The organism is Pseudarthrobacter leeuwenhoeki, assembly GCF_055412885.1.
In genome coordinates this window covers 1-57548 of record NZ_JBVAYY010000010.1, presented here as the reverse complement: position 1 = coordinate 57548, position 57548 = coordinate 1, and the positions used below count along the sequence as shown (strand labels likewise).

Sequence of the window (57548 nt, the reverse complement as noted above, 5' to 3'; positions counted from 1 at the left end):
CCTGAGCGGCCTCTTCGAGCTGTTCAGCGCGGATGCCCACGAGCCGCACGGTCATGGGGCGGTCGCCGACCGACTCCAGGAGCTGGACGGCGACGGCGTAGAGCAGCTGGGCACTGTCGAGCGGGGTGCTGACAGTGCGGCTGCGGGTGATCGTGGAGAAGTCCGCGTAGCGCAGTTTGAGGGCCACGGTACGGGCGTGCATGCCGGCACCGCGGAGCCGCTCCGCCGTGCGGTGCGAGAGGCGCAGCAATTCCCGGTGCAGCAGTGCCTCATCGGCAGTGTCCACCGCGAAGGTCTCTTCAGCGCCGATACTCTTTTCGAGCCGGACGGGGGTCACCGGGCGGGGGTCAATCCCCCACGACAGCCGGTAAACGTGCTCCCCGGCAGCTCCGAGCACCTTCCGGAGGGACGGGAGGGGGGACGCCGCGACGTCGGCGACGCTCCGGATGCCCATCCGGGAGAGCACCTCAACCGTTTTGGCTCCGACGCCCCAGAGGGCACTGACCGGAAGGCTGTGCAGGTACGGGACGGTCTCCTCCGGACCGATGAGCAGCAGCCCGTTCGGTTTGCACCGGGTGGAAGCAATCTTCGCCACGAACTTGCTGGCAGCTATCCCCACGGACGCGGTGATGCCCAGTTCACTTCGGACCCGGGTGCGGATGAGTTCGCCGATCCCGCGGGGCGGACCCAGCCGCCGGATCGCTCCCCCGACGTCGAGGAAGGCCTCGTCCACGCTGAGCGGTTCCACCAGTTCGGTGATCGACCCGAAGATCTCCATCATCTGGCCGGACACCTCGTAGTACAGCTTGTGCCGGGGCTCGATAACAACGGCAGAGGGACACATCCGCATGGCCACCACCATCGGCATGGCGGATTTAACGCCGAATTTCCGGGCTTCGTAGGAGGCGGACAACACGACGGACCGGTCGGCGGGGTAGCCCACGATGACGGGCCTGCCCACAAGCGCCGGACGGCTGCGCAATTCCACGGACACAAAGAACGCGTCCATATCGACGTGCATGATACTGCTCCGCCGAAGTTCCCGCATTTGCGCTTCGCCAAGCCGCCTGGCGGCGTCCTGGGGAGCCTGCTCCCGCTGCTGTTTATTCTCGTCCGGCCCCACAACTTCAATCCTATGCCCCGGGACTGACTAAACTGGAGGCTGAATCCGGCGTCAACACCAGGAGGAACGTCCCTGTGAAGGTATTTGGACAGCGCAAGCGTGCTGCGGCAGCGGTTCTGGCGGCGGGCACGCTGATGGCCCTGGCCGCATGCACACCCGCCAACCCCGGGGCCGCTGCCTCGGGCCCCTCGTCGGCCCCGGCCTCGGCTGAGCCGTCCGCGGCCCGGCCCACCACGACGGCGACGGCAAGCCCTTCCGCTGAACCCGGGACCTCGGCTACCGTCGGCGCGATGGTTCCCGGGTTCCCGGTGAAGCTCCTGCCGGTGATGCCCGGAGCGAAGGTCCTCTCCAGCAGCTTTGACAAGACCACGGAGCCCGCCACGGTGGCCCTGGTCGCCAGCATCTCCGCGCCGTCGGCCGAGGTACTGGCCTTTTACACGAAGGAACTGGAGGCCCAGGGCTTCACGGCCGTTCCGGGGGAAACTGTGGGAGCGGTACCGTCCAAGGACTTCCTCCGCGGCGACACCGAGACCGTGAACATTTCGGTCCTGGAAACCGCGGGCGTCTCAACCTTCACCATCGGTGCGAACGTCGCCGCCGAGTCCGTCAAGTGACCCTCGCGGAGCAGCTGCGCCTGGAACAAGGCGCCTATGTGGCCGCAGTCGCCGGGAAGCTTACCGATTTTCTGGCCACCCGCCAGGCGGTGATGTCCTCGATCTCCCCGGACATCGATCCGCTGATGGGATCGATCTCGAACCTCGTCACCGGCGGAAAACGACTCCGGGCACTCATGTGCTACTGGGGCTGGCGGGGCGCCGGCGGCGGAGCGGGCGCCAACGAGGTCGTGACGGCAGGCTCCGCGCTGGAGCTGTTCCAGGCGGCCGCCCTGATCCACGACGACATCATCGACCGCTCTGATACCCGCAGGGGCGGCCCCAGCGTGCACCGGCGCTTCAGCGAACTGCACGAGACACAGGGCTGGGCCCTGGACAGTGAACGCTTCGGACACGCCGCCGCCATCCTGACCGGTGACCTGTGCCTGTCGTTCAGCGAGGAATCCTTCACCGAGATCGGGCAGAGCGCAGCCTCCGGGAGCCGGGCACGGCTGATCTTCAACCTGATGCGCGCCGAGGTTATGGCGGGCCAGTACCTCGACATCCTCGAGGAGGTCGCCGGCCCCCGGCGGGACCGGGCCGGAGCCGTCAGCCGCGCCCAGTCCATCATTCGTTTCAAATCGGCCAAGTACTCCACTGAGCATCCGCTGGCTCTGGGCGGCGCCCTGGCCGGCGCCGGCGACGAGCTGCTGCGCGGCTACTCGGAATTCGCCCTTCCGTTGGGCGAGGCCTTCCAGCTCCGCGACGACGTCCTGGGGGTCTTCGGCGACCCGGTCAGCACCGGAAAACCTGCGGGAGACGATCTGCGTGAAGGCAAGCGGACCGTACTGATCGCCTTTGCCCTGGACCTGGCCAGCCCTGCCGAGTCCGCGTTCATCGACGCGAAGCTCGGCAGCCCGGGGCTGGGCGTCGCCGACGTCGACGAAATCCGCCGCATCATCGCGGACTGCGGCGCACTCCAGGCCACGGAAGTCCTGATCGAGGAATTTGGCCGCGCCGCTTTCGCTGCCCTGGATCTCCTGCCGCTGGACGAACTGCCCAAGACGGCGCTGCGAAAGCTGGCCGAGGCCACGGTCAGCCGCGCGGCCTGAACCGCAGCCCCGGCGGCACGTCACACCGGAGGCAATAACACTGCGGGCCCTTCACCTCACACGTGAGGTGCAGGGCCCGCAGTGTTAAGGATGGGGGCGGCGCGGTGCTACCAGGCCAGGGACTGCGCCCGGCGCCGGATTTCCGTTTTACGCCCTTCGCGGAGGGCGTCGACCGGACGGCCGCGCAGGGATTCATCCGGCGTAAACAACCAGGTAATGAGCTCCTCGTCGGAATAACCGGCGTCCGCGAGGACCACAATCGTTCCCTTGAGGCTTTCGACGGCATGGCCGTCCTGGATGAATTCCGCAGGAACGCACCGGATCCGGCGTTCACCGACCCTCAGTGCCGCCAGCGCCCGCTCGTCAAGGAGGGCATGGACTTTTGTAATCGAAACGTTCAGAAGCTGTGCGACATCGGGCAGGGGCAGCCATTCGCCCACAAGGCTTTCTACATTACTCACGGATCAAGATTGCCATGCCGGCAGGCTCTGCGCCTAGTCGGCGGCTCCCGATTTGATGCCGGCTGCCCCGACACGGCTTCCGTTCGCGCCGCCGCCCCCGGTATGTCAACCGGAATGTCAAATGTTCTTGTGTTCATTCTCAAATCATGAGAGATTCACATGGATCACATCCGCAACAGCAATAACTTGAGTCACACTGTTAACACAAGTACTGCCAGCCAGACCCGCAGCGTTCGCCGCTGAGAAGAGGACCTTTCCCATGACGACGTTCCGTCCGCCAAAACGCACCATGCGGCCCAGCCTGCCGATGATTGCGGCCACGACGGCGGCCCTCCCCGCCGTCGTCCTTTCTTCACTGGCGATCGCCGCCCAGCCGGCTGCGGCCGACTCCGGCACCCGCGCAATCCCGGCCACCCTCGCGGCTGCCATGAAGGCACAGGCCCAGGGACAGACCGCCCGCTCGCTGGGCTTGGCGTTGATTCCTGCCACCGCCGTCCCGACGGCCCTGCCGTCCGCCTTCCGGCCCGCCCAGGTGTCCGCCCCCATGGAGTACACGATCGCCCGCGGTGACACGATCAGCGGAATCGCCGGCAAGTTTAGCCTGGGCACTCACGCCATCCTGGAATTGAACGGGCTGCAGGCGAACACCATCATCTACCCCGGCCAGAAGATCAAGCTCGGCGGCTCGGCCACAGCGCCGGAGGCGGCGGCTCCCGCCGCGCCCACCGCTGCTGCCGGCGGCAGCGTCTACTCCGTGAAGTCAGGCGACACCCTCAGCGCCATCGCGGCCCGCCACGGCGTCAAGCTCTCCGAAGTCTTCAGCTGGAACGGGCTCAACCTGGGCTCCGTCATCTACCCCGGCCAGCAGATCAAGATCGGCGGCGGCGCCACGGCACCCGCCCCCGCCCCGGTGGCTCCGGCCGCGACCCCGGCTCCTGCCCCCGCCTCGGGTTCCTACACCATCAAGTCCGGCGACACCCTCTCCGGCATCGCCGCCAGGAACGGTGTCAGGCTCGCCGACATCCTGACCGCCAACCGCCTGACAACGTCCAGCATCATCTACCCCGGCCAGAAGCTGGCGCTCCCGGGCGCGTCCATCGCGCCGGCTGCCACTCCGCCCTCCGCCACGGTCACGCCGCTCGTCCCGAGCACCTTCCTCGGCTACACGTACCCGGCCGCCGTCGTCAGCTCCGCCAACCAGAACAAGGCCTTGCTGAACGCCTCGCCGGTGCCCGGCCGCGAACAGGTGAAGACCATCGTCGCGGACACCGCCCGCCGCATGGGCGTCGACCCGTCACTCGCCCTCGCCTTCGCGTTCCAGGAATCCAGCTTCAACCACCGCTCGGTCTCCCCGGCCAACGCGATCGGAACCATGCAGGTCATCCCCTCCTCGGGCGAATGGGCTTCGGGCCTCGTGGGCCGCCAGCTGAACCTGCTGGACCCCTACGACAACGCCACGGCCGGCGTCGCGATCATCCGCCAGCTGATGCGCACCAGCCCGAACCAGGACGCTGCCATCGCGGGGTACTACCAGGGCCAGTATTCGGTCAGCAAGTACGGCATGTACGACGACACCAAGCGCTATGTGGCGTCCATCAAGGCACACCAGAAGAACTTCGGCTAGGAGTCCAGAGCCGCCCCGGCCAGGGCACGGCCACGGCCACGGCCACGGCCAAGCCACGGAGGATAACGATACGGGCCCGGATCGCATGTTGATTCGGGCCCGTTTCCGTGCAGCGATTAGGATCGTATAGTGCAGGATTACTCGTCGGACCCTCTCGTTGGCACCCTGGTGGATGGCCGCTACCTGATTCAGTCCAGGCTCGCCAGCGGCGGCATGTCCACTGTGTACGTGGCCACCGACCGCCGGCTGGAGCGGGATGTGGCATTGAAGGTGCTGCACCCCCACATGACCGGGGACCCGCAATTCCTCGACCGGCTGGGCCGTGAGGCCAGGGCCGCCGCCCGGCTGTCGCACCCGCACGTCGTGGGAGTGCTGGACCAGGGCGAGGATGACCGGATGGCCTACCTGGTCATGGAGTACATCAAGGGCCACACCCTGCGCGACGTCCTCAGGGAAAAAGGCGCACTTCCTCCGCGCCTGGCCCTGGCGCTGATCGACCCCGTCGTCGAAGGCCTGGGGGCAGCCCATGAAGCGGGCCTCATCCACCGTGACATCAAACCCGAGAACGTGCTGATCGCCGACGACGGGCGGATCAAGCTCGGCGACTTCGGGCTGGCCCGCGCCATTTCGACGTCGACCAGTACCGGCGCGCTGATCGGCACCGTGGCATATCTCTCCCCCGAACTCGTGCTGGGCCGGCAGGCCGATGCGCGCAGTGACATCTACTCGGTCGGGATCATGCTCTATGAGATGATCACCGGCCGCCAGCCGTTCGACGGCGAGGTTCCCATCCAGGTCGCCTACCAGCACGTCAACTCCTCCGTCGGCGCCCCCTCCGGGCTGGTGCCCGGGCTCGCCGCCGAAATCGACGAACTCGTGCAGTGGTGCACGGCCAACGACCCCGACAAACGCCCCGTCGACGGGTACGCCCTGCTCTCCGAACTCCGCCATATCCGAAGGAACCTCAGCGACGCCGAACTCGACCTGCAGCCCCCTGCGGCGCGTCCGGCCCTGCCGGCCGTGCCGCCCCCGCCCAGCCCGCCGGCCCGGCGCCCCGGCGGCTCCACGGACCCGGGCAACGGCGACGGCAACGGCGCCACCGAAGTCATCGGCGGCGGACGGCAGCAGCCCACGGAATTCATCGCCCGAGGCAGCAACCCGACCACCGTGATGTCCGCGGCCCCGCGGCACCCCGGCTACGGCCCGCTGTCCGCCCCCGACGACGTGCCCTACCCGGAGAACGACGACGGCTACAGCGAGGGCGACAACGCGGCAGTTCCCGCCAGCAAGCGGGCACAGCGCAAACACGACCGTGACGGGGAGAAGGCGCGGCAGCGCGCCGCGGCCACACCGGTCCGGAGCCTGCGGGAGGGCAACCCCCGGAGCCGGGGGCTGCTCTGGATTCTGGTCCTGGTCATCGCGGCCCTGCTGGCCGGCGGGGCCGGCTGGTTCTTCGGCATGGGACCGGGCTCCCCCGGCACCATTCCTGAGCTCGCGAACAAGACGGTGGCGGAGGCCCAGCAGCTGCTGCGCACGGCCGGTTTCCAGTCCACCACCCGGGACGTCTTCCACGACGACGTCGCCCCCGGTCTGGTTGTCGGATCCCAACCCGCAGCCGGGGACGTCATCCGGAAGTTCCAGCCCGTGTCCCTCGCGGTCTCCAAGGGCCCCGAGCTGTTCCCCCTGCCGGAGCTGGTCGGGAAGTCCCTGGACGAGGCCAAGACCACCCTCAACGGCGCGGGCATGGCCCTCGGACAGATCTCCGAAACCTTTGACGAATCCGAGCCCCCCGGCACCGTCCTGGCGCAGGCACCGCGCAGCGGCAATCCGGTCCGGCACGGCACCCCGGTGGACCTCACCGTGTCCAAGGGCCCGCGGCCCATTCCGGTGCCGGACGTGCGGGGCCAGGAGCAGGGGGATGCGGTCAAGGCCATCGAAGCCGCCGGCCTGAAAGCCAGAATATCGCCGGAAACCGTCTTTGACCGGTCCGTACCCAAGGGCGCCGTCGTGGCTCAGGATCCGTCCTCCGGTAACCTCACCCGGGGCGGCACCATCACCCTGACGGTTTCGAAGGGGCCCAGGCTCGTCGAGGTTCCGAGCTTCATCGGCGATCAGGTCGACGAGGCCAGGGACGCGCTCCGGGAACTGGGCTTCGAGGTCCGGGTGAACGAGATCCTGGGCGGCTTCTTCGGCACGGTCCGGGACCAGGACCCCGTGGACAAAAAAGTTCCGGAGGGCTCCGTGGTTACCCTGACCGTGGTCTGACTGCCACGGTGCAGCTTTAAACAGGCTCCGCCCGGCTGAAACCAGCCGGGCGGAGCCTTCTGCTGCCTGGACCGCTTCTTAGCGCTTGGCCAGGGCCCCGGCCACCAGGAAAGCCATCTCGAGGGACTGCATGTGGTTCAGGCGCGGATCGCAGACCGATTCGTAGCGGTCCAGGAAGGACTCCTGGTCCACCGGGTCGGCCCCGCCGAGGCACTCGGCGACGTCGTCGCCGGTCATTTCGACGTGCAGGCCGCCGGGGACTGTGCCGAGCGCGTGGTGGACCTCGAAGAAGCCGCGCACCTCATCAATGACGTCGTCGAAGTTGCGGGTCTTGTAGCCGTTCGGGGAGGTGACCGTGTTCCCGTGCATCGGGTCGGTGACCCAGAGGACCTGGGCGCCGGACGCGGTGACGCGCTCCACGATCGGGGGCAGCTTCTCGCGGATGTTGCCGGCACCCATCCGGGTGATGAAGGTCAGGCGGCCGGGTTCGCGGTCCGGGTCCAGCTTGTCGATCAGGCGCAGCGCGTCGTCGCCGCTGGTGCCCGGCCCCAGCTTCACACCAATCGGGTTGCGGACCCGGGAGAGGAAGTCGACGTGGGCGTGGTCGAGTTCGCGGGTGCGCTCACCGATCCAGAGGAAGTGCGCGGAGGTGTCGTACGGGAAGCCCGTGCGGGAGTCGATGCGGGTCAGGGCGCGTTCGTAGTCGAGCAGCAGTGCTTCGTGGCTGGCGTAGAACTCCACGCGCTTGAGTGCCTCGAAGTCCGCGCCGCAGGAGGACATGAACTTGATGGCACGGTCGATATCCCGGGCCAGCGACTCGTAGCGTGCGTGGGCGGGGTTTTCAGTGAAGCCCTTGTTCCACTGGTGCACCAGCCGGAGGTCCGCGAAGCCGCCCTGGGTGAATGCACGGATCAGGTTCAGGGTGGAGGCGGAGGTGTGGTAGGCCTTCAGCATCCGGCCCGCGTCATGGGCGCGGGATTCCGGCGTGAAGTCATAGCCGTTGACGATGTCGCCGCGGTAGGCCGGCAGCGTGATGCCTTCACGGGTCTCATCGTTGGAGGAGCGCGGCTTGGCGAACTGGCCGGCCATCCGGCCCATCTTGATGACCGGCATGGCGGCGCCGTAGGTGAGGACCACGGCCATCTGCAGGATGGTGCGGACTCGGGCGCTGATCTTGTCCGCCGTGGCGGCCTCGAACGTTTCCGCGCAGTCGCCGCCCTGGAGCAGGAAAGCCTTACCCTGCGCCGCCGCAGCGAGGCGTTCGCGCAGGATGTCGACTTCGCCAGCGAACACGAGCGGCGGAAGTACGGAGAGTTCCTTGACGGAGGCTTCGAAGACCGCCTTGTCCGACCAGCTCGGCTGTTGCGAGGCCGGCAGCTCCCGCCAGTGGTCCAGGCCGGGATAGTTGGCGGCACCGCTCTGGGCGGTGCTGGTCAGGGCAGAGCCCGCCACGGGCGAGCCGCTCAGGGAACTGTTCAGGGGGGAGGCCGAAGGCGCAGATAGCTCAGTCACCTTCTAAGGATAGTTGCCTCCGCGGCGATCGTCGGACCCGGGCCGTCATTGACTGCGCACGGCCCGTCACACGCTCCGGTCACACACTCTCCGGGCCGGCCGGTCCGGTGCCGGCGGCGCCGTCCCCGGGCACTTCAGTGACTTTCCCGGCAAGCCGGAGCTTGACGACGGCGGCGTACTCGTCGACGTATTCCTGGCCGGAGAGCCGCATGAGTTCGTACATGATCTCATCGGTCACGGACCGCTGGATCAGCCGGTCATCCTCCATGCCGTAGTACCGGCTGAAGTCCAGTGGCTCGCCGAAAATCATCCCGATACGCCGGATGTTGGGCATCCGTTTGCCGATCGGCTGGACCTTGTCGGTGCCGATCATCGCGACCGGGATCACCGGGACGCGGGCCTGCAGGGCCAGCCGCGCCACCCCCACTTTGCCGCGGTAGAGCCGGGAGTCCGGGCTGCGGGTGCCTTCGGGGTAGATGCCCAGGAGCGAGCCGTTCTTCAGCACGTCCATGCCGGCATTGAGTGAGAGGGCTGAGGCAGCGCCGCCGGAACGGTCCATCGGCAGCTGGTTGGTCAGCCGGAAGAAGGTGGCCGTCAGCCTGCCCTTGATCCCCTTGCCGGTGAAGTACTCCGATTTTGCCAGGAACACGACGGGCCGGGGCACCATCAGCGGCATGAAGATGGAGTCGGAAAAGGAGAGATGGTTGGAAGCTATAATTGCTGCGCCCTCGGCGGGGACGTTGTCCAGGCCCTTAACCCACGGCCTGAAAAGCGTCTTCAGGACGGGTCCGAGAACGAACGTCTTCATGAACCAATAAAACACGTGGTGAACCTCTCCGAAAGGCGTCTGGCCGGCCCTCCATCGGACCCGGCCAGCACTTCAATGACACCCTACTCTAGTGAGTTTTGTCTGGAACAGTGACACGATGGGCTCATGACCGCAAGCACTCCCCTGGCGCCCGCAGCGTTCAGTTATGCCGGCCACGGCGCCAACGCGGGCATCGGCGTGGCCATCTGCCACGGCTTCACCGGCAGCCCCCTGAGCGTCCTTCCCTGGGCGGAGCATCTGGCCCGGCAGGGCTTCGCGGTGTCCGTCCCGCTGCTGCCCGGACATGGCACGGACTGGCGCGATCTGGCCCGCCACGGCTGGCAGGACTGGTACCGGGCCTTTGAGGCCGCCTATCTGGAACTCTCCGCCGGGACCCGGCACTGCTATGTGGCCGGGCTTTCCATGGGCGGAACCATCGCCCTGCGCACGGCGGCGCGCCACGCTGTCACCGGGGTGGCTGTGGTCAACCCGGGTCTGAGCTTCTACGACCGCAGGGTGCGCTACATCGGCCTGCTCAAGCACATCCAGCGCACCACCGTCCCGGTCCAGGAACCTCATCCGACGGCGTCCGCCACCGAGGACGGCGACTACGCGCTCACGCCGCTGGAAGCGGTCCACCAGCTGAGCAGGCTCTTCAAGGCGGCGCGGCGCGAGCTGCCCGCCGTCGCCGCCCCGGCGCTCGTGTTCAAGTCCGCCACCGACATTGTGGTCCCCCCCTCCTCGATCGAGCTGCTGCGGAAGGGCCTGGGGTCGCGGGAGCTTGAAGTGGTCAGTTTGCCGGCCAGCGGGCATGTGGCCACGCTCGACGTCGACGCCCCGCTGATCTTCGAGCGGTCCGTCCGGTTCTTCCTGCACCATGCAGCCGCCGCGCCGCAGTCCGCGGCGAGGCCAGACCAGCCCGCCACCAGCACCCCGGAGACCCCATGACTTTGCCCCTGGACCACACACCGTTCAGCAGCCCGTTCACCGGGACCGGGACCCGCACCGGCGTCGTGGTGTCCCATGGTTTCACCGGCAGCCCGCACGGTGTCCGGGACTGGGCCAGGTCGCTGGCCGACGCCGGCTATGCCGTGCGGATGCCGCTGCTGCCCGGGCATGGCACCAGCTGGCAGGAACTGGGCCGGACCCGCTGGCAGGACTGGCACGCGGCGCTGGACGCCGCCTACCTTGAGCTCGCCGGTGAATGTGAGCAGGTTGTTGTGGCCGGGCTGTCGATGGGCGGGGCGCTGGCGCTGCGGGTTGCGGCCACGCGTCCGGTTGCGGGGGCCGTTCTGGTGAACCCCGGCCTTGTCATTGACGATCCCCGGGCACCGCTGGCGGGCATCCTGAAATTCGTGCTCAAGAGCACTCCGGCGATCGCCAACGACATCCTCAAAGAGGGCATCGACGAGGGAGCCTACCCCCGGACACCGGTTGCCGCGGCGCACGAACTCAACAGGATGTTCAAGGACACCGTGCGGCTGCTCCCCCGGATCACCGCCCCGGTGCGGGTGTACCGTTCCGCAGTGGACCATGTGGTCTCCGAGAAGAGCATGGTGGCCCTGCGTCGGGGACTGACCCACGCGCCGCTGGAAGTGATCCGGCTGGAAAACAGCTACCACGTGGCTACGATGGACAACGACGCGCCCGAGATCTTCCGCGGCACGGCCGAATTTATTCGGTCGCTGGTTGCGGGAAGCGGCCCGGACGCCGCCCACGCTAGCCAAAAGGACACGGCAGATGACTAGACCGGACCCCGACTCCGCGGATTCCAGCGCCAACCAGGACGACGCCGTCTGGCGGGATCTGGTCGCGCGGCTGGAAGGCAGGGATGCAGCCGCCAGCCCCGTGACTCCGGAAGCCCTGGAGTCACGGGAAGGCAACGAAATCGGGGAAGGCAACGACGACGACCCGGGCCCGGAAGCACCCGGCACGGACGATGCGTCCGGCGTGGACCCCAACGGCTCCGCTGCCCCGCGGCCCTTCAGCGACTTCGACCCGCTGGGGCTGTCCGCGGGGGCGCCGGTTGAGCTTTCCGCCGAGGAGCGGCAGGCCCAGAGCCAGGCGGCCGGGGGCCCCTCGGCCGGCGCCGCCCGTGCCGGTCGTTCCGGGGCCGCCCCGGGGCCGCGGGACTATGAGGGCGCGGAGGACGACCCGCTGGGCCCGGGCGAATTTGTGCCGGATGAGCCGCCCAGCCTCGCCGGAGCCGATCCGCTGACGGTGCTGGCCTGGCTGGGAGCCGTGGGTGGCCCCGTGGCGCTCCTGATCTCCGCGATGTTCTGGCGCTCCGCGCCGCTGATGGCCGTCCTGGGAATGGTGGCCGCCTTCGCGGCGTCGGTGGTCTTCCTGATCATGAAGCTGCCCGGCGAAAAGGACGAACACGACGACGGCGCGCGCATCTAAGGGACCTGGCCTGGCCAATCGGGCCGAGCGTCTCCGGCCGCACCCCTGCCAGGTCACCGGCCGGCCGGTGACCGGCTAGCTGTGCATGCGGCTGCTGACCCGGGACAAATCCGCCGCACCGATCAGGCCCGCGCTCGGGCCCAGGGCCGCCAGTTCGATGTCCGCCGCAGGCCGGAACCCGCGGCCCGTCAGGTTCCGGGCGAAGGCCTTGCGGGCCGGACCGACCAGCAGTTCGCCGGCGTCGCAGAGTCCGCCGCCAATTACGAACTTGCCCGGATCCAGCGCGGCGGCGAGGTTGGCGAGGCCCAAACCGAGCCACTCCCCGACATCCTCCAGCAGCTCCCGGGAGGTCGGGTCACCGGCTTTGGCCAGTTCGGTGACGATCACTCCGGTGATGCGCTCCGCATGGCCGTCCACGGCTTTGAGCAGCTCCTGGGCCACCGGAGAGTTGGCGGCGGCGAGTTCCCGGGCTTCCCGGCCGAGCGCGTTGCCGGAAGCATACTGCTCCCAGCAGCCCCGGTTGCCGCACTCGCAGCGGTGGCCGCCGGGCATGATGATCTGGTGGCCGAACTCCCCGGCCACGCCGAAGCGCCCGCGTTCCAGCCGCCCGTCCATCACCATGGCACCGCCGATCCCGGTGCCGAGGGTAATGCAGACCAGGCGGTTTTGGCCCTGGCCGGCCCCGAAGCGCCACTCCGCCCAGCCGGCCGCATCGGCGTCGTTGGTCAGCAGCACGGGCCGGCGGAGCAGCCGCTGCAGGTTGTCCCGGAGGGGCTCGTTGCGCCACGCAAGATGGGGACTGAACAGCACGGTCCCGCCGTCGAGGTCCATCCAGCCGGCCGCACCAATCCCGACCGACCAGATCCGATGGCCTTCGCCCAGCTCCTCCACAAGCTCGACAATCACCTGTTCGACCGCACGGGGGTCGCTGCCGGGGGTGGACCGCTTGGCCCGGGCGAGGATCCTGCCCTCCGCGTCGACCACACCGGCCGCCACCTTGGTGCCGCCAATGTCCACCCCGATGGCGAGGCCTTTCCGGCCCAGCCGCATGTGCTCACGGAAGCCCTGGCCGGCCTGTCCGGCGCCCGCGCCCGCCAGCGTCCTGCGACGCCAGGCGGACGTCCTGCGGTACGGGCCGGGCTGCTGCCCGGGTGTAGGTGTGTGCATGGTTCCCTATCCTAGTTCGCCGGAGCGGCCGGGCAGAGGCCGCATCCCCGCTCCGGCCGGAACCAGGGGTTACCAAACCGTAAGGTTACTCGCCAGTAGGTGTGGTGGAAAACACATGCCTTCGACCGCATACTAGTGTTAGCCGTACCCCTAGCGGGTCCATGGATATCAAAGGAGCTAACGTGCGAGAAATAAGTGTCCCGCCCCTGGTCACAGTCCCCCCCGAAATGAACATCACCGACCTGGTCCTGCGCCAGGCGGCGAAGGCATCCAATCCGGCCCTGTTTTCCCGCCTGGACGCGGCCGGAGAATGGCAGGACATCCGGGCCACCGATTTCCTGGCCGATGTGTCCCTGCTCGCCAAGGGCATGATGGCCAGCGGCGTGGCCGCCGGCGACAGGGTCGGCATCATGTCCCGCACACGGTATGAATGGAGCCTCATCGACTTCGCCATCTGGTTCGCCGGTGCCGTCTCCGTGCCCATCTATGAGACCTCCTCCCCCTCCCAGGTCGCCTGGAACCTGGGCGATTCCGGCGCCGTCGCCGCGTTCGGCGAGTCCGCCCACCATGAGACCGTCATCCGGCAGGCCGCCACCTCCGAAGGCCTCACCGCGCTGGCCCACGTCTGGCAGCTCGAAGGAACCGGCTTGGACGAGGTGCGCGCCGCCGGCGCGACGGTCAGCAATGAGGAGCTGGAGGCACGGCGCAGCCTGGCCTCCCTCGAGGACCTCGCCACCATCATCTACACCTCGGGGACCACCGGACGGCCCAAGGGCTGCGAGTTGACCCACGGCAACTTCGTGGAACTCTCGGAAAACTCGCTCGCCACGTCGCTGAACACGATCGTCCACGAGCACGCACGGACCATCATGTTCCTGCCCCTGGCCCACGTGTTCGCGCGCTACATCTCGGTGCTCGCGGTCGCCGCCGGCGTCACGGTGGCGCACACGCCGGACATCAAGAACCTGCTGCCGGACCTGCAGAGCTACAAGCCGACCTTCATCCTCGCAGTGCCGCGGGTCTTCGAGAAGGTCTACAACTCGGCACTGACCAAGGCAGAGGACGGTGGCAAGGGCGCCATCTTCCACCGCGCCGCGGACACCGCCATCGAGTTCTCCCGCGCCCGCCAGGCCGGCAAGATCGGACTGGGACTGAAGCTCAAGCACACCCTCTTCGACAAGCTCGTCTACAGCAAGCTCCGCGCGGCCATGGGCGGCGAGGTCGCCCACGCCGTCTCCGGCGGCGGCCCCCTGGGCGAGCGGCTGGGTCACTTCTTCCAGGGCATCGGCATGCAGATCCTGGAAGGCTACGGGCTCACCGAGACCACGGCCCCTGTCACGGTCAACACGCCGGATTTGATCAAGATCGGCACCGTCGGCGCCCCGATTCCCGGCAATGCCGTGAAGATCGCCGACGACGGCGAGATCCTCGTCAAGGGCGTGTGTGTCATGCGCGGCTACTACAAGCGTGAAGACCTCTCCGGCGAGTCCTTTGTCGATGGCTGGTTCCGGACCGGCGACATCGGAGAGCTCGATGGGCAGGGCTTCCTGACCATCACAGGGCGCAAAAAGGAAATCATCGTCACGGCCAGCGGCAAGAACGTCGTGCCGGCCCTCCTGGAGGACCAGATCCGTTCCGACGCGCTGGTTTCACAGGTGCTGGTGGTCGGTGACAACCGTCCCTTCATCGGCGCGCTGGTCACCCTCGACGAGGAGGCCCTGCCCGGCTGGCTGCACCGCCACGGGCTGCCCTCCTCAACAACCCTTGCCGAGGCCACCGACAGCCCGGTGGTCAAGGCCGCGGTGCAGGAACTCATCAACGGCGCCAACCAGTCGGTATCCCAGGCCGAGGCCATCAAGTCCTTCCGGATCGTGCCGGCCGATTTCACGGAGGCCTCCGGTCACCTCACGCCGTCGCTGAAGGTCAAGCGCGCCCAGGTGATGAAGGACTACGAGAACGTCATCGAGGAAATGTACGGCGCCCCGCGCACAAGCCGGGTCTAAACAGCATCACCACCCAAGCAACGCGGGGTCAGATACGGCCCATCCGGAGGCTTCGGATGGGCCGTATCTGACCCCGCGTTGCTTTAAGAAGAAGGGTCCTTCCAGCCTCTCGGCCGGAAGGACCCTTCTTTGGTGTCACGCGTCAGTGTCGCGCGTCGTTGTTGCGCGGGGGCGCCGGGCAGTGGTGTGTGGCGGCTATTCGACGACGAGCAGCAGGTCTCCGCCCTGGACCTGTTCGATCGCGCCCACGGCGAGGCGCGAGACCGTGCCGGCGACCGGCGTCGTAATGGACGCTTCCATCTTCATGGCCTCGATCGTGGCGACGGTGTCGCCGGCCTTGACCTCATCGCCGGCCTTGACCGTCAGGGTCACGGCGCCGGCGAACGGCGCGGCCACCTGGCCGGGCTGGGAGGTGTCGGCGCGTTCGGCGGCCTTGACGTTGCTGACTACGGAACGGTCACGCACCACCACCGGGCGGGACTGTCCGTTGAGCGTGCACATTACGGTGCGCATGCCCTTCTCGTCCGGTTCGGAGACCGCTTCGAGCGAGGCGATGAGGCGGACGCCCTTCTCCAGCTCGATCTCGTGCTCGGCGCCGCGCTGCAGCCCGAAGAGGTAGTCGCGGGTGTCCAGCACCGAAAGGTTGCCGTAGGACTCCACACTCTTCTGGTAGTCCTTGGTGGGACCGGCGAAGAGCAGCCGGTTCAGGGTCTGCTGCACCGTCTTGGAATCGGACCTCAGGGCGGCACTGTCCTCGGCGCTGAGCTCGACGTCGCGGACCTTGACGGTGCGGCCCTGCAGCGCCTTGGTACGGAACGGTTCCGGCCAGCCGCCGGGAGGATCGCCCAGTTCACCGGAGAGGAATCCGATCACGGAGTCCGGGATGTCGTATTTCTGCGGGTTCTCGTTGAAGTCCGCGGGATCGGCGTTGAGTCCCACGAGGTGCAGGGCCAGGTCACCGACGACCTTGGAGGAGGGGGTGACCTTCACAAGCCGGCCGAGGATCCGGTCGGCTGCGGTGTACATGTCCTCGATGGCCTCGAACCGCTCCCCGAGGCCAAGCGCGATCGCCTGCTGGCGCAGGTTGGAGAGCTGGCCGCCGGGGATTTCGTGCTGGTAGACGCGCCCGGTGGGGCCGGGAAGGCCGGATTCGAACGGTGCGTAGACGCGGCGGACGGCCTCCCAGTACGGTTCCAGGGCGCACACGTTCGCCAGGCTCAGCCCGGTGTCGCGGGGGGTGTGGGCCAGGGCTGCCACCAGCGCGGAGGCTGAGGGCTGGCTGGTGGTGCCGGCGAGCGGGGCGGAGGCCACGTCCACGGCGTCCACTCCGGCGTCGACCGCTGCCAGCAGGGTGGCCAGCTGGCCGCCGGCGGTGTCGTGCGTGTGCAGGTGGACCGGAAGGTCGAAACGTTCGCGCAGGGCCGCCACGAGGCGGGCAGCGGCGGCGGGACGCAGGAGCCCGGCCATGTCCTTAATGGCCAGGATGTGCGCGCCGGCGTCGACCATCTTCCCGGCCAGCTCCAGGTAGTAGTCCAGGGTGTAGAGCGTCTCGTCCGGGTCCAGCATGTCAGCGGTGTAGCACAGGGCCACCTCCGCAATAGCCGTGCCGGTCTCGCGGACGGCCCGGATGGCCGGGGCCATCTGGTTGACGTCATTGAGCGCATCGAAGATGCGGAAGATATCGATGCCGGCGGCGGCGGCCTCGTTGACGAAGGCCACCGTCACCTCCTCCGGGTACGGGGTGTAGCCGACCGTGTTGCGGCCGCGGAGGAGCATCTGCAGGCAGACGTTCGGCAGCGCCCTGCGCAGGGCGGCGAGCCGGTCCCAGGGATCCTCGCCGAGGAAGCGCAGCGCGACATCGTAGGTGGCGCCGCCCCAGGCCTCGACGGAGAGCAGCTCCGGGAGGAGTTTGGAGACGGCCGGGCCCGCCGCCACGAGGTCGCGGGTGCGGACCCGGGTGGCGAGCAGGGACTGGTGGGCGTCACGGAACGTGGTGTCCGTGACGGCCACGGCGTTCTGTGCGCGCAGCGCCTTCGCGAACCCTTCCGGGCCCAACTCCAGCAGCCGCTGGCGGGAGCCCTGCGGGGCGGGGGCGTCCGCCAGGGCCGGAAGCTTCGCGGCGGCATCGGTGTGCACCGTGAGCTCGCCGTTGGGCTTGTTCACGGTGACTTCGGCGAGCCAGGTCAGCAGCTTGGTGCCGCGGTCAGCGGAGACCCGGGCCTTGAGCAGTTCCGGGCGTTCGTCAATGAAAGAGGTGGCCACGTTGCCGGCGATGAAGTCGGCGTCGTCCAGAACTGCCTGCAGGAACGAGATGTTGGTGGAGACCCCGCGGATGCGGAACTCGGCGAGGGCCCGGCGCGCCCGGGCCACAGCGGCCGGGTACTCGCGGCCGCGGCAGGTCAGCTTGACCAGCATCGAGTCGAAGTGCGGGCTGATCTCGGCGCCGGAGTAGACGGTGCCGCCGTCGAGCCGGACGCCGGCGCCGCCGGCCGAGCGGTAGCCGGTGATCTTTCCGACGTCGGGCCGGAAGCCGTTGGCCGGGTCCTCCGTGGTGATGCGGCACTGCAGTGCGGCGCCCTTGAGCTGGACCGTCTCCTGGGAGAGGCCCAGGTCCGCGAGGGTCTCGCCGGCGGCGATGCGCAGCTGTGCCTGGACGAGGTCGACGTCGGTGACTTCTTCGGTGACGGTGTGCTCGACCTGGATGCGCGGGTTCATTTCGATGAAGACGTGCTGGCCCGCCCGCTCCCCCACGGTGTCGACGAGGAATTCCACGGTGCCGGCGTTGACGTAGTTCAGCGCCTTGGCGAACTTCACTGCGTCGCGGTAGAGCGCCTGCCGGATGCCTTCGTCGAGGTTCGGCGCCGGGGCGATCTCGATGACCTTCTGGTGGCGGCGCTGGATGGAGCAGTCGCGCTCGAAGAGGTGCATGACGTTGCCCTCCGCATCGGCCAGGATCTGGACCTCGATGTGGCGGGGGCGCAGCACGGCCTGCTCCAGGAACATGGTCGGGTCCCCGAACGCCGCGTCGGCTTCGCGCATGGCTGCCTGCAGTGCTTCGGGAAGGCCTTCGCGGGTCTCGACGCGGCGCATGCCGCGCCCGCCGCCGCCGGCAACGGCCTTGGCAAAGATGGGGAAGCCGATCTCGTCGGCGGCGGCGATGAGTTCGTCCAGGTCCTTGGAAGGCTGGCTGGACTTCAGGACCGGGACGCCGGCCTTACGGGCAGCCTCGAGGGCTGCGACCTTGTTGCCGGCCAGTTCGAGGACCTCGGCGGGCGGCCCCACGAACGTGATGCCGGCCGCGACCGCGGCCCGGGCCAGGCGCGGGTTTTCGGAAAGGAACCCGTATCCGGGGTAAATGGCGTCGGCCCCGGATTCCTTGGCCACCCGCACCACTTCGTCGACGTCGAGGTAGGCCCGGACGGGGTGGCCCTCTTCACCGATCAGATAGGCCTCGTCAGCCTTCTGGCGGTGGATGGAGTTGCGGTCCTCGTTCGGGAAGACGGCTACAGTTTTGGCACCGAGTTCGTAGCCGGCGCGGAAGGCACGGATCGCGATTTCGCCGCGGTTGGCCACCAGAATCTTCGAAAACATACTTCTCCTGCATCATCGCGGGTGTACCGGTTAATTGGTCACAGTGTCTAAGACGTGCACGGACAAACACAAATCCATGTGGCGGCCGTCACAGCGACTCGCGTCACTTTCGCCGGATTGGGCAAATACATGTGGCAAGTAGATCAAGCAGGGCCGGATCCCGGCCCGGTTGAAGCTTATCCGTGATCTGCCGCCCCGGCACCGGATGAGGCAGGTTTGGGCGGGGCGGCACCATATGATGAGAAGGCGGGCGGCGCATGCCCGCCACGGCTCCGGAGAACGCAGGAGCCGGCAGGACCCCGTCCCGGCAACCGGCGTTAGGTATTGGTTTTTCACGTGCAAGTAGTCAGCATCAGCAGCCTCAAAGGCGGCGTCGGCAAGACATCGGTGACCACCGGATTGGCGTCCGCGGCTTTGGCCGCCGGCATCCCCACCCTCGTCGTCGACCTTGATCCGCACGCGGATGCGAGTACGGCCCTCGGAGTCCGGCCGGGAGGCCAGCTGGACGTCGGCCGGATGCTCAAGGCCCCCCGGCGGGCCCGGCTGTCCGAAAACGTGGTCCCCAGTGGCTGGGTGGAACGCGCTGCCGCCCAGCGCGGGGCTCCCGCAGGCTCCCCGCCGGCCGTTCTGGATGTGGCCGTCGGCTCCGCCTACACCGGCATTTATGACCGCCCTGACCTGGGCCGCCGCGACCTGCGCCGGCTCTCTGCAGTGCTGGCCGGCGCGGACAAGTACGGGCTGGTCCTCGTGGACTGCCCTCCCTCCCTGAACGGGTTAACCCGGATGGCCTGGACCGCCAGCAACAAGGTCACCCTGGTGGCCGAACCCGGGCTCTTCTCGGTTGCGGGCACGGAACGCACGATGCGGGCCCTCCAGCTGTTCCGCCGGGAATTCGCCCCGAACCTCTCCCCGGCCGGCATCGTCGCGAACCGGGTGCGCACCGGATCCGCCGAGCACACCTTCCGGCTCTCCGAAATGGAGTCGATGTTCGGCGGGCTGCTGCTGTCACCGCACATCCCGGAGCAGGCCAACTGGCAGCAAATCCAGGGTGCCGCCCACTCCATCCACCACTGGCCCGGGGATTCGGCCAGGAACGCTGCCGCCCTGTTTGACGCCCTGCTGGCCAACCTGCTGGCCACGGACGGCCGGTCGAGAGCACCCCGGGTCCGGGACCGCGTCCGCCGCTAGGCACGTCCCACCCCTGGACCCCCCAGCAACAGCAACGCGGGGTCACCCAGCGCCCATCACGGCATGATGGATGGGCGTTAGGTGACCCCGCGTTGCTTTTGGGGGTACTGGTGTGGCTGGTGCCTAGCTGATCTTGCGGGTGGCCCGGCGCTTGCTGAGTTCGTCGTCCGGAAAGGACTGGACGCTGACGTGTTCGCTGGGGAGCGCCGCGAGGCTGCCTTCCACTTCCCGCCAGACCCGGCCGACGGCGATGCCGAAAACACCCTGTCCGCCCTGGACGAGGTCGATGACTTCGTCGGCCGAGGTGCACTCGTACACACTGGCGCCGTCGCTCATCAGGGTGATCTGGGCGAGATCCTCCACCCCGCGCTCCCTGAGGTGCTCGACGGCAGATCGGATCTGCTGCAGGGAAACGCCGGTATCAAGGAGGCGCTTAACGACCTTGAGGACCAGGATGTCGCGGAATCCGTAGAGGCGCTGTGAACCGGAACCTGCGGCTCCCCGGACGGCGGGCTCGACCAGCCCCGTGCGTGCCCAGTAGTCCAGCTGGCGGTAGGTGATGCCTGCCGCCTTGCAGGCCGTCGGGCCCCGGTAGCCCGCATCCTCGTCCAGAACAGGAAGATCCTCGGTGAACAGCAGGCCCTGGGCACCGCTGGCCGGGACGGCCACACCGGCCGTCGAGGGCTGGTTGAGCTCGCCCGCTTCGCCATTCGGACTCACGTGGATCCTCCTTGTCATGGCTCCCCTGCGGAAATTTGCAGTAACAGCCGGTCATCTCCAGCGAGAAAAAACCACGGGTGAACAAAATTTCATCCGTGTCATTCCGCCGGGGCTGCACCTTCCAGTGTGACCTGAGCGGCTGTTGTGTGCAATGGGAACTTGTACTTCTGACGTTAGGCCTGCAGGGGCCCAAGGTCAAAGACGTTCGGGGTATTGCCGGGGCGTGTCGAAACTTTCATCCCCGACTTCTTGACGTGATGTCAACCCGCGAAATCTTCAGGTTCCACGTCGTCGAGGAACTCGCGGAAACGGCGCAGCTCCCCTTCTTCGTCGACGGCGGGGCCCGGGTGGGTGTCCTCGCCCTCGTCGTGTTCGGTGATCCGCACACCGGCCTCGTCCATCACGGCGTCGGCGCACCAGATCCGGCACTTGGCGCGGAGGCCCAGCGCGAGGGCGTCGGAGGCCCGGGAACTGACCGTGGTCCCGTTCTCGAACTGGAGCTGCCCGTAGAAGATGTTGTCCTCCACGGCCACGATGTTGACGCTGACGATCGTGTGGCCGAGGGATTCGACGACGTCGATCAGCAGGTCGTGGGTCATGGGGCGCGGCGGCACGACCCCCTGCTGGGCGAGGGCGATGGCACTGGCCTCGGGGGTGCCGATCCAGATCGGCACGTGCCGCTCCCCGTGGATCTCCTTGAGCAGCACGAGCGGCTGGTTGGACGGAAGCTCTATCCGCACGCCTACAATTTCGACCTCAATCATCAGATGTCCATCCTAGAGATGCGGTCCTGGACCAGGGCGCGGTGCAGCGTCAGGCACAGCTCGCTGATCTCCCGGGCAGCCTCGGCGGCACGGGCCTGGGAGGCGGCATCCTTGCGGGAGGTCAGGGTGGCCACCGCGCGCTCCACCAGCCCGAACTCGCGTTCGGCGGCGGCCTGGAACGGCCGCAGGTGCCGTGGTTCCAGGCCGTGGCTCTCCAGCTGGACGCACGCGCGTGCGACCTGGAGTGCGTGCTCATCGAATTTGCCGTTGACGTGGCCGATCAGGCCGTAGCTCAGGAGCGACTCAAGCAGCGGCACGCTGGCGCCGGACTCGGTCCGGAGCTGTTCCTCGCTGAGCCGGCGGACCCGGTTCTGGAGCTCGGCGGCCAGCTCGTCGGAGACAATCCGCGGCGAGACCGACACGCCCGGAGGCAGGTTCTCCGGACGTTCGCCGCGGTCGATCGCGTCGAGGTAGTCCTTGATGACCTTCAACGGCAGGTACTGGTCCCGCTGGAGGGCGAGCACGAAACGCAGCCGCTCGACGTCGTTCTCGGCGTACTGCCGGTACCCGGCCGGGGTCCGCCGGGGGTTGATCAGTCCCTTTTCCTCAAGGAACCGGATTTTCGACGCCGTCATGCTGGGGAAGTCGTCGCTCAGCTGAGCCAGGACTTCCCCGATGTTCAGAACCTGGGGTCCGCGCCGTTCCGCTTGTGCCATGGCCACAGGCAGCTACCCCGGAATCAGACGTTGCCTGCTGCGCGGGCAGGGCTCAGGTAGAAGGTGAGGCGGAACTTTCCGATCTGCACTTCGTTGCCGGACTTCAGCTCGAGACTGTCGACGCGGTCGTGGTTCACGTAAGTGCCGTTCAGGCTTCCGGTGTCCACCACTTCGAAGCTGCGCGCCGTGCGGCGGAACTCGACGTGCCGGCGCGAGACCGTGACGTCATCAAGGAAGATGTCGGCGTCCGGGTGCCGGCCCGCCGTCGTGACGTCCGAGTCCAGCAGGAAGCGGGCGCCCATGTTCGGGCCGCTGTGCGCGACCAGCAGGGCTGAACCGTAGGGCAGCGCCTCGACGGCGGACCACTCCTCAGCCGAGAGCTTCGGGGTGATGGTGGGTTCCTCGCGGACCGGCGTGAGGTTGATCGACGTGGTCTCCGAAGCCTTTACTCCACCCGTGCCAAAACCGTCACCGGTGCTGTTGCGTTCGTGCCCAAACATTGATTCCTCCATTCGCTGCAGGTGTCCCCCCTGCAAACAACGCATGCCGTCCGGAAGTGCCTGGCAAATCCGGGATCCAACCCTTCGGCGGGACGTTTGTTGGCTGGTTTCCCAACGGCTGTCTTAACGACCCGGCCCAAATGGGCTTTGCCTTAGCCTACCTGCTGTTCGTACTCCGATGCACTGAGGAGCGACTCGATCGCGTCGGCTTCCGCCAGCTTGATTTCCATCAGCCAGCCCTCGCCGTAGGGATCCGAATTGATCAGGGCGGAATCGGTGTCCAGGGCCTCGTTGCGGGAGACCACCTCCCCGGAAACCGGGGCGTAGATGTCGCTGACGCTCTTGGTGGACTCAACCTCGCCGACGACGTCGTTGGCCTTGAGGGTCGTGCCGATCTCCGGCATCTGGGCATAGACGACATCCCCGAGGGCGTCCTGGGCAAAATCAGTGATGCCCACACGCACGACACCGTCGGCGTTCGGGGCGGAAACCCACTCGTGTTCCGCGGTGTAGGACAGCTCTTCGGGAATGATGCTCATGACGGGCCTTTCATCGGGTCAATCACCAATATCGACGGCGGGCACGTGAACTGTCCGCCGCTGAAAGTATAGGCATATCCGGCGGGGCCCGGGCAGGACTCTGACATGATGGGGCGATGACGGAAATCCCCGGTAACGGCTAGGCAATGCCCGAACTTCCGGAAGTGGCTGCCCTCACGGACTTCCTGGCCGCGCACCTGCTCGGCGCTGCTGTCACGAAGATCCAGGTCGTCTCCTTCGCCGTGCTCAAGACGGCGGATCCCCCCATCTCCGAACTGGAGGGCCGGACCGTGGCCGGGGTGCGGCGCTTCGGCAAGTTCGTCAGCCTGGACGCCGGCGGGCTGTATTTTGTCTTCCACCTGGCCCGGGCCGGCTGGGTCCGCTTCACCGACGCGCCCACGGGCACCCCCTTGAAAATGGGAAAAGGACACCTGGCGGTGCGGCTGTCGTTTTCCAGTGACACAGGCCCCTCGGATCTAGACCTGACAGAGGCCGGAACGAAGAAGAGCCTGGCGGTGTACGTGGTCCGGGACCCCTCCGACGTTCCCGGTATTGCCGCGCTGGGACCGGATCCGTTCAGTGCCGGGTTCGACGCCGACGCCCTGGCCAGGGTCCTCGGTTCGAGTTCGCAGCAAATCAAGGGTGTCCTGCGCAGCCAGAGCGTGATTGCCGGGATCGGAAACGCCTACAGCGACGAGATCCTGCACGCGGCCCGGACGTCGCCCTTCGCCATTGCCAGGTCGCTGGACCGGGATGCGGTCCAGCGGCTCTACGACGCCATCCACAGCATTCTCGGGACAGCGCTGCGGGAAGCCGGCGGCAAAGCACCCGGTGAGCTCAAGGACACCAAACGGAGCCACCTGAGGGTCCATGGGCGGGCCGGGGAAGCGTGCCCGGTATGCGGGGACACCGTCCGCGAGGTGTCCTTCGCGGACACGGCCCTGCAGTACTGTCCCGGATGCCAGACGCAGGGAAGGATCCTGGCCGACCGCCGGACGTCGCGCTTCCTGAAGTAGGCGGGCGCCGTCGCTTTCCGAAGGCGGCGCGGCTCCGACACCACTGGACGACGCCGAGTTCGTGCCAATTCTGGTGCCACGTTCGGCGGCACGGTTGGGGTCAGGACCAACGGGTGCGGGCTTGTGGGCGCTCCATGGGACCCGGACGAAGAGTATCTCTTCGTCTGTCTCTGTCAAGGCAGCTAAGGCGTGTCCGAATGAGCGTGTGGGACCTTATACCCTGTCGGGCCGGATCGCGCTGTACAACTGTTGATCTTGGTGGCGAGAGGGGGGTGAGAATGGTGACTGACGTGACGACGAGAGCCGAGGAGTCGATCGAGATCAACGCTCCACCGAGCGCGGGGTTCGCCTACTGCCTCGATCCGCAGCAGCTGTTCGCGGGAGACCCGGAGCATGTTGTCGATGCCGATGTCATCCCGGGCGGCGTGGGGACGACCGCGCACCTGTCCATGAAGTCGGGGGTGCTTGAGGAGGCTGACCGTATCGAGTACGTCGAGGTCCTTCCGGGCCGGATCATAGTCGCGATGCATCCGACGATGTCGCTGGGCGGGACCAAGGGCCACCACCACGAGACGGCGCTCTACACCTTGACCCATGAGTTCGAATCGGACGCCGGCGGCACCCGCATGACGCTGCGGGTACAGATCAATGATGCGACGCTCTACGAGCGCATTATCGACCGCATCGAGGCTTCTGCAGCCCACGGATGACGACGGATCCGCGGTACTCCCCCCGCCGGGAGCACCCCGCACCCGGGTCGCCCCATGCCCCGGCTAACGACAGGAAGAAGCCGAGATGTTTGGTACCAGGCCGCAGGATCTGACGGTCGAAACACGAAGCAGACTGCCCGGCCGTTTCGTGGAGCTTCCGGCAGGCGTCACCCACTACGAACTCCGGGGCGACGCGGACGCCGAGACGGTCGTGCTCATCCACGGCAACGCGGCTCCATACATCACGTGGGACCGGACAGTTGGGCCTCTGTGCGACGCCGGATTCCGCGTGCTCCGATACGACCTCTTCGGTCACGGCTTCTCGGACAGGCCGAGACTGCCGAGCTATGACCGCCACTTCTACAACGTTCAACTCGCGGAGTTGCTGGACCGTCTCGGCATCGCGTACCCAGTCCGCGTGGTGGGGACGTCCCAAGGAGGAAGCATTGCCACCTGCTTCGCTGCCGAAAATCCAGGGGCGGTCGGCCGCCTCGCCCTGCTGGCACCCCTCTTCGACGAACTTCCCGGATCCGGGCGTGTGCTCTACCGGCTCATGGTGACGCCGATCGTTGGAGAGGTTCTCCTGCGAGTGGTGGCTGACCGCAAGCTGGCCGACCTCTCCGATGCCGTCGTGTACGCCGACACCAAGGCTGAGCTCCAGCCCCGGGTGACAGAGCAGTTCCGCTACCGCGGCAAGCGGAGGGCAATGCTGTCCAACCTCCGGGGCGACGCGTTGAAGGACGCAACCTCCTGCTACCGGACCATCGGGAACCAAGCGATCCCGCTGCTGCTCACCTGGGGGACACTCGACCAGAAGATTCCTCGGGAATCGATGAGCAGGCTGCGAGATCTGCTGTCCGACATCGAGTACCACGAAATCGAGGGCTCCGGACACTTGGCACACTATGAGTTCCCGGACCGCATCAACCCGCTCCTCATCCCATTCCTGAGCGGCTGACAAACACCCGGGGCACGCCCCGCCCCGCCCCGCCCCAGGTTCCACCACCTGCAACCAGCCACCTGCGGGTGCACGGCCGGACCGGCGAAGCGTGTCACCAGCCGCGAGGTGAACGGCCGCCGACAACAGAAAACCCCGCCATTCCCTGGTCGGGAATGGCGGGGTTCTTCTGCTGGTCGGGCTGACAGGATTTGAACCTGCGACCCCTTGACCCCCAGTCAAGTGCGCTACCAAGCTGCGCTACAGCCCGTTGGTTCCGCCGTTCTCCGCTCACGATGCCATTCTCCTGGGTATCCAAAAGATTTCATCTGAGCAGTCCGGCCGAACCACCTCCAAAAGCTTACACGATTCCGGAGGGTGCCCGTGACACTTCGAGCATGTCACGGGCACTTTTTCCCTCGGCGGGCGGTCCGGAATTAACGCTTCTTGCCGCGCTTTTCCCGCACACGCATGTTGACCTCGATCGGCGTGCCCTCGAACCCGAAGGTTTCACGGAGCCGGCGGGTGATGAAGCGGCGGTAGCCCGGGTCCAGGAAGCCGGTGGTGAAGAGCACGAACTTCGGCGGACGGCTCGAGGCCTGGGTGCCGAAGAGGATGCGGGGCTGCTTGCCGCCGCGTACCGGGTGCGGGTGTGCGGCGACGAGTTCGCCGAGGAAGGCGTTGAGCCGTCCGGTGGGAATGCGTTTGTCCCAGCTTTCCAGTGCCGTGTCCAGGGCCGGGACCAGCCTGTCCTTGTGCCACCCGGTCAGCGCCGAGATGTTGACGCGCGGCGCCCAGGCCACGTGGGCCAGGTCCTGCTCGATTTCACGCTCCAGGTAGGTGCGCCGTTCGTCGTCCAGCAGGTCCCACTTGTTGAACGCGAGAACCAGGGCACGGCCGGATTCGATGGCCAGCTGCAGGATCCGGACATCCTGCTCGCTGAGCACTTCGTCCACCGCGAGGAGCACGACGGCGACCTCCGCCTTTTCCAGCGCGCTCTGCGTGCGCAGTGAGGCGTAGAAATCGGCGCCCTGGGCCATGTGCTGGCGGCGGCGGATACCGGCGGTATCCACAAAACGCCAGGTGCGGCCGCCGAGTTCGATGAATTCATCCACCGGGTCACGCGTGGTGCCGGCGGTGTTGTCCACGACAACGCGCTCGGAACCGGCCAGCTTGTTCAGCAGCGAGGACTTGCCCACGTTCGGACGTCCGATCAGGGCGATGCGGCGCGGACCGCCGGAGCGCTCCAGGCCTTCGATCGTGGAGAACTCGGGAAGAGTGTCTATCACGTGGTCCAGCAGGTCGGCGACGCCGCGGCCGTGCAGTGCCGAGACCGGGTACGGTTCGCCGAAGCCGAGGCCCCAGAGCGTGGCCGAGTCGGCTTCCTGCGCGAAGTCGTCCACCTTGTTGGCCACCATAATGACCGGCTTCTTGGACTTGCGGAGCATCTTCACGACGGCTTCGTCCGTGGCGGTTGCGCCGACGGCGGAGTCGACGACGAACAGCACGGCGTCGGCGAGTTCCACGGCCATCTCGGCCTGTTCAGCGACGCGGGCGTGGATGCCGCGGGCATCATGCTCCCAGCCGCCGGTGTCGACCACGGTGAAGTTCCGGCCGTTCCAGGTGGCCGAGTACATCACCCGGTCACGCGTGACGCCGGGGGTGTCTTCCACCACGGCTTCGCGGCGGCCCAGGATGCGGTTCACCAGGGTGGACTTGCCCACGTTGGGCCGGCCGATGATGGCCAGGACCGGATCCAGCTTGACCGGGCCGTCGAAGTCCTCATCGTCGTACTCGCCGCTCAGGAGGGCGGCGTCGTCTTCGTCCAGATCGTAGTCGTCCAGGCCGGCCCGGAGGGAGGCCGCGCGGACCTCGGCTTCCTCATCGTCCAGGGCGGCGAGGTGCTCGGCCACCTGGTCCGTGCCGGTGGGCGTGTATTCGTCTTCGCCGGCGCCAAATTGGCCGGAGGTTTGAGTCGTATCGCTCATTGCACTTTCCTTATGGGGTGATCTGCCGGCGTCCCGGCTACTGCTACATGACGTTCTTGCGGGGAATCCGCGTCGGGCAAGGGCTGCCCTGTTCTTTGGATCGAGTCCTGGACGTGGCGGGCCAGCGCGGCGCGGATCTCGGTTCCGGCCCTGTCCATTGAAACACGCCCGGTCTCGCCGGGCCTGCGGCTGACGTTGAGGGCTCCGCCGAAGCTGACGTGCAGCCGCCGGCGCAGCCGGGGAACGGCGTCGAGGTGTTCGCCGCCCGTCCGGGTCCCGAGGATGGCCACGGGCACCACTGTCGCACCGGAGTTCAGCGCGAGCCAGGCCACGCCTTTGTTGATGGCGGAGGCTTCCCCGCTCCCCCGTGTGCCTTCGGGAAGAATGCCGACACACCGTCCGGCGTCGAGCACGCTCTTGGCCGCGAGGAGGGCCGCCCGGTCACCTGTGCGGTCCACCGCCAGCTGTCCGGAGGCCCGCAGCACGCGGCCGAGGAAGCCGGTGAACATTTCCTTCTTGACCAGGATGTGCATGGCGCGCGGGGACGCCCCGAACATTACCGGTCCGTCCAGGAAGCTGATGTGGTTGCCGGCGAAGATCACCGGACCCGCCGCCGGCACGTTCGACCGCCCGGTGACCGACGTCCGGTAGAGGACGTTGTTCAGGGTCCAGCCCACGGGCCGGCTCCAGATGGTGCTCCAGCGGGCGGGCAGTTCTGCCCGGGCCGGGGACGGAACAGCCGGCTGCTGCCCGGCGTCACTCACGGTGGAGGCCCTGATGGTTGACGATGCCGTTCACGATGCTGAGGGCGGCGTCGACGGTCCCGGCGAAGTCGAGCTCCGAGGAGTCCAGCGTCACCACGCCGTCGGCGGCCCGGGTGAAGTTCACCACAGTCGAGTCCTTCGCATCGCGCCCGGTGACCTGCGCTGCGAGCTGTTCGGCGTTCTGGCCGCCGCCGAGCTGGATCCCCCGGCGGCGCAGGCGCGCCTCTTCGCTCGCAGTGAGGAGCATCCGCACCTCGGCGTGGGGCGCGACGACGGTGGTGATGTCGCGGCCTTCGACCACCATGCGGCGGTGGTGCTTTTCGATCAGTTCCCGCTGCCGGCGGATCAGTTCGGTGCGTGCGCCGAGGGTGGTGGCGACGGCGCTGACGGCGGCGGAGATCGCCGGATCGCGGATCGCGAGGGTGACATCGGCGCCGCCGACCAGCACGTATTCCTCCACCGGGCTTGTGCTGATCACCAGCGGGAAGCTCTTCGAGGCGGCCTCGACGGCGGCGCCGTCGTCCAGGTCCGTGCCGCTGTCCAGGCAGAACCAGGTCAGGGCACGGTACATGGCGCCGGTGTCGAGGTAGGCCAGTTTGAGCCGGCGTGCCACCTCTTTGCTGACGCTGGACTTGCCCGATCCGGACGGACCGTCGATGGCGACGACAAGGCTCTTCCCGGGGCGGAGGACGTCTACGGTGTCGATAAGTTCCTGGGTCATTACTGGAGTACCCGCCATCCACGGTCATTGAGGGCTTCGATGAGCAGTTCGTGCCTGTTCGGCAGCACGGAGATTTCCACCATGCCCACGTTCTGGCCCGAGGAGTGGTCCAGCCTGAGGTCCTCGAGGTTGACGCCGATCTCGCCGATCTCGGTCAGCAGCCTGGCGATCTGTCCCGGCGTGTCATCCACCAGGACCGTCAGCCAGGAGTATGCCTGCGGGGGTCCGCCGTGCTTGCCCGGGATGCGGGCCTGGCCGGCGTTGCCCTCGCTGATCAGCTGGGCAAGGTCGAGCCGGGCACCGGGCGCTGTCGGGTTCTCAAGCGTCCCGATAAGCCGGTTGAGGTCCTCGCGGAGGCCGTGCAGGATCTCCACGACCTGGTCCGCGTTCGCGCCGAGGATCTGCACCCACAGGGTCGGATCACTCGCCGCGATCCGGGTGACGTCCCGCAGGCCGTTTCCGGCGAGGGACAGCGCGTGCAGGGGGGTGCCCTGCAGCCTGCTGGCCACGAGCGAGGACACCACCTGCGGCACGTGCGACACAAGCGCCACGGCCTCGTCATGTTCCTCGGCCCCGAATTCGGACACGACGGCGCCAAGATCCCCGGCCAGCGCGCGCGCTGCCTCCAGGGCCCGGGGCAGGGTCTCCTCCGAGGGGCACAGGACCCACGGCATCGAGGTGAACAGCTCGCCGCGGGCCGCGACGGGTCCCGACTTTTCCCGGCCGGCCATCGGGTGGGTGCCCACGTAGCGGCCGAGGTCAGCGCCCCGGGCGCGGAGCTCGGCCTGGATGCCTGCCTTCACGCTGGCGATGTCCACGACGGTGGCCGCCGGGTAGTCCTTCAGGGCGCGGTCCACCACGTCCGCCGTAACATCCGGCGGTGCGGCGACCACCACGAGTTCCGGCTGCCCGCCGTCAAGGCGCGCCAAGGGCAGGCCCGCGCCGATGTCGACGGCGACGGCCTGGTTGGTGGGCGAAGGGTCGGAGAGGAAGACTGCCACTCCGCGGCCCCGCAGCCCCAGGCCAATGCTGGTGCCAAGGAGCCCGGTCCCCACGACCACCACCGGACCGTTGAGGTGGCCGCGGCCGTGGGTGCGAAAGGCGGACATGCCTAGAGCCCTACGGATGCCAGCAGGTGGCCGACTTCCTGCTTGCCGAGGTTGCGGATGCTCCCCTGGCGCTGGTCCCCCAGGCCGATGGGTCCGACCTTCACCCGGACCAGGCGCAGCACCGGGAACCCGACGGCGTCGAAGAGACGACGGACGATCCGGTTCTTGCCCGAGTGCAGCACGACTTCGATCAGCACGTGGCCCGGGGTGGAGTCCACCAGTTTGAAGGAGTCAACCGACGCGATGCCGTCCTCGAGCTCGACGCCGGCCTTGAGCTCGGCGCCGATGCCCTGCGGGAACGGCCCGCGGACCTGCACCAGGTAGGTCTTGGGGACTTCGTAGGAGGGGTGCGTCAGTCGGTTGGCGAGTTCGCCGTCGTTCGTCAGCAGCAGCAGCCCCTCGGTGGACACGTCGAGGCGTCCGACGTGGAACAGGCGTTCGCCGTGGCTGTTGCGGACGAAGTCGCTGATGCAGGGACGGCCGTCCGGGTCTTCCATCGTGGAGACAACGCCCTTGGGCTTGTTGAACACCATGTAGACCATGTTCTCGTCGAGCTGGATGCGCAGACCGTCCACGTGGATCACGGCGGTTTTCGGGTCGACGCGGACGCCGAGCTCGGTGACGACCTGGCCGTCGACTTCAACACGGCCCTCCGCGATCATTTCTTCGCAGACACGCCGTGAGGCGACGCCGGCCGAGGCCATGACCTTCTGGAGGCGGATGCCGTCCTGGTCGTGCATGTCGGACTGGGGCACCTCGGCGCGGGGGCCGCGCTTGCGGGCCGGCTTGCGCACGGGCCCGAGGTTCTGGCCGAAGCGTTCGCTGCCGAAGGCGCGGGGGCCTGCGGCCTTGGGGGCGCCGGTGCGCGGCTTGGGCTTGAGCGCACCGGGGGTGCCGGGGGCCTTGCCGAAACCGGGCTTGCGGGCGGCGGCTTTGCGGGCGGCCTCCTTGCCGGAGGGCGCTTTGGACTTCCAGTCGCCGGAAGCCGCCCGGCCTGCCGGCGGCGGCGTGCCGTCGGGACCCTGCAGGTCCGGATCGATGAACGCCTCTTCGCGGGGCTTGGGGTGCTTGAAGGGGCGGTCTCCGCCGCCCTTGAAGCCTGCTCCCCCGCTGCGGCTTCCGCCGCCCTGTGCGCCGCGGCCTGAGCCGCCCTTGTAGTCGGCTCCGCTGCTGCGTCCCGAGCCGCCCTGTGCGCCGCGGCCTGAGCCCTGCGCTGAGCTTTGTCCGGCACTGTTGCGCCCCGAACTGTTACGTGGTGAACCCTGGCGTCCCGCCTGTGTCATGACCCGTCCTTCGTTTGTTGGCCAACGGCCGCTGTCTCCCGACAACACCCGCCTGCCGGGGCAGAAAGCTTCTGCCCTGGTGGATATTCGTGCGCAGGAAGTTGTTCCTGCCTACATTCTTGCTGCGTCGTAAAACTCTTCGATGCCTTCCAGTCCCGGAAGATGGGGTGAAAGTTGCGGCAATTCCGCCACCGAGCCGATTCCCATCCGCTCCAGGAAATACGACGTCGTGCGGTAGAGGATGGCCCCGGATTCAGGATCTGTCCCCGAGTCCTCGATCAGCCCCCGCTGCGTCAGCGTCCGCACGACAGAGTCAACATTGACTCCTCGAATTGCAGACACCCGCGCCCTTGATACGGGCTGGCGGTAAGCGATGACAGCGAGCGTTTCGAGCGCCGCCTGCGTCAGCCTGGCTGTCTGTCCCTCAAGCACGAATCCGCCGACGATATCGGCGAACTCACCGCGCGAATAGATCCGCCAGCCTCCGGCGATATTCCGCAATTCAAAGCCCCGGGGGGTGGCACTGAAACCGTTGAAACTTCCGTCGCGCACATCCGGGGCATTAACAGTATAGCCGTTATACTCCCGCTGCAGTTCCGCGAGCAGTTCCTCGACGACGTCGACGGTCAGGTTCAGCCCGGCGGCGAGCCCGGCCGCCGTCGCCGGCTCGTCGATCACCATCAGGACGGCTTCAAGGGCCGCCCGGGCTCCGCCGGGGAGGCTGCCGGAGTCGGCGGCGGCCTGTCCGGCTGCCTGTCCGGCTGCCTGTCCGGCTGCTTGTCCGGCTGCTTGTCCGGCTGCTTGTCCGGACCGGGTCTCGTTCACGGCTGCTCCTCATATTCTTCGCTCAGATTGTCGCTGCTCCAGGAACCGCCGCCGGCGGCCCAGCGGACCGTCAGGTCCCCCAGCGGCAGCAGCTGTTCGAAGGCCACCGCATCGTCCCGGAACAGCTCCAGCAGCGCCAGGAAACGTGCCACCACCACGAGGGTGGATTCGGCGTCGGCGATCAGCGCCCGAAAGGTCAGCGGGGCGCCGCGCTGCAGCCGGAGGCCCATCAGTTCGGCCTGCTCCCTGACACTGACAGGGGTGCCGTGGAGGTGGGCGAGGCCAATCTCGGTGGGCGCGGCGTTCCTGGCGTTCAGGGCCTTCCCGGCCAGGGCGGCGAACTGCTGGGGGGTGTGCTTCCAGAGCAGCTCCGGAAGCAGCGCCGCGAAGTGCCCTTCGAGCGCGACCTGCCGCGGATACCGGCGGCCTTCGAGCTCGAGGGTGGAACCCATCATGCCCGCGACCTGCTTGAACGCCTTGTATTGCAGGAGCCGCGCGAACAAGAGGTCGCGGGCTTCCAGCAGGGCAATGTCGCCCTCATCCTCGACTTCGCCGGCGGGCAACAGCCGGGCCGCCTTGAGGTCGAGCAAGGTCGCGGCGATGACGAGGAATTCGCTGGCTTCATCAAGGGCCCATTCCTCGCCCAGGTTCTGCAAACGCTTGATGTACTTGATGAACTCATCGGTGACGGTGGACAGCGCCACCTCCGTGATGTCCAGCTGGTGCTTGGAGATCAGGCCCAGGAGGAGGTCGAAGGGGCCGGTGAAGTTGGCCAGCCTGACCTCGAAACCGGGCTTCTTCCCGGCCGGCGAAAGCTCCGCCGCCGGAGCGGCTGTCGCTGCCACGGCCCTGACTAGGGCGCGCCGCCGCGCGAGATCAGTTCTTTGGCCAGGTTGCGGTAGGCGTCGGCGCCGATGTGGTTGCCGGCGTAGCTGGTGATCGGCTCGGCAGCGACCGTGGCGTCCGCGAACTTGATGGACCGCTTGATGACGGTTTCGAAGACCTTGTCGCCGAAGGCCTCCACCAGGCGGGAGATCACCTCGCGGCTGTGCAGGGTGCGGGCGTCGTACATGGTGGCAAGGACGCCGTCGACCTGAAGCCGGGGATTCAGCCGGTCCTGGACCTTGTCGATGGTCTCCACCAGCAGCGCGACGGCGCGCAGCGCGAAGAACTCGCAGATCAGCGGGATGATGACCCCGTGGGAGGCCGTCAGTGCGTTGACCGTGAGCAGGCCCAGCGAGGGCTGGCAGTCGATCAGGACCACGTCGTAGTCATCCTCGACCTTCTTCAGGGCCCGGTCCAGCACCTGTTCGCGGGCGACCTCGTTGACGAGCTGGACCTCCGCGGCGGAGAGGTCGATGTTGGCCGGGAGCAGGTCCAGGTTTTCCACGCCGGTTTTGTGGATGGCGTCGCGGATGTCGACCTTGCGGTCCATCAGGACGTTGTAGACCGTGAGGTCCAGCTCGTGCGGGTTGATGCCCAGGCCTGCTGAGAGGGCACCCTGCGGATCGAAGTCCACGACGAGCACACGGCGGCCGAATTCCGCCAGCGCGGCCGCAAGGTTGATGGTGGAGGTGGTTTTCCCCACCCCGCCCTTCTGGTTGACCATGGCGATGACCCGCGCGGGACCGTGGGATGACAGCGGTGCCGGCTCCGGAAAGTCGCGTTGGGGGCGCCCGGTGGGGCCCATGACGGCGTCTTCCAGATCGAGTCCGGTGCCTTCCAGAGTTGCTGAACCCTGTTCGCTGCTCACGTATCTATCCACACTTTCGATGACGGTGATGGTCGTGCCTGGTGATTGTCGTGCTTGATATTGCTGCCGCTGGGCGTCCAGCGCCGGTCTTATTCCTAACAAGGGTACAGCGCCCGACACGGTATTCCGCGGATCGTGACAGCGGCCACTCTGTGAGCCTCAACCTTCTGGTAGAAGTCGAAGGTTCTTGTTTCGGCGCGAAAAACCGCCCGGACGCTTGCGGGCGTCCGGGCGGTCAGTGGTCGTTCAGTGGTCGTTCATGCGGGCGCTGGAACAGCTCAGGCGTTGGCCAGGACGGGCTGTGCCGGTGCCGGTGCCGGCGCTTGCTGGGGTGCGCCGTGTCCGGCGATCATGGTCTGCTCGTCGAAAGGTTCGCTTCCGGAGAGGACCCGCTCGACCTGGGCGCCGTCGATCTCCTTGACCCAGGTGCCGATCAGGACGGTGGCGACGGCGTTGCCGGTGAAGTTGGTCAGGGCGCGGGCCTCGGACATAAAGCGGTCGATGCCGACGATCATGCCGACGCCGCCGAGCAGTTCCGGCTTGTGGGCCTGCAGCCCGGCAGCCAGGGTGGCCAGGCCGGCGCCGGTGACACCGGCAGCGCCCTTGGAGGCGATGATCATGAAGATCAGCAGCGAGACCTGGGCGCCCAGATCCAGCGGGGTGCCCATGGCGTTGGCGACGAACAGGGAAGCCATGGTCAGGTAGATGGCGGTGCCGTCGAGGTTGAAGGAGTATCCGGTGGGGACCGTGACGCCCACAACGGGCTTGGACACACCGAGGTGTTCCATCTTCGCGATCAGGCGGGGCAGTGCGGCCTCAGAGGACGAGGTGGAGAAGATCAGCAGGTATTCGCGGCCGAGGTACTTCATCAGCCGGAAGATGTTGAGGCCGGCGACGACCTTGAGCAGGCCGCCGAGGATCACCACGATGAACAGGGCGCAGGTGATGTAGAAGGCGATCATCAGGGTGGCCATGCTGAGGATGGCCTGCATGCCGGTGGCACCGACGACCGCGGCGATCGCGCCGAAGGCTCCGATCGGGGCCAGCCACATGATCATGATCAGGACGCGGAACACGAGGGCCTGGGCGTAGCCGATGGCCTTGAGGATCGGCGCGCCCTGCGTGCCCATCTGCTGGAGGGCGAAGCCGACCAACAGGGCGGCGAGCAGGGTCGGCAGGACCGGGATGTCGCCGGGGATGATGCCCAGCAGGAACGCGACTGTGCTGTCCGTGGCGGCCTTTTTGTTCGGGTCGTAGGGGGCGAGCTTGAGGCCCTCGCCGGGGTGGATCAGGTTGCCGACGACGAGGCCGATGGCGAGCGCGAAGGTGGACATCACCATGAAGTAGCCCAGGGCAAGGCCGCCGACCTTGCCGACCGTGGCCGCCTTGGCGATGGACCCGATGCCCAGCACGATGGTGCAGAAAATGACCGGGCCGATCATCATCTTGATGAGTTTGATGAACCCGTCACCCAGCGGCTTGAGGGACTTGGCGAACTCGGGGAACATCAGCCCGACCAGGGCGCCGAGGATGACGGCCGCGATGACCGCGATGTAGAGATAATGGGACTTGTCGATTCCCTTGCGCTTCTTGACCGGCGTCGCGGCCGATGCCGCTGACTCTCCTCTTCGAGAGGCCATGGTGTTCTCCTTGGATAGGCTGGACGTCGGTGCGGCACAGGCTGTGGGCGCATCATGTCCGTTCTGCGTGTTCCACCATCATTGGGGATGCAGTGACGCGCATCACCGTTGCGTTCATATTGGTCATGGAAGGTGTGATGATCCACCACTGGAGCATCGCCAGACGGCTGTTTGTGGCCCATCTGCTCTTTATGCTGACCCTCACCGCGATCGTCGGGACGGCCACGTTCGTTGATGCGCGCGATCACGCCTACGACGAGGCCGGCCGGCGGATGGCCGCCGTCGCGACCGCGGTGGCGGACAACCCCCTCGTCCTGGATGCGGCGGACGCCGCGGATCCCACCGCCCTGCTGCAGCCGTATGCCCTGAAGGTGGCCAGGGACGCGGACGCGGACTTCATCACGATCATGGCGCCGGACCGCACCCGGTGGACCCACCCCCGGGACGAGGAAATCGGCAAGCGGTATATCGGCTCGATCGAGGCCGCCCTGGACGGGCAGGTGTTCACCGAGATTACGGCCGGCACCCTCGGCCCCTCGGTGCGCACCATCGCCCCCGTCCTGGACGCGGACGGCACGGTGCGGGCGCTGGTTGCGGCCGGCGTGACCGTGCGCACCGTGGACATCGCCGTCTCCGGCAGGCTTCCGGCGCTCGTGGCCATCGGACTCGCCCTCCTGGCGGGCGGATCGGCGGCGTCCTGGCTGCTGGGGCGGTACCTGCGGCAGGTCACCCGCGGCTGGGGACCGGAGCAGCTGGCCCAGCTCTTTGCCTACTACGAATCGGTCCTGCACTCGGTCCGCGAAGGTGTCATCCTGATCGATTCCAAGGGCAAGGTGGTGATGTACAACGACCAGGCCGCCGAACTGCTGGGGCTCACTCCCCGCGCGCCCGACGGCGGGAGAGCACCTGCCGACGGCGTCGGGCGGCAGGTGGCGCCGTCACTCGCGGAGCTGCCGCTGGCCCCCAGCCTCAGGGAGCTGTTCGAGTCAGGCCGGACCGCCCTCGATGAGATCCACCTGACCGGCCCGCGGATCCTCGTGGTGAACCAGCGTCCGGCTGTCGGCCCCGGTTCCCCGGGCGGGCGCAGCAGCGCCGCCGTTTACGGGACCGTGGCCACGATCCGCGACCGCACCGAAATCGAGTCACTCGGCAGCGAGCTGGAGACCATGCGCACCCTCTCCGATGCCCTGCGCGCCCAGACCCACGAGCACGCCAACCGGCTCCACACGATCGTTTCCCTGCTGGAACTGGGGCGCGGCACCGAAGCCCTGGCCTTCGCCACCCAGGACCTCGAGCTGAGCCAGCGGCTGACCGATGATGTGGTGGGTTCCCTCGAAGAGCCCGTGCTCGGTGCGCTCATTATGGGCAAGGCCGCGGAGGCCCACGAGCGCGGCGTCGAACTGACCCTGAACACCGCGGGGACCGGGAGCGGCCCTGCCGGCGTGTCCGGGCTGGCCGTACAGGACCTCGTGGCGATCCTGGGAAACCTGCTGGACAACGCCATCGATGCCGCGGCCGAGGCCCCGGCCCCGAAACTCGTCGAGCTCACGGTCGAATCGTCCGCCGGGGCCCTGGAGATCACGGTGGAGGACAGCGGGCCGGGGATCGATCCGCAGGCCGTCGAGGATATCTTCCGGCACGGCTTCAGCACCAAAGCCCCGGGGCCGTACGGGCGGGGCCTCGGCCTGGCACTGGTCCGCCAGGCGGTGCTGCGGCTCGGGGGTACCATGACAATCACCAGCCCGGCCGGGGCGCTGTTCCGTGTCACGCTGCCGACGTCGCCGGCGGCAGCGCCGCAGGCCTCACTGACCAGCAAGGGACAGCAATGAGCGACATCCGTGTACTCGTCGTCGAAGACGAGCCCATCGCAGCGGCAGCCCACGCCGCCTATACCGGCCGGCTGGAGGGATTCACGCTGGCGGGCACGGCCCCGGACGGGCAGTCAGCGCTCCGGCTGATGACGGACTTCGCGGCGGCGGGTACACCGGTGGATCTGGTCCTGCTGGACATGAACCTGCCGGACCTGCATGGCCTCGACATCGCCCGGCGCATGCGTGCCGCCGGCCTGTTCGCGGACATCATCGCCATCACCGCCGTCCGGGAACTGAACATCGTCCGCAGCGCGGTGGCCACCGGCGTGGTGCAGTACCTGATCAAGCCCTTCACCTTCGCCACCTTCGCGGACAAGCTCACCAGCTACCGGCTGTTCCGGGAGCAGCTGGCCTCCCCCGCCGCCGGGCACACCGGTCCCGGCGCGTCGCAGAGCGACGTGGACCAGGCCTTCGCGAGCCTGCGGGCGCCCTCGGAGCTGCCCCTTCCCAAGGGGCTGGCCGTCTCCACGCTGGAATCGGTGCAGGACTTTCTGAAGCTGCAGTCCGGGGCCGTGTCGGCCAGCGAGGTGATGGACGCCCTGGGGATGTCCAGGGTGACCGCACGGCGCTACCTGGAATACCTCGCCGACGCCGGCACGGTCACCCGGACCGCGCGCTACGGCGCGCCCGGCCGGCCCGAGAACGAGTACCGCTGGACCCGGACGGCGTCGTAAACGCGGCCGGTCCCGTCACTCCCGGGCGGTGGGCCGCAGCATTCCGATGAGCTGTTCGATCACGCCTGCGTCCTCGATCGTGGAGGGCACCACGTAGTCCTCGCCGTCGGCAATCTGGCGCATGGTCTTGCGCAGGATCTTGCCGGAGCGGGTCTTGGGCAGGGCATCCACCACGGTGACGTGCTTGAAGTCGGCGACCGCACCGATGTCGCGCCGGACCAGCGCGATGAGGTCCTTGACCAGGATCTCCTCGGGCACATCGACCCCTGACTTCAGCACCACGTAGCCGCTGGGACGCTGGCCCTTCAACGGGTCCGCGAGTCCGATCACGGCGCATTCGGCAACGGCCGGGTGCTGGCCGATGACCTGTTCCATGGCGCCGGTGGAGAGGCGGTGGCCGGCGACGTTGATGATGTCGTCGGTGCGGCCCATCACGAAGAGGTAGCCGTCCTCGTCCCGGTAGCCGGAGTCGCCGGTGGCGTAGTAGCCCTCGAACGCCTGCAGGTAGGAGGAGATGTAGCGGTCGTCGTTGCGCCAGAGCGTCGTCAGCGTGCCCGGCGGCAGCGGAAGTTCCAGGACAATGTTGCCCTCCGTCCCGGCCTCGACGTCCTCGCCGGCTCCGTCGACGATGTTCAGCTTGAAGCCGGGCATCGGCACACTGGGCGAGCCCGCCTTGATCGGCAGGCCGTCGAGCCCGCGCGGGTTGGCGCAGATGGCCCAGCCGGTCTCGGTCTGCCACCAGTGGTCCACCACCGGGACGCCGAGGATCCGGGAGGCCCAGTGGAAGGTGTCGGTGTCGAGCCGTTCTCCGGCGGCAAACAGGGTGCGCAGGCTGGAAATGTCGTATGCGCCGAGCAGCTTGGCTTCGGGGTCGGCCTTCCGGACGGCGCGCAGGGCAGTGGGCGCAGTGAACAACACGTTGACCTTGTGGTCCTGGATGACACGCCAGAACGCCCCGGCGTCGGGCGTGCCCACGGGCTTGCCTTCGTAGAGGACGGTTGTGGCGCCGGCCAGCAGCGGGCCGTAAACAATATAGGAGTGCCCCACCACCCAGCCGACGTCGGAGGCGGTCCACATCACGTCGCCGGGTCCGATGTCGTAAATGTTCTCCAGGGTCCAGCTGAGCGCCACGGCATGGCCGCCGTTGTCCCGCACGACGCCCTTGGGGGCGCCGGTGGTTCCCGAGGTATAGAGGATGTACAGCGGATCAGTGGCCTTGACGTCAACCGGCGCGGCGGGCGCGGCGGAGGCCATCTCGGTGTCCCAGTCCAGCCAGCCGGCGTGGTCGGCCACCGAGGAGGCGAAGCCTTCGCGCCCCTTCACCAGGACCGGGGTCTCCGGCGCCCCGGCCAGGCCGAGGGCTTCCTCGACGGCGGGGAGGTATTCGATCCGGCGCGAGGGTTCGATGCCGCCGGAGGCCGTGACCACCGCGGCGGGGGCGGCGTCGCGGATGCGGGCGGCGAGTTCCTTGGGGGCGAAGCCGCCGAAGACGACGGAGTGTACTGCGCCGAGCCGGGCAGTGGCGAGCATGGCGATGGCCGCCTCGGGGATCATCGGCATGTAGATCACGACTCGGTCGCCCTTGCCCACGCCGTGGCTGCGCAGGACCCCGGCGAACCGGGCGACAAGGTCCGTGAGCTCCGCATAGCTGAAGCGCTGCTGCGTGCCGAGCATGGCGGAGTCATAGATCAGGGCGTCCTGCCCGCCCCTGCCCTCCTCCACGTGGCGGTCCAGCGCGTTGTAGGACGTGTTGAGCACGCCATCGGGGAACCAGCCGTACAGCGGCTCCCTGCTGGAATCCAGGGCAAGCTGCGGAGGAGTGGTCCACGAGATCTTCCCTGCGGCTTCCAGCCAGAATGCTTCGGGCGTATCCAGGCTGCGCGCGTAGCTGTCCCGGTAATTCTTGCTAACCATGAAAATTGAGTCCCGTCCACGACGATGTGATGGTGCTCATGGTAGCCCTGTCCGGGCTCACGACACAAGACTCATGTATACAAAGATCTCAGCGCTAACCCCAATCCAGCGAAAATGCTGGGCAAAATGAACTTCCGTGTATACACTGGACACCGTCAGCCAACGAAGGAGTCAGGATGCGCGCCAGCGACAAGGCCTATGCGGCCCTGCGCGACGACATCATCGAATGGCGCCTGGCGCCAGGCACGGTACTCGCCGAAGTGGAGCAATCCGAGCGGCTCGGCATCTCCCGCACCCCGCTGCGGGAGGCCCTAAGCCGACTCACCGCGGAGGGCCTGACGACGACGGCGGGCGGCCGCGGCGTCGTCGTCACCGACATCTCGCTGGAGGACATCGACGAACTCTTCGAGCTGCGCGAGACCCTTGAGGGCAAGGCAGCGGCGCTGGCCGCCGAACGCGGCGACGCCGCCACCTTCGAACAGCTCCGTAAAGAACTGTGCCGGGCCCCGTCGCTGATCAGCGGCGGGGATCCTGCCCGGCACGACTACTACGGGCTGGTGGGACGGCTGGACGCAGCCATCGACGCCGCGATCCACAACGCCTACCTCGCCCAGGCGATGCGCAGCCTGCGTGTCCACCTGGTCCGGGTCCGCCGGCTGGCGGCCGACGACGCCGACCGGCTCACCGCTGCAGCCGCCGAGCATGCCGCGATCGCCGAGGCGATCGCCGCCGGCAACCCGCGGCTGGCGGAGGCCGCCACCACACTCCACCTGCACCGCAGTCTTTCCCACGTCAAAGCCACGCACACACCTCAATAACACGCATACACATCAATAAAAGGAGCACCATGGTCAAGGAACATCACGTCCGCGTTTACAAGAGCGAGGAAAACCTGCCCCGCGAGGACCAGCTCGCCTTCAAGATTGCGCAGGTGGCCGCCGATCCCGTCGCCGTCTCCGACGAGGTCACCGACATGGTGATCAACCGGGTGATCGACAACGCCTCGGTGGCGATTGCCTCGCTGAACCGCGCACCGATCGTCGCAGCCCGCGCGCAGGCCCTGACCCATGGCCCCACCACCGGCGGCAAGGGCTCGAAGGTCTTCGGCATCGAAGAGCGTGTGGCCCCCGAGTGGGCTGCCTGGGCCAACGGCGTCGCTGTTCGTGAGCTCGACTACCACGACACCTTCCTGGCGGCGGAATACTCCCACCCGGGCGACAACATCCCGCCGATCCTCGCCGTGGCCCAGCACGTGGGCTCCAGCGGCCAGGACCTGATCCGCGGCATCGCCACCGGCTACGAGATCCAGGTCAACCTGGTCAAGGCCATCTGCCTGCACAAGCACAAGATCGACCACGTTGCGCACCTCGGCCCCTCCGCCGCCGCCGGCATCGGCACGCTGCTGGGACTCGATGTCGAGACCATCTTCCAGTCCATCGGCCAGGCCCTGCACACCACCACCGCCACCCGGCAGTCCCGCAAGGGCGAGATCTCCACCTGGAAGGCCCACGCCCCGGCGTTTGCCGGCAAGATGGCCGTCGAGTCCGCGGACCGGGCCATGCGCGGCCAGACCTCCCCCGTGCCGATCTACGAGGGCGAGGACGGCGTTATCGCCTGGATGCTGGACGGCCCCGATGCCTCCTACACCGTGCCGCTGCCGACCCCCGGTGAAACCAAGCGCGCCATCATGGACACCTACACCAAGGAGCACTCGGCCGAGTACCAGGCGCAGGCCTGGATCGACCTGGCGCGCAAGCTCCACGGTGGGCACCCGGAGGTCACCGACCCGGCCAACGTGGAGTCCGTGCTGATCAAGACCAGCCACCACACCCACTTCGTGATCGGCTCCGGCGCCAACGATCCGCAGAAGTACAGCCCCACGGCCAGCCGCGAAACACTGGACCACTCCATCCCGTACATCTTCACGGTCGCCCTGCAGGACGGTGCCTGGCACCACGTCGATTCCTACGCCCCGGAACGCGCCACGCGCCCGGACACCGTGGAACTCTGGCACAAGGTCACCACCGTCGAGGACCCGGAATGGACCCGCCGCTACCACTCCCTGGACATCGCGGAGAAGGCCTTCGGCGGCACCGTTGTCATCACGCTCAAGGACGGCACAGTCATCACCGATCAGATCGCCGTCGCCGACGCCCACCCGCTGGGCGCCCGGCCGTTCGCACGGGAACAGTACGTGAACAAGTTCCGCACCCTCGCCGCCGGCCTCGTCGCCGAAGCGGAAATCGAACGCTTCCTGGCCGCCGCCGCCCGCCTGCCCGAACTGGCCGCCGGCGAGCTGGACCAGCTCAACATCCAGGCCGCCGACGGCGTGATCGACCTGGCCGCCGCACCGAAGGGACTCTTCTAAATGCTGTACTCGAAGGTCACTCCGGAGCAGAAGCGGATCCGCTTCCGCGAGCTCCTGGCCTCCGGGACGATCCAGCAGTTCCCGGGCGCGTTCAACCCGCTCTCGGCCCGGCTGATCGAGGAAAAGGGCTTCGCCGGGGTCTACATCTCCGGCGCCGTCCTGGCCAATGACCTGGGCCTGCCCGACATCGGGCTGACCACGCTCACCGAGGTGGCCACCCGCGCCGGGCAGATCGCCCGGATGACGGACCTGCCGAGCATCGTCGACGCCGACACCGGCTTCGGCGAGCCGATGAACGTGGCCCGCTCGGTCCAGGAACTCGAGAACGCCGGCCTCGCCGGCCTGCACATCGAGGACCAGTTCAACCCGAAGCGCTGCGGCCACCTCGACGGCAAGAACGTGGTGGACCTGGACACGGCCACGAAGCGCATCCGCGCGGCGGCCGATGCCCGGCGTGACCCGAACTTCCTGATCATGGCGCGGACCGACATCCGTGCCACGGACGGCCTGGCGGCAGCGCAGGACCGCGCCAGGGCGCTCGTGGAGGCCGGGGCGGACGCCATCTTCCCGGAGGCCATGAAGGACCTCAGCGAGTTCCAGGCGATCCGGGATGCCGTCGACGTGCCGATCCTGGCGAACATGACCGAGTTCGGCCAGAGCGCCCTGTTCACGGTGGAACAGCTCGCCGGCGTCGGCGTCAACATGATCATCTACCCGGTGACCCTGCTCCGTAGTGCCATGGGCGCTGCGGAGCGTACGCTGGAAACGATCAAGGCTGACGGTACCCAGGAGGCCCAGATCGGGAACATGCTGACGCGGGCGCGTCTTTATGACCTCGTGGACTACCAGGCGTATAACAGCTTCGATACCGGGGTCTTCAATTTCCAGATCCCGGGTCAGTAAGCCCCGCATCGGACTTCCGGCTCCGGCCGGTTCAACAGGCGACAGGAACAAAGGAGTTTCAGCATGGCTGAACAAGAGATCAAAAAGGGCCTCGCCGGCGTCGTGGTGGACTACACCGCGGTCTCCAAGGTAAACCCGGACACCAATTCACTGCTGTACCGCGGCTACCCCGTGCAGGAGCTGGCCGCCAAGTGCAGCTTCGAGGAAGTCGCCTACCTGCTCTGGAACGGCGAACTGCCGACCCCGGAGCAGCTGGCGGAGTTTACCGCCCGGGAACGCGCCGGGCGCGCGCTGGACCCCGTCCTCAAGCAGGTCATCGACGCGCTGCCGGTGTCCTCGCATCCGATGGACGTCTGCCGCACGGCAGCCTCCGTGATGGGTGCCCGGCACCCGCTCGCCGGGGACTCCTCCCGCGAGGCGAACATGGCCAAGGCGGTGGACCTGTTCGCCGCGATGCCGGCGGTGGTGTCCTACGACCAGCGCCGGCGGCACGCTGCGGGACGCACCATTGAACCAGTGGAGCCCCGCGACGATCTGGACTACTCCGCCAACTTCCTCTGGATGGCCTTTGGCGAGGAGCCGGTCCAGGAAGTCGTCGAGGCATTCAACGTCTCGATGATCCTGTACGCCGAGCACTCCTTCAATGCCTCGACGTTCACGGCCCGCGTGATCACCTCAACGCTGTCGGACCTGCATTCAGCCGTGACCGGGGCGATCGGCGCGCTGAAGGGCCCGCTGCACGGCGGCGCGAACGAGGCCGTCATGCACACGTTCGATGAGATCGGCATCCGTCCGGAGGAGTCCCTGGATGAGGCCGCCACCCGCGCGAAGGCGTGGATGGAGGATGCCCTGGCGAAGAAGAAGAAGGTGATGGGCTTCGGGCACCGCGTGTACAAGCACGGCGACTCCCGGGTGCCCACCATGAAGGCTGCCCTGGACAAGATGATCGCGTACTACGGCAGGCCGGAACTGCTGGGGCTGTACAACGGGCTCGAGTCGGCGATGGACGAGGCCAAGGCCATCAAGCCCAACCTCGACTACCCGGCCGGTCCCACGTACCACCTCATGGGTTTCGACACCCCGACCTTCACTCCCCTGTTCGTCGCCAGCCGCATCACCGGCTGGACCGCGCACATCATGGAGCAGTTGGACTCGAATTCCCTGATCCGCCCGCTTAGCGAATACAACGGCGTCGAGGAACGGCACCTGCCGTAGCCCCGATTCCTGCACCACGCACGACGGCGGGCCGGTCACCTCTGGGAGGTGGCCGGCCCGTTTGTCGTTGGTTGCTAGTCCTGCATCTCCAGGCTGAGGATCATGCCCTTTAGCTTCCGGTACTCGGGTGTCAGCATGTACTCCTTGGCTTCGGCCATCGAGTTGAAGATGGGGTCATCGTGCCCCGGACTCTGGGCCGCCCGGTTTGCAAAGGACAGCGTGCCCTTGGGCGCACCGGCGAGGAAGGAGTACATCAGGCAAGTGTCCTTCAGCTGTCCGCTCACGTTGTCGACGAGTCCAATCTGGTAATCGAAGGCACCGCCGTCGGCCCGCATGTCGAGGACGCGGTAGGAAAACCGCACGCCGGCTGCCGTGGCCCATGGATTCTTCAGGGCGGGCGCTTTGTCCAGCTCCGTCATCGTGTAGGGGCCGGGTCCGCACGCGCCGCCAACCCCGCCGGTGGCACCGTGATAGAGCTCCGCCACCTGCATCCTGGCTTCGTTGAAGACGATGATGCGGGTTCCCGGATAGTCGGCGGGCCGGACCGTGGGTTCCTCCACCGTCCAGCCGTCGGGCAGATCGAATGAGGCTCCGGCCGAGGCGCTGACGTAGCGCCCGGTCGTAGGCCCGGCGACCGCGCCTTCCGTGGCCGGGTCCGTGGCCGGGGACGTCGGCTGGACGCTCGGCTGGACGCTTGGCTGGACGCTTGGGCTCACCGACGGCGCCCTGCGCGGTTCCGTCATCAAAGACGCCGAGGCGGTGGGCGCCGTCACACCCCCGGCCGTTCCGGCCGGCTCGAAGCCCGGATTGCCGGCCACCAGTACACCGGCTGTGGCCGCGGCCGCAGCGATGGCCGCGATCGCAACCACCCACGGCCACCGGCGTCGGGTGGCCGCGGGGGAGGCGGGATCCTGCGGCATTTCGTCGTCGCTGAAGACAGCCGTTCCCGCGCCGTCGTTCCTGGTCGAATCCATGTCACTCCCCCAATAGTTTTGCACGTAACGATTGCAGGCTATCTGCACTCCACGGACTGTCAGTCACGACTCGCCGGAACGTGTGGGCGGAGGAACGCGGCGGACACGCTGCACTTCAGACCCGCGATGTCTGCGCTGCTGTCTTCATCCCGGTACGCGAACTGAAGAATATCCCCTGTCCTTGTCCCGGCGCCCGGCCAGCGCTTCTACAGACCCCGCGAAAGTCTTTCGACCGATGCCACACTCTCGTTGTCCTCGTTCAGGACAACCACGACGTCGTGCACCTCGCCGGCCAGGGCGGCGGGCAGCCAGTGCTCGGCGTCCTGCCACATCAGGTGCAGCGGCAGCGCCCCGGTATCGAACCACTCGGGCGTTATCTCGGGGCTCTCCGCCGGCTCGCCCTCCCAGCGCCGCGTGGTGAAGAGCCGGCAGTACATGTTCCACTCGGGGCGGGTGGGGAAGAGGAACTCGACGACGCCGGCATCGGCCAGGTCCTCCTGCCGGACGACGACGCCGGCCTCTTCCCAGACTTCGCGGACGACGGCGTCGGCGTCGCTCTCCCCCACTTCAACGTGGCCGCCAATGCCCACGATCTTGCCCGTGCCGAACCCGGTCCGCTTCAGCCCCAGCAGCACTTCGGGGCGGGAGCCCGCGTCGCGGAGCAGGAAACATAAGGTCACGGGAGTGGAGGCCATAACGGCAAGCCTAGCGGCGCGCAGCGCTCCTGCGGCTCAGCCCAGGGCCCGGGGATGCGCGGCGGCATAGATCTCCCGCAGGGTGTCCGCCGTGACGAGGGTGTAGACCTGCGTGGTGGTGACCGAGGCATGGCCCAGCAGTTCCTGGACCACCCGGACGTCGGCCCCGCCTTCGAGCAGGTGCGTGGCGAAGGAGTGCCGCAGGGTGTGCGGCGAGACGTCCTTGGTGATGTTGGCTTTCTCCGCGGCGGTCTTGAGGATCGTCCAGGCGCTCTGCCGGCTGATCCGTCCACCGCGGGCGTTCAGGAACAGGGCTGGGGTCCCCTGGCCCTTGGCGGAGAGCAGCGGCCGGCCGCGGACGAGGTAGGCGTCCAGGGCGCGGGCACCGAAGGATCCCAGCGGGACAAGCCGTTCCTTGGATCCCTTGCCGAAGAGCCGGACGATCGCGGGCCCGGCTTCCCCGGTTTGTCCGGCTTGTCCGGCTTGTCCGGCCGTGTGCAGCGAGATGTCGTCGACGTCGAGACCCACGGCTTCGCTGATCCGGGCGCCGGTGGAATACAGAAACTCCAGCAGGGCCCGGTCGCGCAGCCCGGTGGCGGTGTCCGTTCCGACTGCCTCCAGGATCCTGGTGACCTCGTCGACGCTGATGGCCTTGGGGAGGCGTTTGCCGGGCATGGGCGGATGGACGTCGCCGGCCGGGTCGGTGGGAGTAACGCCTTCCAGTGCCCAGAACTTGTGCAGTCCGCGCACGGCCACCACCGTCCGGGCTGCCGACCGGATGCCCAGCGCCGAGCCGCCGTCGGACCCGTCGGAGAGCGCCTGGACGAAGCCGGTCACGTCGTGCCGGGTGATCTCGGCGGGGCGTTGGCGGCCCGTGTGGGCCAGGTGCCTGGCGTAGCGGGCCAGGTCACGCCGGTAGGCGGAGAGGGTGTTGGCCGCGAGTCCCCGCTCCACGCCCATGTGCTGCAGGTAGTCCGTCATGCCGCGGTCTATCGCGGTCAGCGGCCGGGCCGGGGGCTGCGCCCGGGCCGCTGCCGGCCCGGCAGGGGCCGCCTCAGCCGGCGCGGGGTCCGGGTGGTGCACGGGAGCCGGAGGCCCGGCATTCAGCGGTTCCACCATCAGCGCTGGCTGGGATGCTCGGGCCACGGTGCGTTGCCCGGGCGGAGGCCCGTGAAGCCGTCGGCACGGGCGGCCGCGGCGGCGAGGACTCCGACGACGGCGGACGGATTGTGCAGGCGCCCCTCCAGCACGGCCAGGACGGCCGCGTCCAGCGGGATCCAGTGCAGCTCGATTTCGGCTTCCTCGTCGGTGCGGACGTGGAGTTCGTGGCCGGGCACGTCCCTGAGGTCCCGGGCGAGGTAGATGCGGATGGCCTCGCTGGAGGACCCTGGTGAATTGAAGAAATCGGCCAGCACATTCCACTGGCCGGCGATGAGGTCGGCCTCCTCGGCGAGTTCCCTTGCGGCGCCGGCCACGAAATCCTCGCCTTCGACATCGAGGAGCCCGGCCGGAATCTCCCACAGGTCCATGCCGACGGGATGCCGGTACTGCTTGATGAGCAGCACGTCGCCGTCGTCGTTCATCGGGAGGACCGCCACCGCCCCGGGATGGTCGATGTAGTCGCGGACGAGCGGGTCGCCGTCGTCGTTGAGCTGAAAACTGTCACTGACCACATCCCAGATCCGGCCTTCGTAGACCGTCCGGGACGACAAAAGACGGCGCGGGCTCGGTTCGTCCGAAACCTGCCGTGCAGCACTGGGGGTTTCAGGGGTACCGGGCATCGCGCCGTCCTTTGATTCAGTTGGGGTTACTTCGACGCTGCCGGGGACGGCTTGGCCGCGGCCGTAGTGTTCTTGGCTGTATCTGCCTTAGCGGCGGTGCTGGAGTTGCCCTTCTGGTGCTCCAGTGCGGCCTTGACCAGTCCCGAGAACAGTGCGTGCGGCCGGGTCGGGCGTGAGCTGAGCTCCGGGTGCGCCTGCGTTGCCACGTAGTACGGATGGACTTCGCGGGGCAGCTCCACGTACTCCACCAGCTTGCCGTCGGGCGAGGTTCCGGAGAACACCAGTCCCTTGGCGGCGATCTGCTCACGGTACTTGTTGTTGACCTCGTAGCGGTGGCGGTGCCGTTCGCTGACCTTGGTGGTGCCGTAGGTCTCTGCGACCACGGACCCCTCGTCCAGCTTGGCCTCGTACAGTCCCAGGCGCATGGTGCCGCCCAGGTCGCCCTTGCCGTCGACGATGTCCAGCTGCTCTTCCATCGTGGCGATCACCGGGTACTTCGAATTGGGCTCGAACTCAGACGAGGACGCGCCCTCGAGGCCGACCACGTTGCGGGCGTACTCGATCACCATGCACTGCAGGCCCAGGCAGAGGCCCAGGACCGGGAGCTTGGATTCGCGGGCATACTTCAGCGCGCCGAGCTTTCCTTCGAGCCCGCGGATGCCGAAGCCGCCCGGGACACAGATCGCGTCGACGCCGTCCAGGGACCTGACCGCACCCTCGTGGGTCTCGCATTCATCCGAGGGGACCCAGCGGATCTTGACCTTGGTGTCGTTGGCGAAGCCGCCGGCGCGCAAGGCCTCGGTCACGGACAGGTAGGCGTCCGGCAGGTCGATGTACTTGCCGACCAGGGCGATCTCAACCTCGTGCTTGGGGTTGTGGACCGCGTCCAAAAGCTTGTCCCAGCTGGTCCAGTCCACGTCCTTGAAGGGAAGGTCCAGGGCGCGGACGATGTAGGAATCCAGGCCCTGGGAGTGCAGGGTCTTCGGGATGTCATAAATGCTCGGGGCGTCCGGGCAACCGATGACGGCGTCAATGTCGACGTCGCACATGCGCCCGATCTTGTCGCGCATGGGCTGCGGGACGTCGCGGTCCGAGCGGATCACGATCGCCTCGGGCTGGATGCCAATGGAGCGCAGCGCGGCAACGGAGTGCTGCGTGGGCTTGGTTTTGAGTTCCTGCGACGGGCCGATGTAGGGCACGAGGGAGACGTGGAGGAAGAACACATTTCCGCGGCCGATGTCCTGGCGGACCTGGCGGGCGGACTCGAGGAACGGCTGCGACTCGATGTCGCCCACGGTGCCGCCGATTTCGGTGATGATCACGTCGGGGGCATGCTTGCCCTCGGCGGGAAGCCGCATGCGCCGCTTGATCTCATCGGTGATGTGCGGGATGACCTGGACGGTGTCACCGAGGTACTCGCCGCGGCGTTCCTTGGCGATGACCGTGGAGTAGACCTGGCCGGTCGTGACGTTGGCCGAGCCCTCAAGGTTCTCATCGAGGAAGCGCTCGTAGTGGCCGATGTCGAGGTCCGTTTCGGCGCCGTCGTCAGTGACGAAAACTTCGCCGTGCTGGAAGGGGTTCATCGTGCCCGGATCCACATTCAGATAGGGATCGAGCTTTTGCATAGTTACAGACAAGCCGCGTGCCCGCAGGAGGTGACCGAGGCTCGAAGCCGTCAGTCCCTTACCGAGCGAGGACGCCACACCACCGGTGACGAAGATGTGTTTGGTCGTCTTGGACGAGCCCGGAAACCGGGAATTTACACGGGAATTTGATCGCTGCACCACGGAGTTCGAGCCTATCATCAATTCAGCCTTTCAGGGGTCTGTCCGCGGCAAGCCGCTGTGATTATCATCCCGGTACCGGGCCGCCGCACGGGGGTGTTCAGGCCTGCTGCGGCAGGAGCCGCGCATCCTCGAGCAACTCCCGGGCGTGGGCCTGGGCGGACTCGGAATCCTCCTGGCCGGCGAGCATGCGGGCCAGCTCCCGGACGCGTTCTGCCTCATCGAGGAGCCGGACGTCACTGGAGGTGAAGCCGGTTGCCGTGGCACCGTCAGCGCCGCGCACAGAGGTCTTGGTGACCCGGATGTGCTGGTCGGCGAACGCCGCCACCTGGGGCAGGTGGGTCACCACGAGCACCTGGACATGCCGGGCCAGCATCGCCAGCCGGCGGCCGATCTCGACGGCGGCACGGCCGCCCACGCCGGCGTCAACCTCGTCGAAGACGAAGGTGGGGACCGGGTCGACGGCGGCCAGCACCACTTCGATGGCGAGCATCACGCGGGACAGTTCACCGCCCGACGCGCCCTTGCCCAGCGGGCGGGCGGGGGCGCCGGAGTGCGGCTGGAGCAGGAAGGAGATCTCATCCGCGCCGTGCGGTCCCGGCTGCCCGCCGGACTCGACGTTGATGACCAAGGTGGCATCCGCCATCGCCAGGGCCTTGAGTTCCGCGCTGACGCGGGCGGAGAGATCCTTGGCGGCCTTCGTGCGGAGCTTGCTGATACCTGCGGCCTGCCGGGCCAGCTCGGTCCCGTCGCGGGCCACCCCGGCCTCCAGCGCCTCGATCCGGGTGGAGTCGTCCTGCAGCTCCAGGAACCGCACCCGGGACTGCCCGGCCCAGAGAAGCACCTCGTCGATGCTCGGAGCGTACTTGCGCACCAGCTTCGCCAGGGCTCCCCGGCGGTCCTCGATCTCGGCGAGCCGTTCCGGGCCCTCGGAGTCGAGGGCGGCCTGATAGCTGGCAAGTTCGGTGGCGATGTCGTTGAGCAGGAAGCCCACCTCGGCGAGCCGGGCGGCCGCGGAGCCGAGTTCCTCGTCATGCTCGGCGACGTGCTCCAGGGTGCGTTTGGCGGCATCCACCAGGGTGGTGGCGTCGGCGCCTTCACCGAAGTCCTCGGCGATGAGTGCCTGGTGTGCCGTGGTGGCAGCGATCCGGAGTTCCTCGACGTTGGCGAGCTTGACGGCCTCCGCCTTGAGCGATTCGTCCTCCCCCGGCTGCGGGTCGACCGCGTCGATCTCGGCCAGGGCAGCCTCCAGGGATTCGGCCTCACGGAGGCGTTCCCGGGCGGCGCTGCGGAGCCCGTCCAGCTCGGCCCGGCTGGACTTCCAGTGGGCATAGAGCTCCTGGTAGCTGCCGAGCGCTGCGGCGAGGCTCTCCCCCGCGAATTTGTCGAGGGCGCCGCGCTGGGCGACCGGGCTCTTGAGCCGGATCTGCCCGGACTGGCCGTGGACCACCACGAGGGTCCCCCCGATCTCCCCGAGCACCCCCACCGGAGCGGCCCGCCCGCCGAGGTAGGCGCGGCTGCGGCCGTCTGCGCCCACACTGCGGGCGAGCAGCAACTCCGCACCGCCGTCGAACTCCTCGACCTCGGCCCCGGCCTCACGGGCGCGCGCCACGGCCGGGTGCCCGGCGTCGAGCTTCACTGTCGCCTCCGCGGAGGCGCTTTTCGCGCCGCTGCGCACGGCGCCGGCGTCGGACCGTGCACCGAGCAGCAGCCCGACGGCGGTCACCACCATGGTCTTGCCGGCGCCGGTTTCACCGGTCACGACGCTCAGTCCCGGGCCGAGGGGCAGCGTCGCGTCGGTGATGACGCCGAGGTCGCGGATTCTCAGTTCTTCAAGCATGCTTCACTTCGCAGTCGATGGATCAGGAGTCTCGCCCGGCCCTGCGTTCGGCGGCCCTGCCTGCGGCGGCGTCGGGAGCGGGGGCATCGGCCGGGGCGTGCGGATCACCGGCACCGGCCCGGTGTGGACCGTGGCGGCTTGCGGCATCGGTCCGCGCCAGCCCTGGATGGGCAGTTCGAACTTGCGGACCAGGCGGCCGGAGAAGGGCGTCTGGTGGGTTCGGGCGAGCCGGACGGGCGTGGCGGAGCGGGTCACCTCCACGCGCGCACCGGGCGGGAGGTCCACCGACCGGCGGCCGTCGCACCAGAGCACTCCCTGCGCATCGGTGCGGTTCAGGATTTCGACCGCGAGCCGGGACCGGGGTGAGACGACCAGCGGCTTGGCGAAGAGTGCGTGGGCGCTGATCGGCACAATCAGCAGCGCCTCGACCTCGGGCCACACGACGGGGCCGCCGGCGGAGAAGGCGTAGGCGGTGGAGCCCGTGGGGGTGGCCAGGACAACGCCGTCGCACCCGAAGGAAGTCAGCGGGCGTTCGTCGACCTCGGTGACCACCTCAAGCATCCGTTCCCGGTTGCCTTTTTCGATCGCGGCCTCGTTGAGTGCCCAGGTGTGCCAGATTTTTTGCCCCCGGACCCAGACCTGGACGTCGATGGTCATCCGCTCTTCCACGGTGTACTCGCGGCTCGCGACCCATTCGACGGTCTGGGCCAGATCCGCCCGCTCACTCTCGGCCAGGAATCCCACGTGGCCGAGGTTGACCCCGAGCAGCGGCACGTCGAACTCGCGCACCAGTTCAGCCGCGCGGAGGATCGTCCCGTCGCCGCCGAGCACCATCACGAGCTCGACGTCGGGCAGCATCACGTGGTGATGGAGTATTTCGACGGGCTGGTCGAGGCGGCCGAAGAAGCGGACCATGTCGCCGAGCTCGGATTTCAGCATCACGGGAATGATGCCGGAGTCGTGGAGCTGGGCGCACGCTTCCCAGGCAGCCTTGAGGGACTCCTCACGGCCTGTGTGGGCAAGGATGAGGACACGCCTGCTCATCGGGTTCCGCCTTCTGGTGCTTCTAGTACTTGGGCCAGATTGTTCCGAGTAACGCAGCAACGGCTGCGTCCCGCTCTTCGATCTTAGGCAGGTCTGTTCGAATCCCGCGCTTAATCCACAGGAAGTACTCGACGTTTCCGTCCTGTCCGGGCAGCGGGCTGCCGGCGAGGCCTTTCAGTTCCAGCCCGGTATCCATGGCTTCCGCCGCAACTTTGCCCACGGCGAGGCGGCGCTCCCGCTCCGAGGTGACGACGCCGGTGCGGCCCAGCCGGTCCTTGCCGATCTCGAACTGCGGTTTGACCATCAGAACGAGGTCGCCGCCCGGTTCGGTGCACGCCGCCAGGGGTGCCAGGACGAGGGTCAGGGAGATGAAGGACAGGTCCGCCACCGTCACCGCCACGGGTCCGCCGATCTCATCCGGCGTCATGTAACGGACGTTGAGGCCTTCGTGGACGGAAACGCGGGGGTCATTCCGGATCACCGGGACCAGTTGGTCGTGACCGACGTCGACGGCCACGACGTGGGCCGCGCCGCGGCGCAGCAGCACCTCAGTGAATCCGCCGGTGGAGGCCCCGGCGTCCAGGCACCGCTTGCCCTCGACCTCGACGGCGGGAAAAGCGTCCAGTGCCCCGGCCAGTTTGTGCCCGGCACGGCTGACGTAGGTGTCCTCATCGGACGCTGCGACGTCGAGGACCGTGTGGTCCTGGACCTGTTGCGAGGCTTTGGCCAGCACCTCACCGTCGGAGCTGACCTTGCCTTCGGCGATGAGGCGGGCGGCGTGGGTGCGGGACCTCGCCAGCCCGCGGCTGACGAGGGCCTGGTCAAGCCTGCTCATTCGTGGCATCCCCTGGTGAAGTAGTCGGTCCGGCCGCGGCCGGGCCGGTGGCTGGTACAGCGATGGTCTCGTTCAGGGCCGCCAGGAGTTCATCGTGCAGGAGGGCATAGACCTCCCCGTGGCGGGCCACGGGGAGGTCCGGCACCTCACCGAGACGGCGAAGCAGTGCCCCGACGGCGGGGTCCCGGGACGGATCATCCCCGGCGGCATCGCTAGGTTCCGCCGGAAGCACCGGCCAGGTGACTCGGGCGGCTTCCCCTGCGGGGTCCGTCCCGGTGATGGGGTTCAGCTCGGTCATGGTCCCCAGTCTAGTGATCCAGCCATTCGAGGACCGGCGCCAAGGCAGTGGCGGTCTCCGGGTTGGCGGTCCACCAGGCCGAGCAGGCGGCCCGCCAGGCGTCGAGGTCGCCGGGATCGCCGCTGACCCGGACCGTCCGCCCGTGCACCACGGCGGTGGCCGCGCCGCAGCGGTGCTGCCCGGCGTCGACCGCAATCTCCGGGTAGGGGTGGTACAGGTCCGTGAGGTCGTTGATGAGGTAGCCGGGCCGTTCCAGGGTGCGGGCGGCGAGGATCGATTCGCGTGTGTCGACGCCGGTGAGTACCGCGACGGTGGCGAAGCCGGCGTTGTTGCCGCCCAGGATGTCAGTGTCCAGGCGGTCGCCGACGACGAGCGGCCGGTCTGCGGCCAGGCGTTTCGCGGCGTCGTGGAACAGGGGCGCTTCCGGCTTTCCGGCAACCAGTGGCCGCTGCCCGGTGGCCGCGGCCACGGCCGCGACCAGCGTCCCGTTGCCCGGGGCCATGCCCCGGGCCTGGGGAATGGTCATGTCCGTGTTGGTGGCCACCCACAGGGCGCCGCCGGCAATGACATAGGCGGCTTCCGCGAGGTCTTTCCACCCGAGGTCCGGATGGAACCCCTGCACGACGGCGACGGGCCGCTCCGATTCGCTGCGGACCGGCACCAGGCCGGCAAGTTCCATTTCCTGGGCCAGCGCGTCCCCGCCGGTGACCAGCACCCGGGCGCCCGCCGGCAGCAGCGAAGCCAGCAGCCCGCCCGCTGCCTGCGAGGAGCTGACCACCTGGTGGTCCTCCGCCGGGGCGCCCAGCCCGCGCAGGTGCTGCGCCACCTGCGCCGGCGTCCGGGAGGCGTTGTTCGTGACGTAGCCGAGGCCGACGCCGATTCCGGCGAGCCGGCGCAGGGATTCCACAGCGCCCGGTATGGCGTGGGGGCCCGCGTAGACGACGCCGTCGAGGTCGGCGAGGAGGGCGTCGAAGGTGGAGATCAGCTCCGGTGCGGCCATGTGCGGATCAGCCCTCGGAGCGTTCCGGCTCGCTGGAGTCGGCGTCGTGGGAGTCGTCGTGTCCGGAATCACCGGAAGCGCCGGTCTCGCCGTGTCCGGTCTCACCGTATCCAATGTCGCCGGAATCATCGCCGGTGAGGACCTCGGAGCGGTCCAGGGCGTCTTTTTCCACGGAGTCGTCATCGGACTCGGCGTCGTCGGACTCCCAGAAGTCGGATTCGCCGTCGTCGGATCCTTCGTCAACGGCGTGCACTGGCGCAGCTGTTTCCGGGAGACCGGCAACGGCCTCGGCGCTGGCGGCGCGCGGTGCCTCCTCCGGGGCGGCCGCGGCAGACCGCTGGGCGGTCTGCTCGGCGAGGAGCCGGCGCTGCTGCTGTTCCTCGCGTGCTTCCTCTTCCTCATCCCAGCCAAGATCGATGATGTCCGGGTCCTCCGCGATGTCGAGGCCCAGGGCGTTCTCGGCGACGCTGGCCTGGCGCTGCCATTTCTCGGCTTCGGCCGAGCGGCCGACGGCGGCCAGGGCCTCGGCGTAGGCGCGGAACAGGCGCGGGCTGTAGGAGAACGCCCGGTTGATGTCCAGCTGGGCGATTTCCAGTTCGGAGACGGCAGCGTCGAGCTGGCCCAGGTCGGTGCGGGCACCGGCGGCGACAATGGCCAGTTCCGCCTTGCCGGGGGCGTCGAGGTCCTTGGCTTCTTCGGAGCGGGCCATTTCCAGGGCGCGGTCGGGCCGGCCGAGTCCGCGTTCGCAGTCGGCCATGACGGGCAGGTGCATGTTGGAGCCGCTGATCCGCCGGTAGGTACGGAATTCGCGCAGGGCTTCGCCGTAGTGGCCGGCGGCGTAGGCCGTCAGGCCCACGGCTTCGCGGACGGCCGCGAGGCGGCCTCCGCGGCGGCTGGCTGCGAGGGCGTGCTGGAAGGCCAGCTCCGCTTCGTCGTCGATCAGGCGGCCGGCCATCACGAGGTGGCGGGCGACCCACTCAGCACTGTTTTCCTCGAGGGTCTTGATCTGGTGCTGCGTGGCGCGGTCCAGTTCCTTGCCCGTAACGTCGTCGTCAATTTGCGGTGAACGCTCGCGGTCGGGGCGGTTGGAGCTGCGGAGGTCCCGGGCGTTGGGGACGCGGACGGGGCGGTCTTCTCCCCGGTCGCGGCCGAACTGGCGGGGGCCGGAGTCGCCGCGGTCAAAGCTGCGGGCAGGCCGGTCATCACGGCTGCCATAGGGCTTCCGGTTGTCGCTACCGCTGTAGGGCTTACGGTCGCCGGTGCCACCGGTCCCGAAGCTGCGACGCTCCCCACCACCCTCACGAGGGGCGCGATCGCCATACGGCTTCCGGTCACGGTCCCCGCCACCGCTGTAGGGCTTACGGTCGCCGGTGCCACCGGTCCCGAAGCTGCGACGCTCCCCGCCACCCTCACGAGGGGCGCGATCGCCATACGGCTTCCGGTCACGGTCCCCGCCACCGCTGTACGGCTTACGGTCACCGGTGCCACCGGTCCCGAAGCTGCGACGCTCCCCGCCACCCTCACGAGGGGCGCGATCGCCATACGGCTTCCGGTCACGGTCCCCGCCACCGCTGTACGGCTTACGGTCACCATCGCGCGCCGGGCGGTCCCCGAAGCTGCGACGCTCCCCACCACCCTCACGAGGGGCGCGATCGCCATACGGCTTCCGGTCACGGTCCCCGCCACCGCTGTACGGCTTGCGGTCACCATCGCGCGCCGGGCGGTCCCCGAAAGACTTACGCTCTCGGTCGTTGGAGGAAGGACGGTCCCCCTGGGCGCCCCGGTCATCGCGAGCACGGTAGCCGCGCGGATCGCCGCCGGAGTTGTTGGTCCCGCGGAATCCACCGCCCCCCGAAGTGCGTCCGCCGCCAAAGTTGCCGCGGTCGTTGCCGCCGCGATTACCGTCGTTGTGCTCAGCCATGCTGGATTCCTCCTGTTATGAGCTGGCCACTGGCGCAATCGCAGCCGCTCTATTCCGTGTTTCGTTCCTACGCAACCCGAAATCAAGCGCTTCGAAGTCCGTACATCTCACTCAATTCTAGGCGAGTCCCATCCACCCGGCTAACGGCACGCGTTGTTTCTGCGGTCCCGGTGTCAAGCCTCACAGGCGGCACGGGGGTGCCGGCCCGGAGCGGCAGGGCGGCCCTGCTCATGCTCCGGGATTTGCNCCCGGGTGCAGTACCATCGGCGCTGTGGGTCTTAGCTTCCGGGTTCGGAATGGGACCGGGCGTTTCCCCCACGCTATGACCGCCGTAACCCTTGCTCCCGTGCCGTTCCGTGCCCCTTTTTGGGGGGTGTGGTGGCGGGAAATCTGGTGTTACAACTGTTGTGACAACGGTGTTCTGGGAACGGTGTTGTGACAACTGTGGTGTTGTTATTGTGTTGTGTTTTTGTTCCCTGGAACAACCTGCCGTGTGACGGGTTTGTTGTTTGGGAACCACATAGTGGACGCAAGCAGTCTTGTTATCTTTGTACTCTCTTCATGGTGTGAACGTCTTTTGAATCCGTTCACGAAGG

At 67.9% G+C, this 57548-nt stretch carries 50 protein-coding genes, 1 tRNA gene and 1 rRNA gene (1 of these 52 running past the window's edge); 18 read left to right on the top strand and 34 right to left on the bottom strand.

From position 1 onward, the window contains the following. Window positions 1-1123, bottom strand: partial view of a DNA polymerase IV gene (gene dinB / locus ACZYX4_RS10700; protein WP_463875658.1) — the 5' portion only. 140 nt of this gene lie to the left of the window's left edge; 1123 of the gene's 1263 nt are visible here — the first part of the coding sequence; the start codon lies at window positions 1121-1123; the stop codon falls past the left edge of the window. 74 nt (window positions 1124-1197) lie between these two features. On the opposite strand from dinB, the gene ACZYX4_RS10695 reads away from it, so the two are divergent. Further along, window positions 1198-1737 carry a hypothetical protein gene (locus ACZYX4_RS10695; RefSeq protein WP_463875656.1) on the top strand — a complete coding sequence of 180 codons (540 nt, stop codon included), beginning with the start codon at window positions 1198-1200 and terminating at the stop codon, window positions 1735-1737. Beyond that, window positions 1734-2828, top strand: a complete 1095-nt coding sequence (locus ACZYX4_RS10690; RefSeq protein ID WP_463875654.1) for a polyprenyl synthetase family protein — start codon at window positions 1734-1736, stop codon at window positions 2826-2828. The genes ACZYX4_RS10695 and ACZYX4_RS10690 overlap by 4 nt, the downstream gene beginning before the upstream one ends. A gap of 107 nt (window positions 2829-2935) precedes the next feature. Here ACZYX4_RS10690 and ACZYX4_RS10685 read toward each other — a convergent pair whose 3' ends face one another. Continuing rightward, the gene (locus ACZYX4_RS10685; protein WP_463875652.1) at window positions 2936-3289 is read right to left on the bottom strand and encodes an Rv2175c family DNA-binding protein; all 354 of its coding nucleotides are present in this window, start codon (window positions 3287-3289) and stop codon (window positions 2936-2938) included. Window positions 3290-3548: 259 nt separating this feature from the next. On the opposite strand from ACZYX4_RS10685, the gene ACZYX4_RS10680 reads away from it, so the two are divergent. Together ACZYX4_RS10680 and ACZYX4_RS10675 are read left to right on the top strand one after the other, a co-directional pair. Continuing rightward, window positions 3549-4913 (top strand): lytic transglycosylase, encoded by a 1365-nt coding sequence (locus tag ACZYX4_RS10680; RefSeq protein WP_463875650.1) that lies wholly within the window; start codon window positions 3549-3551, stop codon window positions 4911-4913. Between the two features lie 126 nt (window positions 4914-5039). After that, complete coding sequence (locus ACZYX4_RS10675) at window positions 5040-7178, top strand: Stk1 family PASTA domain-containing Ser/Thr kinase (RefSeq protein ID WP_463875853.1); 2139 nt, start codon at window positions 5040-5042, stop codon at window positions 7176-7178. 78 nt (window positions 7179-7256) lie between these two features. Here the strand turns inward: ACZYX4_RS10675 and ACZYX4_RS10670 are convergent, their stop codons facing one another. Together ACZYX4_RS10670 and ACZYX4_RS10665 are read right to left on the bottom strand one after the other, a co-directional pair. Further along, on the bottom strand, window positions 7257-8645 hold the full coding sequence (locus tag ACZYX4_RS10670) for a class II 3-deoxy-7-phosphoheptulonate synthase (RefSeq protein ID WP_463875851.1): 1389 nt from the start codon (window positions 8643-8645) through the stop codon (window positions 7257-7259). Between the two features lie 124 nt (window positions 8646-8769). Next, complete coding sequence (locus ACZYX4_RS10665) at window positions 8770-9513, bottom strand: lysophospholipid acyltransferase family protein (protein ID WP_463875648.1); 744 nt, start codon at window positions 9511-9513, stop codon at window positions 8770-8772. Window positions 9514-9624: 111 nt separating this feature from the next. Between ACZYX4_RS10665 and ACZYX4_RS10660 the strand changes: the two genes are divergently transcribed. From ACZYX4_RS10660 to ACZYX4_RS10650, 3 genes are read left to right on the top strand one after another with little or no spacing between them, the layout of a single operon-like run. Beyond that, window positions 9625-10446, top strand: coding sequence for an alpha/beta hydrolase (locus ACZYX4_RS10660; RefSeq protein ID WP_463875646.1), 822 nt, complete (start codon window positions 9625-9627; stop codon window positions 10444-10446). Then, complete coding sequence (locus ACZYX4_RS10655) at window positions 10443-11246, top strand: alpha/beta hydrolase (RefSeq protein ID WP_463875644.1); 804 nt, start codon at window positions 10443-10445, stop codon at window positions 11244-11246. The genes ACZYX4_RS10660 and ACZYX4_RS10655 overlap by 4 nt, the downstream gene beginning before the upstream one ends. Next, window positions 11239-11901 (top strand): hypothetical protein, encoded by a 663-nt coding sequence (locus ACZYX4_RS10650; RefSeq protein WP_463875642.1) that lies wholly within the window; start codon window positions 11239-11241, stop codon window positions 11899-11901. The genes ACZYX4_RS10655 and ACZYX4_RS10650 overlap by 8 nt, the downstream gene beginning before the upstream one ends. A gap of 75 nt (window positions 11902-11976) precedes the next feature. Here ACZYX4_RS10650 and ACZYX4_RS10645 read toward each other — a convergent pair whose 3' ends face one another. Beyond that, the gene (locus ACZYX4_RS10645; RefSeq protein WP_463875641.1) at window positions 11977-13068 is read right to left on the bottom strand and encodes an ROK family glucokinase; all 1092 of its coding nucleotides are present in this window, start codon (window positions 13066-13068) and stop codon (window positions 11977-11979) included. A 182-nt stretch (window positions 13069-13250) separates the two neighbouring features. Between ACZYX4_RS10645 and ACZYX4_RS10640 the strand changes: the two genes are divergently transcribed. Beyond that, on the top strand, window positions 13251-15071 hold the full coding sequence (locus ACZYX4_RS10640) for an AMP-dependent synthetase/ligase (protein ID WP_463875639.1): 1821 nt from the start codon (window positions 13251-13253) through the stop codon (window positions 15069-15071). Between the two features lie 195 nt (window positions 15072-15266). Here the strand turns inward: ACZYX4_RS10640 and ACZYX4_RS10635 are convergent, their stop codons facing one another. Next, a complete protein-coding gene (locus ACZYX4_RS10635; protein WP_463875637.1) occupies window positions 15267-18662 on the bottom strand; it encodes a pyruvate carboxylase in 3396 nt (1131 codons plus the stop codon). 336 nt (window positions 18663-18998) lie between these two features. Here ACZYX4_RS10635 and ACZYX4_RS10630 point away from each other — a divergent pair, with 336 nt between their 5' ends. Continuing rightward, on the top strand, window positions 18999-19850 hold the full coding sequence (locus tag ACZYX4_RS10630; RefSeq protein ID WP_463875636.1) for a ParA family protein: 852 nt from the start codon (window positions 18999-19001) through the stop codon (window positions 19848-19850). Between the two features lie 123 nt (window positions 19851-19973). Here ACZYX4_RS10630 and ACZYX4_RS10625 read toward each other — a convergent pair whose 3' ends face one another. The 5 genes from ACZYX4_RS10625 to gcvH all read right to left on the bottom strand — a co-directional run bounded on the left by ACZYX4_RS10625 (window position 19974) and on the right by gcvH (window position 23089). Further along, a complete protein-coding gene (locus tag ACZYX4_RS10625) occupies window positions 19974-20570 on the bottom strand; it encodes a MerR family transcriptional regulator (RefSeq protein WP_463875634.1) in 597 nt (198 codons plus the stop codon). Window positions 20571-20830: 260 nt separating this feature from the next. Continuing rightward, complete coding sequence (locus tag ACZYX4_RS10620) at window positions 20831-21334, bottom strand: bifunctional nuclease family protein (protein WP_463875632.1); 504 nt, start codon at window positions 21332-21334, stop codon at window positions 20831-20833. Beyond that, complete coding sequence (ftsR, locus tag ACZYX4_RS10615) at window positions 21334-22050, bottom strand: transcriptional regulator FtsR (protein ID WP_463875631.1); 717 nt, start codon at window positions 22048-22050, stop codon at window positions 21334-21336. Before ftsR ends, ACZYX4_RS10620 begins: the two co-directional genes overlap by 1 nt. A gap of 23 nt (window positions 22051-22073) precedes the next feature. Further along, window positions 22074-22550: an FHA domain-containing protein gene (locus ACZYX4_RS10610; protein ID WP_463875630.1), complete on the bottom strand. Its 477-nt coding sequence runs from the start codon at window positions 22548-22550 to the stop codon at window positions 22074-22076. A 152-nt stretch (window positions 22551-22702) separates the two neighbouring features. Then, window positions 22703-23089 (bottom strand): glycine cleavage system protein GcvH, encoded by a 387-nt coding sequence (gene gcvH / locus ACZYX4_RS10605; RefSeq protein ID WP_463875628.1) that lies wholly within the window; start codon window positions 23087-23089, stop codon window positions 22703-22705. Between the two features lie 146 nt (window positions 23090-23235). On the opposite strand from gcvH, the gene ACZYX4_RS10600 reads away from it, so the two are divergent. The 3 genes from ACZYX4_RS10600 to ACZYX4_RS10590 all read left to right on the top strand — a co-directional run bounded on the left by ACZYX4_RS10600 (window position 23236) and on the right by ACZYX4_RS10590 (window position 25773). Then, window positions 23236-24105, top strand: coding sequence for an Fpg/Nei family DNA glycosylase (locus tag ACZYX4_RS10600; RefSeq protein WP_463875626.1), 870 nt, complete (start codon window positions 23236-23238; stop codon window positions 24103-24105). Window positions 24106-24395: 290 nt separating this feature from the next. Further along, the gene (locus tag ACZYX4_RS10595; RefSeq protein WP_463875625.1) at window positions 24396-24815 is read left to right on the top strand and encodes an SRPBCC family protein; all 420 of its coding nucleotides are present in this window, start codon (window positions 24396-24398) and stop codon (window positions 24813-24815) included. A 148-nt stretch (window positions 24816-24963) separates the two neighbouring features. Further along, window positions 24964-25773, top strand: coding sequence for an alpha/beta fold hydrolase (locus tag ACZYX4_RS10590; protein ID WP_463875624.1), 810 nt, complete (start codon window positions 24964-24966; stop codon window positions 25771-25773). A 173-nt stretch (window positions 25774-25946) separates the two neighbouring features. On the opposite strand, the gene ACZYX4_RS10585 is transcribed toward ACZYX4_RS10590, so the two are convergent. The 10 genes from ACZYX4_RS10585 to ACZYX4_RS10540 form a co-directional block, all read right to left on the bottom strand. Next, a tRNA-Pro gene (locus ACZYX4_RS10585) sits at window positions 25947-26023 on the bottom strand. A 166-nt stretch (window positions 26024-26189) separates the two neighbouring features. Next, the gene (der, locus tag ACZYX4_RS10580) at window positions 26190-27740 is read right to left on the bottom strand and encodes a ribosome biogenesis GTPase Der (RefSeq protein WP_463875623.1); all 1551 of its coding nucleotides are present in this window, start codon (window positions 27738-27740) and stop codon (window positions 26190-26192) included. Next, window positions 27737-28417: a lysophospholipid acyltransferase family protein gene (locus ACZYX4_RS10575; RefSeq protein ID WP_463875849.1), complete on the bottom strand. Its 681-nt coding sequence runs from the start codon at window positions 28415-28417 to the stop codon at window positions 27737-27739. Before ACZYX4_RS10575 ends, der begins: the two co-directional genes overlap by 4 nt. Before the next feature lie 79 nt (window positions 28418-28496). Then, a complete protein-coding gene (gene cmk / locus ACZYX4_RS10570; RefSeq protein ID WP_463875621.1) occupies window positions 28497-29225 on the bottom strand; it encodes a (d)CMP kinase in 729 nt (242 codons plus the stop codon). Beyond that, window positions 29225-30334: a prephenate dehydrogenase gene (locus ACZYX4_RS10565; RefSeq protein WP_463875619.1), complete on the bottom strand. Its 1110-nt coding sequence runs from the start codon at window positions 30332-30334 to the stop codon at window positions 29225-29227. Before ACZYX4_RS10565 ends, cmk begins: the two co-directional genes overlap by 1 nt. Before the next feature lie 2 nt (window positions 30335-30336). Beyond that, entirely contained in the window at window positions 30337-31617 is a 1281-nt protein-coding gene (locus ACZYX4_RS10560; RefSeq protein WP_463875617.1) for a pseudouridine synthase, read from the bottom strand. Window positions 31618-31728: 111 nt separating this feature from the next. Then, window positions 31729-32442: an SMC-Scp complex subunit ScpB gene (gene scpB, locus ACZYX4_RS10555; RefSeq protein WP_463875616.1), complete on the bottom strand. Its 714-nt coding sequence runs from the start codon at window positions 32440-32442 to the stop codon at window positions 31729-31731. Next, the gene (locus ACZYX4_RS10550) at window positions 32439-33287 is read right to left on the bottom strand and encodes a segregation and condensation protein A (protein WP_463875615.1); all 849 of its coding nucleotides are present in this window, start codon (window positions 33285-33287) and stop codon (window positions 32439-32441) included. The genes scpB and ACZYX4_RS10550 overlap by 4 nt, the downstream gene beginning before the upstream one ends. An 8-nt stretch (window positions 33288-33295) precedes the next feature. Continuing rightward, window positions 33296-34195, bottom strand: coding sequence for a ParA family protein (locus ACZYX4_RS10545; protein ID WP_463875614.1), 900 nt, complete (start codon window positions 34193-34195; stop codon window positions 33296-33298). A 278-nt stretch (window positions 34196-34473) separates the two neighbouring features. Then, window positions 34474-35835 (bottom strand): cation:dicarboxylate symporter family transporter, encoded by a 1362-nt coding sequence (locus ACZYX4_RS10540; RefSeq protein ID WP_463875613.1) that lies wholly within the window; start codon window positions 35833-35835, stop codon window positions 34474-34476. 137 nt (window positions 35836-35972) lie between these two features. On the opposite strand from ACZYX4_RS10540, the gene ACZYX4_RS10535 reads away from it, so the two are divergent. Then, the gene (locus tag ACZYX4_RS10535) at window positions 35973-37664 is read left to right on the top strand and encodes a sensor histidine kinase (RefSeq protein WP_463875847.1); all 1692 of its coding nucleotides are present in this window, start codon (window positions 35973-35975) and stop codon (window positions 37662-37664) included. Then, the gene (locus ACZYX4_RS10530; protein WP_463875611.1) at window positions 37661-38380 is read left to right on the top strand and encodes a response regulator; all 720 of its coding nucleotides are present in this window, start codon (window positions 37661-37663) and stop codon (window positions 38378-38380) included. Before ACZYX4_RS10535 ends, ACZYX4_RS10530 begins: the two co-directional genes overlap by 4 nt. Window positions 38381-38395: 15 nt before the next feature. On the opposite strand, the gene ACZYX4_RS10525 is transcribed toward ACZYX4_RS10530, so the two are convergent. After that, window positions 38396-40294, bottom strand: coding sequence for a propionyl-CoA synthetase (locus tag ACZYX4_RS10525; protein ID WP_463875609.1), 1899 nt, complete (start codon window positions 40292-40294; stop codon window positions 38396-38398). 176 nt (window positions 40295-40470) lie between these two features. On the opposite strand from ACZYX4_RS10525, the gene ACZYX4_RS10520 reads away from it, so the two are divergent. The 4 genes from ACZYX4_RS10520 to ACZYX4_RS10505 all read left to right on the top strand — a co-directional run bounded on the left by ACZYX4_RS10520 (window position 40471) and on the right by ACZYX4_RS10505 (window position 44780). After that, window positions 40471-41112 carry a GntR family transcriptional regulator gene (locus ACZYX4_RS10520; RefSeq protein WP_463875607.1) on the top strand — a complete coding sequence of 214 codons (642 nt, stop codon included), beginning with the start codon at window positions 40471-40473 and terminating at the stop codon, window positions 41110-41112. Between the two features lie 29 nt (window positions 41113-41141). Then, on the top strand, window positions 41142-42662 hold the full coding sequence (locus tag ACZYX4_RS10515) for an MmgE/PrpD family protein (RefSeq protein WP_463875605.1): 1521 nt from the start codon (window positions 41142-41144) through the stop codon (window positions 42660-42662). Next, a complete protein-coding gene (gene prpB, locus ACZYX4_RS10510; RefSeq protein ID WP_463875603.1) occupies window positions 42663-43565 on the top strand; it encodes a methylisocitrate lyase in 903 nt (300 codons plus the stop codon). It abuts the gene before it with no gap. Window positions 43566-43628: 63 nt separating this feature from the next. Further along, window positions 43629-44780, top strand: coding sequence for a bifunctional 2-methylcitrate synthase/citrate synthase (locus ACZYX4_RS10505; RefSeq protein WP_463875601.1), 1152 nt, complete (start codon window positions 43629-43631; stop codon window positions 44778-44780). Window positions 44781-44854: 74 nt separating this feature from the next. On the opposite strand, the gene ACZYX4_RS10500 is transcribed toward ACZYX4_RS10505, so the two are convergent. From ACZYX4_RS10500 to rrf, 12 genes are all read right to left on the bottom strand, one after another. Continuing rightward, a complete protein-coding gene (locus tag ACZYX4_RS10500) occupies window positions 44855-45754 on the bottom strand; it encodes a hypothetical protein (protein ID WP_463875600.1) in 900 nt (299 codons plus the stop codon). Window positions 45755-45960: 206 nt separating this feature from the next. Next, window positions 45961-46449 (bottom strand): 8-oxo-dGTP diphosphatase, encoded by a 489-nt coding sequence (locus ACZYX4_RS10495; protein WP_463875598.1) that lies wholly within the window; start codon window positions 46447-46449, stop codon window positions 45961-45963. Window positions 46450-46485: 36 nt separating this feature from the next. Beyond that, on the bottom strand, window positions 46486-47568 hold the full coding sequence (gene xerD / locus ACZYX4_RS10490; protein WP_463875596.1) for a site-specific tyrosine recombinase XerD: 1083 nt from the start codon (window positions 47566-47568) through the stop codon (window positions 46486-46488). Beyond that, entirely contained in the window at window positions 47568-48230 is a 663-nt protein-coding gene (locus ACZYX4_RS10485) for an NUDIX domain-containing protein (RefSeq protein ID WP_463875594.1), read from the bottom strand. The genes xerD and ACZYX4_RS10485 overlap by 1 nt, the downstream gene beginning before the upstream one ends. Window positions 48231-48256: 26 nt before the next feature. Continuing rightward, window positions 48257-50035, bottom strand: a complete 1779-nt coding sequence (locus ACZYX4_RS10480; protein WP_463875592.1) for a CTP synthase — start codon at window positions 50033-50035, stop codon at window positions 48257-48259. A 79-nt stretch (window positions 50036-50114) separates the two neighbouring features. Then, window positions 50115-51854, bottom strand: a complete 1740-nt coding sequence (gene recN, locus ACZYX4_RS10475) for a DNA repair protein RecN (RefSeq protein ID WP_463875590.1) — start codon at window positions 51852-51854, stop codon at window positions 50115-50117. 3 nt (window positions 51855-51857) lie between these two features. Then, a complete protein-coding gene (locus ACZYX4_RS10470) occupies window positions 51858-52898 on the bottom strand; it encodes an NAD kinase (protein WP_463875588.1) in 1041 nt (346 codons plus the stop codon). 22 nt (window positions 52899-52920) lie between these two features. Continuing rightward, the gene (locus ACZYX4_RS10465; protein WP_463875586.1) at window positions 52921-53733 is read right to left on the bottom strand and encodes a TlyA family RNA methyltransferase; all 813 of its coding nucleotides are present in this window, start codon (window positions 53731-53733) and stop codon (window positions 52921-52923) included. Beyond that, a complete protein-coding gene (locus ACZYX4_RS10460; RefSeq protein ID WP_463875584.1) occupies window positions 53720-54031 on the bottom strand; it encodes a hypothetical protein in 312 nt (103 codons plus the stop codon). Before ACZYX4_RS10460 ends, ACZYX4_RS10465 begins: the two co-directional genes overlap by 14 nt. A gap of 10 nt (window positions 54032-54041) precedes the next feature. Next, a complete protein-coding gene (locus tag ACZYX4_RS10455; protein WP_463875583.1) occupies window positions 54042-55031 on the bottom strand; it encodes an HAD-IIA family hydrolase in 990 nt (329 codons plus the stop codon). 7 nt (window positions 55032-55038) lie between these two features. Beyond that, window positions 55039-56952 carry a tetratricopeptide repeat protein gene (locus ACZYX4_RS10450; protein WP_463875581.1) on the bottom strand — a complete coding sequence of 638 codons (1914 nt, stop codon included), beginning with the start codon at window positions 56950-56952 and terminating at the stop codon, window positions 55039-55041. Between the two features lie 213 nt (window positions 56953-57165). Beyond that, window positions 57166-57286, bottom strand: a 5S ribosomal RNA gene (rrf, locus tag ACZYX4_RS10445). Window positions 57287-57548: the final 262 nt, after the last annotated feature.

Bases quoted from the DNA above. Each gene is read 5' to 3' on its own strand.
- ACZYX4_RS10680 (WP_463875650.1), top strand. From the start codon at position 3,549: ATGACGACGTTCCGTCCGCCAAAACGCACCATGCGGCCCAGCCTGCCG.
- ACZYX4_RS10660 (WP_463875646.1), top strand. From the start codon at position 9,625: ATGACCGCAAGCACTCCCCTGGCGCCCGCAGCGTTCAGTTATGCCGGC.
- ACZYX4_RS10655 (WP_463875644.1), top strand. From the start codon at position 10,443: ATGACTTTGCCCCTGGACCACACACCGTTCAGCAGCCCGTTCACCGGG.
- ACZYX4_RS10650 (WP_463875642.1), top strand. From the start codon at position 11,239: ATGACTAGACCGGACCCCGACTCCGCGGATTCCAGCGCCAACCAGGAC.
- ACZYX4_RS10645 (WP_463875641.1), bottom strand. From the start codon at position 13,068: ATGCACACACCTACACCCGGGCAGCAGCCCGGCCCGTACCGCAGGACG.
- ACZYX4_RS10635 (WP_463875637.1), bottom strand. From the start codon at position 18,662: ATGTTTTCGAAGATTCTGGTGGCCAACCGCGGCGAAATCGCGATCCGT.
- ACZYX4_RS10620 (WP_463875632.1), bottom strand. From the start codon at position 21,334: ATGATTGAGGTCGAAATTGTAGGCGTGCGGATAGAGCTTCCGTCCAAC.
- ftsR (WP_463875631.1), bottom strand. From the start codon at position 22,050: ATGGCACAAGCGGAACGGCGCGGACCCCAGGTTCTGAACATCGGGGAA.
- ACZYX4_RS10610 (WP_463875630.1), bottom strand. From the start codon at position 22,550: ATGTTTGGGCACGAACGCAACAGCACCGGTGACGGTTTTGGCACGGGT.
- gcvH (WP_463875628.1), bottom strand. From the start codon at position 23,089: ATGAGCATCATTCCCGAAGAGCTGTCCTACACCGCGGAACACGAGTGG.
- ACZYX4_RS10600 (WP_463875626.1), top strand. From the start codon at position 23,236: ATGCCCGAACTTCCGGAAGTGGCTGCCCTCACGGACTTCCTGGCCGCG.
- der (WP_463875623.1), bottom strand. From the start codon at position 27,740: ATGAGCGATACGACTCAAACCTCCGGCCAATTTGGCGCCGGCGAAGAC.
- cmk (WP_463875621.1), bottom strand. From the start codon at position 29,225: ATGACCCAGGAACTTATCGACACCGTAGACGTCCTCCGCCCCGGGAAG.
- ACZYX4_RS10565 (WP_463875619.1), bottom strand. From the start codon at position 30,334: ATGTCCGCCTTTCGCACCCACGGCCGCGGCCACCTCAACGGTCCGGTG.
- ACZYX4_RS10560 (WP_463875617.1), bottom strand. From the start codon at position 31,617: ATGACACAGGCGGGACGCCAGGGTTCACCACGTAACAGTTCGGGGCGC.
- ACZYX4_RS10540 (WP_463875613.1), bottom strand. From the start codon at position 35,835: ATGGCCTCTCGAAGAGGAGAGTCAGCGGCATCGGCCGCGACGCCGGTC.
- ACZYX4_RS10535 (WP_463875847.1), top strand. From the start codon at position 35,973: ATGATCCACCACTGGAGCATCGCCAGACGGCTGTTTGTGGCCCATCTG.
- ACZYX4_RS10530 (WP_463875611.1), top strand. From the start codon at position 37,661: ATGAGCGACATCCGTGTACTCGTCGTCGAAGACGAGCCCATCGCAGCG.
- ACZYX4_RS10525 (WP_463875609.1), bottom strand. From the start codon at position 40,294: ATGGTTAGCAAGAATTACCGGGACAGCTACGCGCGCAGCCTGGATACG.
- ACZYX4_RS10520 (WP_463875607.1), top strand. From the start codon at position 40,471: ATGCGCGCCAGCGACAAGGCCTATGCGGCCCTGCGCGACGACATCATC.
- ACZYX4_RS10515 (WP_463875605.1), top strand. From the start codon at position 41,142: ATGGTCAAGGAACATCACGTCCGCGTTTACAAGAGCGAGGAAAACCTG.
- prpB (WP_463875603.1), top strand. From the start codon at position 42,663: ATGCTGTACTCGAAGGTCACTCCGGAGCAGAAGCGGATCCGCTTCCGC.
- ACZYX4_RS10505 (WP_463875601.1), top strand. From the start codon at position 43,629: ATGGCTGAACAAGAGATCAAAAAGGGCCTCGCCGGCGTCGTGGTGGAC.
- ACZYX4_RS10500 (WP_463875600.1), bottom strand. From the start codon at position 45,754: ATGGATTCGACCAGGAACGACGGCGCGGGAACGGCTGTCTTCAGCGAC.
- ACZYX4_RS10495 (WP_463875598.1), bottom strand. From the start codon at position 46,449: ATGGCCTCCACTCCCGTGACCTTATGTTTCCTGCTCCGCGACGCGGGC.
- xerD (WP_463875596.1), bottom strand. From the start codon at position 47,568: ATGGTGGAACCGCTGAATGCCGGGCCTCCGGCTCCCGTGCACCACCCG.
- ACZYX4_RS10485 (WP_463875594.1), bottom strand. From the start codon at position 48,230: ATGCCCGGTACCCCTGAAACCCCCAGTGCTGCACGGCAGGTTTCGGAC.
- ACZYX4_RS10480 (WP_463875592.1), bottom strand. From the start codon at position 50,035: ATGATAGGCTCGAACTCCGTGGTGCAGCGATCAAATTCCCGTGTAAAT.
- recN (WP_463875590.1), bottom strand. From the start codon at position 51,854: ATGCTTGAAGAACTGAGAATCCGCGACCTCGGCGTCATCACCGACGCG.
- ACZYX4_RS10470 (WP_463875588.1), bottom strand. From the start codon at position 52,898: ATGAGCAGGCGTGTCCTCATCCTTGCCCACACAGGCCGTGAGGAGTCC.
- ACZYX4_RS10465 (WP_463875586.1), bottom strand. From the start codon at position 53,733: ATGAGCAGGCTTGACCAGGCCCTCGTCAGCCGCGGGCTGGCGAGGTCC.
- ACZYX4_RS10460 (WP_463875584.1), bottom strand. From the start codon at position 54,031: ATGACCGAGCTGAACCCCATCACCGGGACGGACCCCGCAGGGGAAGCC.
- ACZYX4_RS10455 (WP_463875583.1), bottom strand. From the start codon at position 55,031: ATGGCCGCACCGGAGCTGATCTCCACCTTCGACGCCCTCCTCGCCGAC.
- ACZYX4_RS10450 (WP_463875581.1), bottom strand. From the start codon at position 56,952: ATGGCTGAGCACAACGACGGTAATCGCGGCGGCAACGACCGCGGCAAC.